This is a genomic window from Rhodococcus sp. 15-2388-1-1a (genome assembly GCF_002259145.1).
In the GTDB taxonomy this organism is placed as follows: domain Bacteria; phylum Actinomycetota; class Actinomycetes; order Mycobacteriales; family Mycobacteriaceae; genus Rhodococcoides.
Map to the genome: position 1 here is coordinate 226,442 of NZ_NPFP01000046.1, position 56,005 is coordinate 282,446.

59 protein-coding genes and 1 pseudogene (1 of these 60 only partly in view) are annotated in these 56,005 nt (G+C 65.2%); 45 read left to right on the top strand and 15 right to left on the bottom strand.

The features are described from left to right. Window positions 1–438: the final stretch of an NAD(P)-dependent alcohol dehydrogenase gene (locus CH302_RS25940; protein ID WP_037186868.1), read on the top strand. The gene continues 603 nt to the left of window position 1, outside the view; the window shows 438 of its 1,041 coding nt (coding positions 604–1,041); its start codon lies off the left edge, out of view; it ends in the stop codon at window positions 436–438. A gap of 79 nt (window positions 439–517) precedes the next feature. Here CH302_RS25940 and CH302_RS25945 read toward each other — a convergent pair whose 3' ends face one another. Beyond that, complete coding sequence (locus CH302_RS25945; protein ID WP_037186869.1) at window positions 518–1,375, bottom strand: PPK2 family polyphosphate kinase; 858 nt, start codon at window positions 1,373–1,375, stop codon at window positions 518–520. Between the two features lie 32 nt (window positions 1,376–1,407). On the opposite strand from CH302_RS25945, the gene CH302_RS25950 reads away from it, so the two are divergent. Further along, window positions 1,408–1,869 carry a PPOX class F420-dependent oxidoreductase gene (locus CH302_RS25950; RefSeq protein WP_037188638.1) on the top strand — a complete coding sequence of 154 codons (462 nt, stop codon included), beginning with the start codon at window positions 1,408–1,410 and terminating at the stop codon, window positions 1,867–1,869. Window positions 1,870–1,916: 47 nt separating this feature from the next. Here CH302_RS25950 and CH302_RS25955 read toward each other — a convergent pair whose 3' ends face one another. Together CH302_RS25955 and CH302_RS25960 are read right to left on the bottom strand one after the other, a co-directional pair. Further along, window positions 1,917–2,909 carry an iron-siderophore ABC transporter substrate-binding protein gene (locus tag CH302_RS25955; protein WP_037186870.1) on the bottom strand — a complete coding sequence of 331 codons (993 nt, stop codon included), beginning with the start codon at window positions 2,907–2,909 and terminating at the stop codon, window positions 1,917–1,919. Between the two features lie 16 nt (window positions 2,910–2,925). After that, window positions 2,926–3,471 (bottom strand): type 1 glutamine amidotransferase domain-containing protein, encoded by a 546-nt coding sequence (locus tag CH302_RS25960; RefSeq protein ID WP_037188640.1) that lies wholly within the window; start codon window positions 3,469–3,471, stop codon window positions 2,926–2,928. Between the two features lie 61 nt (window positions 3,472–3,532). Between CH302_RS25960 and CH302_RS30310 the strand changes: the two genes are divergently transcribed. Further along, complete coding sequence (locus tag CH302_RS30310; RefSeq protein ID WP_155292869.1) at window positions 3,533–3,709, top strand: hypothetical protein; 177 nt, start codon at window positions 3,533–3,535, stop codon at window positions 3,707–3,709. Here the strand turns inward: CH302_RS30310 and CH302_RS25965 are convergent. After that, window positions 3,706–4,446, bottom strand: coding sequence for a TetR/AcrR family transcriptional regulator (locus tag CH302_RS25965; RefSeq protein ID WP_037186871.1), 741 nt, complete (start codon window positions 4,444–4,446; stop codon window positions 3,706–3,708). The two genes, CH302_RS30310 and CH302_RS25965, sit on opposite strands and share 4 nt — an antisense overlap. A 73-nt stretch (window positions 4,447–4,519) precedes the next feature. Between CH302_RS25965 and CH302_RS25970 the strand changes: the two genes are divergently transcribed. The 5 genes from CH302_RS25970 to CH302_RS25990 all read left to right on the top strand — a co-directional run bounded on the left by CH302_RS25970 (window position 4,520) and on the right by CH302_RS25990 (window position 8,585). Further along, complete coding sequence (locus CH302_RS25970; RefSeq protein ID WP_037186872.1) at window positions 4,520–5,794, top strand: DUF445 domain-containing protein; 1,275 nt, start codon at window positions 4,520–4,522, stop codon at window positions 5,792–5,794. A gap of 73 nt (window positions 5,795–5,867) precedes the next feature. Further along, complete coding sequence (locus CH302_RS25975) at window positions 5,868–6,335, top strand: helix-turn-helix domain-containing protein (RefSeq protein ID WP_052047273.1); 468 nt, start codon at window positions 5,868–5,870, stop codon at window positions 6,333–6,335. Next, entirely contained in the window at window positions 6,328–7,119 is a 792-nt protein-coding gene (locus CH302_RS25980; RefSeq protein ID WP_037186873.1) for a heparin-binding hemagglutinin, read from the top strand. Before CH302_RS25975 ends, CH302_RS25980 begins: the two co-directional genes overlap by 8 nt. Window positions 7,120–7,191: 72 nt before the next feature. Beyond that, the gene (locus tag CH302_RS25985) at window positions 7,192–7,479 is read left to right on the top strand and encodes a DUF2516 family protein (protein WP_371828356.1); all 288 of its coding nucleotides are present in this window, start codon (window positions 7,192–7,194) and stop codon (window positions 7,477–7,479) included. A gap of 80 nt (window positions 7,480–7,559) precedes the next feature. Next, window positions 7,560–8,585, top strand: coding sequence for an alpha/beta fold hydrolase (locus CH302_RS25990; RefSeq protein ID WP_094650120.1), 1,026 nt, complete (start codon window positions 7,560–7,562; stop codon window positions 8,583–8,585). 15 nt (window positions 8,586–8,600) lie between these two features. Here CH302_RS25990 and purU read toward each other — a convergent pair whose 3' ends face one another. Then, on the bottom strand, window positions 8,601–9,485 hold the full coding sequence (gene purU / locus CH302_RS25995) for a formyltetrahydrofolate deformylase (RefSeq protein WP_037186879.1): 885 nt from the start codon (window positions 9,483–9,485) through the stop codon (window positions 8,601–8,603). A 13-nt stretch (window positions 9,486–9,498) separates the two neighbouring features. Next, complete coding sequence (locus CH302_RS26000; protein ID WP_037186880.1) at window positions 9,499–10,341, bottom strand: class I SAM-dependent methyltransferase; 843 nt, start codon at window positions 10,339–10,341, stop codon at window positions 9,499–9,501. A 59-nt stretch (window positions 10,342–10,400) separates the two neighbouring features. Here CH302_RS26000 and deoC point away from each other — a divergent pair, with 59 nt between their 5' ends. Beyond that, window positions 10,401–11,054, top strand: coding sequence for a deoxyribose-phosphate aldolase (deoC, locus tag CH302_RS26005; RefSeq protein WP_037186881.1), 654 nt, complete (start codon window positions 10,401–10,403; stop codon window positions 11,052–11,054). 14 nt (window positions 11,055–11,068) lie between these two features. On the opposite strand, the gene CH302_RS26010 is transcribed toward deoC, so the two are convergent. Further along, window positions 11,069–11,815 carry an LmeA family phospholipid-binding protein gene (locus tag CH302_RS26010; protein WP_052047274.1) on the bottom strand — a complete coding sequence of 249 codons (747 nt, stop codon included), beginning with the start codon at window positions 11,813–11,815 and terminating at the stop codon, window positions 11,069–11,071. Window positions 11,816–11,925: 110 nt separating this feature from the next. On the opposite strand from CH302_RS26010, the gene CH302_RS26015 reads away from it, so the two are divergent. Beyond that, entirely contained in the window at window positions 11,926–12,513 is a 588-nt protein-coding gene (locus CH302_RS26015; RefSeq protein ID WP_037186882.1) for a type IV toxin-antitoxin system AbiEi family antitoxin domain-containing protein, read from the top strand. Window positions 12,514–12,565: 52 nt separating this feature from the next. Here CH302_RS26015 and CH302_RS26020 read toward each other — a convergent pair whose 3' ends face one another. From CH302_RS26020 to CH302_RS26030, 3 genes are all read right to left on the bottom strand, one after another. Then, on the bottom strand, window positions 12,566–13,264 hold the full coding sequence (locus tag CH302_RS26020; RefSeq protein WP_037186885.1) for a methylase: 699 nt from the start codon (window positions 13,262–13,264) through the stop codon (window positions 12,566–12,568). 107 nt (window positions 13,265–13,371) lie between these two features. Beyond that, on the bottom strand, window positions 13,372–13,875 hold the full coding sequence (locus tag CH302_RS26025; protein WP_032380350.1) for a DUF2505 domain-containing protein: 504 nt from the start codon (window positions 13,873–13,875) through the stop codon (window positions 13,372–13,374). A gap of 11 nt (window positions 13,876–13,886) precedes the next feature. Continuing rightward, window positions 13,887–14,396 carry a DUF2505 domain-containing protein gene (locus CH302_RS26030; protein ID WP_037186887.1) on the bottom strand — a complete coding sequence of 170 codons (510 nt, stop codon included), beginning with the start codon at window positions 14,394–14,396 and terminating at the stop codon, window positions 13,887–13,889. A 58-nt stretch (window positions 14,397–14,454) separates the two neighbouring features. Between CH302_RS26030 and CH302_RS26035 the strand changes: the two genes are divergently transcribed. The 3 genes from CH302_RS26035 to CH302_RS26045 all read left to right on the top strand — a co-directional run bounded on the left by CH302_RS26035 (window position 14,455) and on the right by CH302_RS26045 (window position 18,392). Further along, window positions 14,455–15,471: a UDP-N-acetylmuramate dehydrogenase gene (locus tag CH302_RS26035; protein WP_037186889.1), complete on the top strand. Its 1,017-nt coding sequence runs from the start codon at window positions 14,455–14,457 to the stop codon at window positions 15,469–15,471. 62 nt (window positions 15,472–15,533) lie between these two features. Beyond that, window positions 15,534–17,084, top strand: coding sequence for an MBL fold metallo-hydrolase (locus CH302_RS26040; protein WP_037186892.1), 1,551 nt, complete (start codon window positions 15,534–15,536; stop codon window positions 17,082–17,084). 51 nt (window positions 17,085–17,135) lie between these two features. After that, the gene (locus CH302_RS26045; protein ID WP_052047399.1) at window positions 17,136–18,392 is read left to right on the top strand and encodes a L,D-transpeptidase; all 1,257 of its coding nucleotides are present in this window, start codon (window positions 17,136–17,138) and stop codon (window positions 18,390–18,392) included. Between the two features lie 18 nt (window positions 18,393–18,410). Here the strand turns inward: CH302_RS26045 and CH302_RS26050 are convergent, their stop codons facing one another. After that, a complete protein-coding gene (locus tag CH302_RS26050; protein WP_037186896.1) occupies window positions 18,411–19,166 on the bottom strand; it encodes an SDR family NAD(P)-dependent oxidoreductase in 756 nt (251 codons plus the stop codon). Window positions 19,167–19,503: 337 nt separating this feature from the next. On the opposite strand from CH302_RS26050, the gene CH302_RS26055 reads away from it, so the two are divergent. The 11 genes from CH302_RS26055 to CH302_RS26100 all read left to right on the top strand — a co-directional run bounded on the left by CH302_RS26055 (window position 19,504) and on the right by CH302_RS26100 (window position 31,903). Next, window positions 19,504–20,778 (top strand): ROK family protein, encoded by a 1,275-nt coding sequence (locus tag CH302_RS26055; protein WP_037186898.1) that lies wholly within the window; start codon window positions 19,504–19,506, stop codon window positions 20,776–20,778. Between the two features lie 11 nt (window positions 20,779–20,789). Beyond that, on the top strand, window positions 20,790–21,671 hold the full coding sequence (locus tag CH302_RS26060) for an alpha/beta fold hydrolase (RefSeq protein WP_052047275.1): 882 nt from the start codon (window positions 20,790–20,792) through the stop codon (window positions 21,669–21,671). A 38-nt stretch (window positions 21,672–21,709) separates the two neighbouring features. Further along, entirely contained in the window at window positions 21,710–23,038 is a 1,329-nt protein-coding gene (mshA, locus tag CH302_RS26065) for a D-inositol-3-phosphate glycosyltransferase (protein WP_037186900.1), read from the top strand. Next, window positions 23,035–23,523 (top strand): YbjN domain-containing protein, encoded by a 489-nt coding sequence (locus CH302_RS26070; RefSeq protein WP_037186901.1) that lies wholly within the window; start codon window positions 23,035–23,037, stop codon window positions 23,521–23,523. Before mshA ends, CH302_RS26070 begins: the two co-directional genes overlap by 4 nt. A gap of 58 nt (window positions 23,524–23,581) precedes the next feature. Next, window positions 23,582–24,145 (top strand): solute carrier family 23 protein, encoded by a 564-nt coding sequence (locus tag CH302_RS30740; protein WP_255139022.1) that lies wholly within the window; start codon window positions 23,582–23,584, stop codon window positions 24,143–24,145. After that, window positions 24,118–25,026: a solute carrier family 23 protein gene (locus CH302_RS30745; protein WP_255139023.1), complete on the top strand. Its 909-nt coding sequence runs from the start codon at window positions 24,118–24,120 to the stop codon at window positions 25,024–25,026. Before CH302_RS30740 ends, CH302_RS30745 begins: the two co-directional genes overlap by 28 nt. A 75-nt stretch (window positions 25,027–25,101) precedes the next feature. Then, window positions 25,102–26,193: a BMP family lipoprotein gene (locus tag CH302_RS26080; RefSeq protein ID WP_230596128.1), complete on the top strand. Its 1,092-nt coding sequence runs from the start codon at window positions 25,102–25,104 to the stop codon at window positions 26,191–26,193. 22 nt (window positions 26,194–26,215) lie between these two features. Then, the gene (locus CH302_RS26085; protein ID WP_037186905.1) at window positions 26,216–27,718 is read left to right on the top strand and encodes an ABC transporter ATP-binding protein; all 1,503 of its coding nucleotides are present in this window, start codon (window positions 26,216–26,218) and stop codon (window positions 27,716–27,718) included. Then, entirely contained in the window at window positions 27,702–28,949 is a 1,248-nt protein-coding gene (locus CH302_RS26090; protein WP_230596129.1) for an ABC transporter permease, read from the top strand. Before CH302_RS26085 ends, CH302_RS26090 begins: the two co-directional genes overlap by 17 nt. Further along, entirely contained in the window at window positions 28,946–30,214 is a 1,269-nt protein-coding gene (locus CH302_RS26095; protein WP_037186909.1) for an ABC transporter permease, read from the top strand. The genes CH302_RS26090 and CH302_RS26095 overlap by 4 nt, the downstream gene beginning before the upstream one ends. 99 nt (window positions 30,215–30,313) lie before the next feature. Then, window positions 30,314–31,903, top strand: a complete 1,590-nt coding sequence (locus CH302_RS26100) for an AMP-binding protein (RefSeq protein WP_037186911.1) — start codon at window positions 30,314–30,316, stop codon at window positions 31,901–31,903. 58 nt (window positions 31,904–31,961) lie between these two features. Here CH302_RS26100 and CH302_RS26105 read toward each other — a convergent pair whose 3' ends face one another. Then, window positions 31,962–32,927: a glucosyl-3-phosphoglycerate synthase gene (locus tag CH302_RS26105; RefSeq protein WP_037188648.1), complete on the bottom strand. Its 966-nt coding sequence runs from the start codon at window positions 32,925–32,927 to the stop codon at window positions 31,962–31,964. Between the two features lie 35 nt (window positions 32,928–32,962). Further along, a complete protein-coding gene (locus CH302_RS26110) occupies window positions 32,963–33,985 on the bottom strand; it encodes an alpha/beta hydrolase (RefSeq protein WP_037186913.1) in 1,023 nt (340 codons plus the stop codon). A gap of 259 nt (window positions 33,986–34,244) precedes the next feature. Here CH302_RS26110 and CH302_RS26120 point away from each other — a divergent pair, with 259 nt between their 5' ends. The 11 genes from CH302_RS26120 (at window position 34,245) to CH302_RS26170 (ending at window position 46,623) form a co-directional block, all read left to right on the top strand. After that, window positions 34,245–35,693 (top strand): condensation domain-containing protein, encoded by a 1,449-nt coding sequence (locus CH302_RS26120; protein ID WP_037186917.1) that lies wholly within the window; start codon window positions 34,245–34,247, stop codon window positions 35,691–35,693. Continuing rightward, window positions 35,690–37,144, top strand: coding sequence for an MFS transporter (locus tag CH302_RS26125; RefSeq protein WP_052047277.1), 1,455 nt, complete (start codon window positions 35,690–35,692; stop codon window positions 37,142–37,144). The genes CH302_RS26120 and CH302_RS26125 overlap by 4 nt, the downstream gene beginning before the upstream one ends. A gap of 89 nt (window positions 37,145–37,233) precedes the next feature. Continuing rightward, window positions 37,234–38,442, top strand: a complete 1,209-nt coding sequence (locus CH302_RS26130) for a lipase family protein (RefSeq protein WP_037188651.1) — start codon at window positions 37,234–37,236, stop codon at window positions 38,440–38,442. Next, entirely contained in the window at window positions 38,439–40,190 is a 1,752-nt protein-coding gene (locus CH302_RS26135; protein WP_037186920.1) for a CocE/NonD family hydrolase, read from the top strand. The genes CH302_RS26130 and CH302_RS26135 overlap by 4 nt, the downstream gene beginning before the upstream one ends. Window positions 40,191–40,246: 56 nt before the next feature. Then, window positions 40,247–41,437: a lipase family protein gene (locus CH302_RS26140; RefSeq protein WP_230596130.1), complete on the top strand. Its 1,191-nt coding sequence runs from the start codon at window positions 40,247–40,249 to the stop codon at window positions 41,435–41,437. A gap of 83 nt (window positions 41,438–41,520) precedes the next feature. After that, entirely contained in the window at window positions 41,521–42,087 is a 567-nt protein-coding gene (locus tag CH302_RS26145; protein ID WP_052047278.1) for a DUF3558 domain-containing protein, read from the top strand. A gap of 15 nt (window positions 42,088–42,102) precedes the next feature. Beyond that, complete coding sequence (locus tag CH302_RS26150; protein ID WP_082323453.1) at window positions 42,103–42,504, top strand: hypothetical protein; 402 nt, start codon at window positions 42,103–42,105, stop codon at window positions 42,502–42,504. Between the two features lie 228 nt (window positions 42,505–42,732). Next, window positions 42,733–43,875, top strand: coding sequence for a low temperature requirement protein A (locus CH302_RS26155; RefSeq protein WP_037188658.1), 1,143 nt, complete (start codon window positions 42,733–42,735; stop codon window positions 43,873–43,875). Continuing rightward, window positions 43,872–44,627 carry a phosphoglyceromutase gene (locus tag CH302_RS26160; protein WP_037186924.1) on the top strand — a complete coding sequence of 252 codons (756 nt, stop codon included), beginning with the start codon at window positions 43,872–43,874 and terminating at the stop codon, window positions 44,625–44,627. Before CH302_RS26155 ends, CH302_RS26160 begins: the two co-directional genes overlap by 4 nt. A gap of 137 nt (window positions 44,628–44,764) precedes the next feature. Beyond that, complete coding sequence (locus tag CH302_RS26165) at window positions 44,765–45,937, top strand: sensor histidine kinase (RefSeq protein WP_037186927.1); 1,173 nt, start codon at window positions 44,765–44,767, stop codon at window positions 45,935–45,937. Further along, on the top strand, window positions 45,934–46,623 hold the full coding sequence (locus CH302_RS26170; protein ID WP_032393874.1) for a response regulator transcription factor: 690 nt from the start codon (window positions 45,934–45,936) through the stop codon (window positions 46,621–46,623). Before CH302_RS26165 ends, CH302_RS26170 begins: the two co-directional genes overlap by 4 nt. Before the next feature lie 67 nt (window positions 46,624–46,690). On the opposite strand, the gene CH302_RS26175 is transcribed toward CH302_RS26170, so the two are convergent. Beyond that, the gene (locus CH302_RS26175) at window positions 46,691–47,443 is read right to left on the bottom strand and encodes a hypothetical protein (protein WP_170945923.1); all 753 of its coding nucleotides are present in this window, start codon (window positions 47,441–47,443) and stop codon (window positions 46,691–46,693) included. 114 nt (window positions 47,444–47,557) lie between these two features. Between CH302_RS26175 and CH302_RS26180 the strand changes: the two are divergent. The 10 genes and pseudogenes from CH302_RS26180 to CH302_RS26225 form a co-directional block, all read left to right on the top strand. Continuing rightward, window positions 47,558–47,797 (top strand): annotated as a pseudogene (locus tag CH302_RS26180) (Ppx/GppA phosphatase family protein); the annotation flags it as partial. Further along, entirely contained in the window at window positions 47,794–48,963 is a 1,170-nt protein-coding gene (locus CH302_RS26185; RefSeq protein ID WP_037186933.1) for a hypothetical protein, read from the top strand. The pseudogene CH302_RS26180 and the gene CH302_RS26185, both read left to right, overlap by 4 nt. Before the next feature lie 12 nt (window positions 48,964–48,975). Further along, the gene (locus tag CH302_RS26190; RefSeq protein WP_037186935.1) at window positions 48,976–49,818 is read left to right on the top strand and encodes a sugar phosphate isomerase/epimerase family protein; all 843 of its coding nucleotides are present in this window, start codon (window positions 48,976–48,978) and stop codon (window positions 49,816–49,818) included. A 22-nt stretch (window positions 49,819–49,840) separates the two neighbouring features. Next, window positions 49,841–50,698: a thioesterase family protein gene (locus CH302_RS26195; protein ID WP_037186938.1), complete on the top strand. Its 858-nt coding sequence runs from the start codon at window positions 49,841–49,843 to the stop codon at window positions 50,696–50,698. 18 nt (window positions 50,699–50,716) lie between these two features. Beyond that, window positions 50,717–51,532 carry a pyrroline-5-carboxylate reductase gene (gene proC / locus CH302_RS26200; RefSeq protein ID WP_037186940.1) on the top strand — a complete coding sequence of 272 codons (816 nt, stop codon included), beginning with the start codon at window positions 50,717–50,719 and terminating at the stop codon, window positions 51,530–51,532. Window positions 51,533–51,659: 127 nt separating this feature from the next. Beyond that, window positions 51,660–51,896 carry a helix-turn-helix domain-containing protein gene (locus tag CH302_RS26205; protein WP_008713658.1) on the top strand — a complete coding sequence of 79 codons (237 nt, stop codon included), beginning with the start codon at window positions 51,660–51,662 and terminating at the stop codon, window positions 51,894–51,896. A 218-nt stretch (window positions 51,897–52,114) separates the two neighbouring features. After that, the gene (locus CH302_RS26210) at window positions 52,115–52,216 is read left to right on the top strand and encodes a 30S ribosomal protein bS22 (protein ID WP_003402602.1); all 102 of its coding nucleotides are present in this window, start codon (window positions 52,115–52,117) and stop codon (window positions 52,214–52,216) included. A gap of 144 nt (window positions 52,217–52,360) precedes the next feature. After that, entirely contained in the window at window positions 52,361–53,470 is a 1,110-nt protein-coding gene (locus tag CH302_RS26215; protein WP_230596131.1) for an NAD-dependent epimerase/dehydratase family protein, read from the top strand. Continuing rightward, the gene (locus tag CH302_RS26220) at window positions 53,467–54,516 is read left to right on the top strand and encodes a lysophospholipid acyltransferase family protein (RefSeq protein WP_037186946.1); all 1,050 of its coding nucleotides are present in this window, start codon (window positions 53,467–53,469) and stop codon (window positions 54,514–54,516) included. Before CH302_RS26215 ends, CH302_RS26220 begins: the two co-directional genes overlap by 4 nt. A 22-nt stretch (window positions 54,517–54,538) precedes the next feature. Beyond that, on the top strand, window positions 54,539–55,027 hold the full coding sequence (locus CH302_RS26225) for a GNAT family N-acetyltransferase (RefSeq protein ID WP_037188661.1): 489 nt from the start codon (window positions 54,539–54,541) through the stop codon (window positions 55,025–55,027). A gap of 19 nt (window positions 55,028–55,046) precedes the next feature. Here the strand turns inward: CH302_RS26225 and CH302_RS26230 are convergent, their stop codons facing one another. Next, window positions 55,047–55,982: an HAD family hydrolase gene (locus tag CH302_RS26230; protein ID WP_052047400.1), complete on the bottom strand. Its 936-nt coding sequence runs from the start codon at window positions 55,980–55,982 to the stop codon at window positions 55,047–55,049. Window positions 55,983–56,005: the final 23 nt, after the last annotated feature.

Here is a 56,005-nt window from a genome sequence, read left to right on the forward strand (position 1 = left end):
ACCGTGCTGAGCCAGACGGACGCCAAGGAAGCCGACGGCAAGGCCTACGGTGCCGACGAGTACTACGCCACCAAGGACACCACCGCCCTCAAGGATCTGCAGGGCAAGTTCGACCTCATCCTCAACACGGTCTCCGCGAACCTGCCGATGGGCAAGTACCTCGGACTGCTCGCCCGCAACGGCACCCTCGTCGAGCTGGGCGTTCCCGAGAAGCCCCTCGAGGTGCCCGCGTTCAACCTGCTGGCCAACCGTCGTTCCTTCGCCGGTTCGATGGTCGGTGGCATCGCCGAGACGCAGGAAATGCTGGACTTCTGCGCCGAGCACCACATCGGCGCCGAGATCGAGGTCATCCCGGCCGAGAAGATCAACGAGGCATACGACCGCGTCGTCAAGTCCGACGTGCGCTACCGCTTCGTGATCGACGCAGCCACGCTGTAACTGTCTCCTTGGACGCGTGAATGGTCCATTGACCTGCCCAGACGGGGGTTGATGGACCATTCACGTCTTCGAAGCGGGTTCAGCTCTCGGCCAGCCGCTTCTTCTCGTGCTCGACGTCGAAATCTGCTGTGGGCCAATCGAGATCGAGCTTCTCCAGGGCGTCGATCAGGATCTCCGTGACCGCAAGTCTGCTGTACCACTTGCGGTCGGCCGGAACGACGTACCACGGCGCATGATCGAAGTCCGTACGATCGAGCACCCGCTGATACGCCTCTCGGTACTGCGGTAGGAAGCCACGCTCGGTGACGTCGCCCGGGTTGTACTTCCAGTGCTTCTCGGGTCGATCGAGCCGCTCCTGCAATCGCTTCTTCTGCTCGTCGGCCGACACGAACAAGGCCACCTTGACGACGACCGTGTCCTCGTCGACCAGTTCCTTCTCGAAGGCGTTGATCTCGTCGAATCGCTTCTCCCACACCTGCCGTGGCACGAGGTCGTGGACCGCGACGACGAGAACGTCCTCGTAGTGGGACCGATCGAACACCCCGATCCGGCCGGCCCGTGGAAGGGCTTTGCGGATGCGCCACAGGTAGTGGTGCTGCTTCTCCTGCTGGGTGGGTACCCCGAACGACGCGAGGTCGACGCCCTGCGGATCGACCATCCCGATGACGTGCTTGACCATGCCGCCCTTGCCTGCGGTGTCCATGCCCTGCAGCACCAGCAGAACCGACTTGGTGCCGCCTGCGCGGCCGTGGGCGTAGAGCTTTTCCTGGAGTGCCGCCAGCACCGCTCCGCGCTGCTCGAGGACGTCGTTGCCGTGTGCTTTCGCGCCGTCGAAACCCGGAGTTGCCGTGAAGTCGATGTCCTCCACACGGGGAGAGGCGCTGGCGCGCAGCACATCGACGGGAGAGAGCGTCCACAGTTTCGACTTGTCGGCCATAGGCGGAAGACTACTTCTCTACCATGGGATTCATGGCCCCTACCATTGCAAAAGCAGAAACCGTGTCGCGTGAGCAAATGCTCGAGTTCGTCTCTCCGCGGCACCACCACACCCTGATCACCCGCAAGCGCGACGACGGTCTGCAGGTCTCCCCGGTGTCCGCCGGGGTGGACTCGGAAGGCCGCATCGTCATCGCCACCTACCCCGAGCGCGCGAAGGTGCTCAACATCCGCCGCAACTCCGCCGTCACGGTGCTGGTGCACAGTGACGACTGGAACGGCGACTACGTCCAGGTCGACGGTACGGCCGAGATCATCGATCTTCCCGACGCCGTCGAACCTCTGGTGGAGTACTTCCGCAGCATCGCCGGCGAGCACTCGGACTGGGACGAGTACCGCGCGGCGATGGTGAAGCAGGGAAAGTCGTTGATACGCATCGTGATCGACACCTGGGGCCCGATCGCCGCGGGTGGCTTCCCGCCAGGGAGAGTGTGACAAGCCCGCCAGGGAGAGTGTGACAGGCCCTCCTAGGAGGGTGTGACCTAGCCCTTCAGCGGTGCCGCGAACAATGGCACGGCGTTCTCGAGTGCGTATCGGGTGCCTGCGACCGAGGCGGCCGAGAATGCGTTGGACAGGTTCGTGTCACCGAGTACGACGAGGCGTCCGTCGCGTGCCGACGGAAGGCCCTGGATCGACGGGTTGTCGGTGATCACCTCGGGTCCGGTGCCGATGGGGAACATGACGGTGAGGTCGGCGTCGAGCGCGGCGATGTTCTCCTCCGACAGTTCGATGCTGAACGCTCCGGGTTCGGCGAGGGTCTGGATGGCCGGGGTGTTGGTCAGGCCGAGTGATTCGAGGAAGTCGACGCGGGTGTCGCCGCGGACGTAGGCACCGACCTGTCCGCTGTAGAGCGTTCCGACGGCGACGGTCTTGTCGGCGAATTCGGGGTTGGCCGCGATGGTGTCGTCGAACAGTGTCTTGGTGTCGTCGACGAGTTTCTTGCCCTCGTCTACCTTTCCGAGCGCTTGGGCGACGATCTCGGTCTGGCCGTCCCACGTGGTGCCGTAGGCGACGTCGGTTCCGGGCGGCGCCGCAACAGTGGGGGCGATCTCGGACAGGTCGTCGTAGACGGCTTTGTCGTTGGTGCTGCGAGTCCACAGGATCAGATCCGGCGCCAGCGCCGCGATCGATTCCATGTCGACGTCGAAGGTGCCCACGATCGTGGGGTCGGTGTCGTAGGTCTCGTCGACCCACGGACCGAGCCCGTTTCCGCCGACGCCGAGCCAGTCGCTGGCACCGACGGGCTGGACGCCGAGCGCCAGCGCGGTTTCGGCGTCCGACCATCCGAGCGCGACCACTCGCTGCGGGTTCGCAGGTACCTCGACCTCGCCGAACATGTCGGTCACGACGACGCCACCGGACTCGGCCGAGTCGGTGGCGCCGTCGGAGTCACTACCGTCGGAGCTGCATGCGGTGAGGGTGAGGGCAAGGGCGAGGGCTGCCGCAGGCAGAGCCGACGAACGTGAGATGCGCATAGGGCACGCTAACCTATCAAGCGGCGAAATGCTCCACGATCTTCGCGCAGAAGGCCGGCAGGTCGTCCGGATCGCGGCTCGACACCAGGTTGCCGTCGACCACGACTTCTTCGTCGACGACGGTTCCTCCCGCGTTTCGAATGTCGGTTCGGATGCTCGGGTAGGACGTCAACGTCCGACCCTTCAGAACATCGGCCTCGACGAGGGTCCAGGCACCGTGGCAGATGACGCCGACGGGCTTGCGGGCCTGCACGAAGGCGCGGACGAACTCCACTGCGTCCGCGTCGACGCGAAGTTGATCGGGGTTGGTGGTGCCGCCGGGCAGAATCAGTGCGTCGAAGTCGTCCGCGGAGACCTCGGCGACGACGCGGTCGACCGTGAAGGTGTCGGCGGCATTGACGTCGCTCTCCATCGCTTGGATGTCGCCATGGTCGAGTGCGACCAATGTGACTGTGGCTCCGGCATTTTCGACGGCTTCGCGAGGCTGAACCAGCTCGACTTGCTCGACCCCGTCGGTGGCGAGAATGGCGACGCGGCGTCCGGTCAAGGTTTCGTTAGTCATACCGTTCGAATGTCCGACGGGGCCGGATCCCAAACCGACGAGCGATGGTACGAATGGACCCATGAGCGAATCACCCATCGAAACTCCGGCCGAGGATCGCGCCCTGCAGAACCTGCCGATCGTGGACGAGCCCGACGAGCCGAGTGCGGATGAGCTGCCCATCGAGGCCGACGCCATGGACGTGCTGGATCAACGAGCAGAAGTACCCCTGGACGACGACGGGTACGACGAGCGCTAAGGCGTGTTCGGCTCTTCGTCGACCAGCGGATGCGGCTGCGACTTGAACTTCGCGGGGGAGCCGTCGGCCATGGCGACCCCGTGGATTCCGCCCCACATCATCATGCAGAGATAGTCGATCAGATCGTCGGCGGACATCGACTTGTTGGAGATCCACCAGTGCGTGGCCAACTGAACCGCACCGACGATGGCGAAGGCCCACGGCACCGAGCCACCGGAATCCATCTCGCGTTGCCGTAGGCGTTCACCCAACACGGTGGAGAGCAACTCGGCGATCATTCGCTCGGACTCGGCAACCACGTCGCGGTTGTTGCCGGCGTTGTTCGCCATGACGTACAGGTACACCTCGGGATCGGTGGCCACCGTCTCGACGTACGCGGTCACCACGACGCGAGTGAGCTCGTACTCGTCGAGCTCGTGTGAGATCGCAGCGTAGATGCGAGGTGCGAGAGTCGTCTCGACGTACCGCGACATCGTCGCGCTCGTCAGGTCGTTCTTGTCGGTGAAGTAGCGGTAGAGCACCGTCTTGGAAATACCGATCTCCGACGCGATCTCGTCCATCCCGATTTCGCGGCCTCGCAACCGGATCGCGGCCAACGTGCCGTCGACGAGCTCTTCGCGGCGCGCGATCTTGTGCTCACGCCACCGACGCTTTCGGCCGTCCGGCTTCTCGACCTTCGGCTTGTCCTCGCTCGGCTCGGACTCGTTCAGCTTTGCCTCCGTCGTATTTCTCGCCACAACCCCACCCTATGCGCCTTGTCCGACACCATTGCAGGCTGCGTCCGGTTGATCTGCCACATTTCTGGGCACAATGTCGGTTGTGCAGCTCATGAACTTCGACGACGAGACCAAACGTCGCGACCTCCGCAAGATGAAAACAGTCGCGACGGGCTTTCTCGTTTTCGCATCGATCGTCTATCTCTTCTGCCGATGGCAGGAGTCGACGGGCGCAGGTGCCTGGGTCGGCTACGTCCGAGCGGCGTCGGAGGCGGGCATGGTGGGCGCACTCGCCGACTGGTTCGCGGTGACGGCACTGTTCAAGCACCCGCTGGGTATCCCGATTCCGCACACGGCTCTGATCAAGAAGAAGAAGGACCAGCTGGGCGCGAGCCTGAGTTCGTTCGTCGGCAGCAATTTCCTTGCGCCCGAGGTGGTGTCCGAGAAGGTCGCGTCGGCGCAGGTTCCGCTGCGATTGGGTACCTGGCTCGCCCAGCCCGACAACGCCGAACGCGTCGCGGCCGAGGCGGCGACCGTGTTGCACGGCGTCGTCGACGTACTCAACGACGAGGACATCACCGCCGTCATCGACAGCACCATCGTGCGTCGACTCGCCGATCCGCAGTGGGGTCCGCCGATCGGCCGCATCCTCGACGAGTTGCTCCGCGAGAACCGTCAGCTGCCATTGATCGACATGCTCGCCGAGCGCGCTCACCAGTGGGCGCTCGGCAGCCAGGAGATGATCGATCGCGTCGTCGCGAGGGATTCCCCGAACTGGTCGCCGAAGTTCGTCGACACTCTGCTGGGGGAGAAGGTCTACAAGGAACTCGTCGAGTTCACCTGGAAGATTCGCTCCAACCCCGAGCACGACGTCCGTCAGGCCGCGAACAAGTTCCTCATCGACTACGCCAACGACCTGCAGCACGATCCGGTGACCATCGAGAAGGCCGAGAAGCTCAAGGCGCAGATCATGGGACGCGAGGAGATCACCGGCCTCGCTGCGGCGACGTGGAAGGTGGCCAAGCGGCTGATCACCGAGTCGGTGGACGATCCGACGAGCACGCTGCGCACCAAGATCAAGGAGAACACCGCCAACCTCGGCGTCCGTCTGCGCGACGACGAGGACCTGCGCGGCAAGGTCGACGGTTGGCTCCTCGGTGGCGCGAGCTACATCGCCGCGAACTACGCCGACGAGATCACCACGATCATCGGCGACACCGTCGCGCGCTGGGACGCCGAGGAAGCGAGCAAGAAGATCGAACTGCAGGTGGGACGTGATCTGCAGTTCATTCGCATCAACGGAACCGTCGTCGGTTCCATCGCCGGTCTTGCCATCTACACGATCTCGGATCTGATCTTCGGGCACTAGTGCTAGCAGAGTGCTTGCAATAGTTAGCACCCTTCGGTACCGTCCAGTAGGACACCGAAAACAGGAGGCCGAGATGGCCGATGACGAGGGGGATCTGGTCGCAAAGGCGACCGAGGCGACGCAGGTCGTCGCCGAGGCGGGGGATCTTGTTGCCGCAGTCGTCACGACTGCAGCACAGGACATAGGCAGCTACATCCGATCGCAACGGGAAGCCGCGCAGGTTTCGATGCGGCAACTCGCCAGTCGGGCCGGAGTGAGCAACCCCTACCTCAGCCAGATCGAACGCGGACTGCGCAATCCGTCCGCCGAAGTGCTAGCGCAGATAGCCAAGGGTCTGCGCGTCTCCTCGGAGGTGCTGTACGTCCGGGCCGGGATCTTGGAAGCGCGTCCCCACGGTCCGGTGCGCGAAGCTCTGCTCGGCGATGAGCACATCACCGAACGGCAGAAGCAAGTGCTGATCGAGATCTACGACTCGTTCTGTCGTGAGAACGAGTCGACGCAGGAGCCCGAACCCGACGAACAGGAGACACCCGATGTCTGATTCCAAGAACTTCGAGAACGTCAAGACCCCCATCTTCGCAGCCGTCGGTGCAGGCGACGCCGTCGTCCAGGCAGTAGCGGACGTCGTCGCTCAGGTGCGCTCGCGCGCCGAGAGCCGTACCAGCGAGGTCAACGCCCGCATCGCCGACATCTCCGAGGACGTCACCGAAGGCGTCGAGAGCCTGCGCGAGCGCCTGGCGAACCTGCCCGCAGAGCTTCCCGACGAGATCGCCGAACTCCGCGAGCGCTTCACCCCCGAAGAGCTCCGCAAGGTGGCCGAGGCATACCTCAAGGTCGCCTCCGACCTCTACACCTCGCTCGCCGAGCGCGGCGAAGAGACCGTCGAGCGCATCCGCCGCACCCCGGCCGTCGAAGAAGGCCTCGAGCGCGCCAACACCGCTGCCAACGACGTCGTCGACCTCACCGAGCAGGCCCTCGGAACCGTCGCCTCGCAGACCCGCGCAGTCGGCGAGCGCGCCGCTGCCCTGGCCGGCCTCGCGTCGGACAAGGTTCGTGAAGGTGCCGAGGAAATCTCCGAGGCCGCCGACGAGATCGCCGAGAACATCGACGAAGCAGGCGACGAGGCCAAGGACAAGGCCGTCGAGGCTTCCGACAAGGTGAGCGGCGTGGCAGGCAAGGTCGAGGCCAAGACCCGCAGCAGCGCGAACTCGCCGATCAAGAAGCCTGCTCCGGCACCCGCGAAGAAGACGGCACCGGCACCGGCTGCCAAGAAGACCGCGCCGGCTCCGGCCAAGAAGGCTCCGGCGAAGAAGACCACTCGCTAAAGCAATCGTAAAGAAAACGACCCCTGCGCCGCGCGGTGCGGGGGTCGTTTCTCGTACACTGGCCGCGTGAGCATCGCCGGCAGCTTCAGCTACTACATCCTGACCTTTCTGCAGATCCTCGGAGTGGTAGGCGCAGGATTCGCGATCTTCCATGCCCTGCGTCAGCGCGCCGACGCCTTCCCTGCCGTGGACAAGCTCACCAAGAACGCTTGGCTGGCCATTCTTTTCGTGGGTCTGCTCCTTATCCTGGTCTCCGGAGTGATCGGATTCCTGGGCATCATCGGTGTCGTCGCCGTGTGCGTGTACCTCGTCGACGTGCGACCGAAGATCGACAGCATTCAACGCGGACCCCGCTGGTAGGCAGCCGCATCGACGCTCACGAGATCGTGGGCGTACCGTCTACCGCACCCGCCAGGGGGTCGAGGTAGAGGGGATTTTCTGTGGTTTCACGCAAGGTAGTCGAACGTGTGCTGTTCGGAATCGGCGGCGCGGCCGCGGCGGCCTCCGTCGGTGCATTCGTCGTCCGGCGGCGTCGCCTGCATTCGTTCACCAGGACGACCGATGTTCGGCCCGACGAGCTTCTGAAACACCCCACGATCGAGCCGATCGTCACCGAGGTGGTCACCGACGACGGTGCGCACCTGCACGTTCGCAGCTACGGTGACGCCGATGCCGAACCGATCGTCTTCAGTCACGGCTGGACCTGCTCGGCCGACTACTGGTTTCCGCAGATCAACGCCCTCGCCGGCCGCTACCGCGTCATTGCCTACGACCAGCGTGGCCACGGCCGCAGCGACGTGGGAACGCGACCGCTGAGCCCCGACGGGCTGGCCGACGATCTCGCCGCCATCCTCTCCGCCACCGTCGCCGAGGACAACAAGGCCGTCCTGGTGGGCCACAGCATGGGCGGCATGTCGATCATGGCGTGGGCCGGGAACTATCCCGAGCAGGTCGATCGACTCGTCAGTGCCGTGCTGCTCGCCAGCACCGCGACCGACTCGCTCGTACGCGAAACCACCGTCATCCCACTGCCGCAACGCTTCCCGCGCGTCCCGACCCCCGTGGGGAAGGCCGTGCTCAGCTCGGCACTTCCGCTGCGCCCGTCACCGGTGGTGCGCCAAGCCATCAAATACATCTCCATGGCACCCAGTGCTACTGCTGCCGAGGTGGCGTTCTGCGAGAAGATCGTGCTCGAATGCGCGCCGCGTACCCGCGGCATCTGGGGTGCGGCACTCACGGACCTCGACATCCACGAAGCGCTCGAGAACATGTCCGTCCCCACCAGCGTGCTCGTCGGATCGGCCGACCGATTGACCCCGCCCGTGCACGCTCGCAAACTCGCCCGCGCCCTGGACGATCACGATCACCTGAGCCGACTGATCGTGATCCCGGGCATCGGACACATGAGTTCCGTCGAGGCAATCGACGAATTCAACGCCGAAGTGGTTCGGCTCCGGAACCTGTGATCGTTCGGGTCTCGCCTAGCTGAACACCACGGTCTTGCGGCCGTGCACCAGGACACGATCCTCCAGGTGCCACCGCAGGCCTCGGGAGAGCACCAGCTTCTCGATGTCGCGGCCCTGACGCACCATGTCGGCCACCTCGTCGGAATGGTCGACGCGGATGACGTCCTGCTCGATGATCGGACCCGCGTCGAGCTCGGCCGTCACGTAGTGGCACGTCGCCCCGATCAGTTTCACGCCCCGCGCGAATGCCTGGTGGTACGGACGTGCGCCGACGAACGACGGCAGGAAGCTGTGATGGATGTTGATGGCCCGGCCCGCCCAGTGCGTGCACAGCGACTCGGGGAGAACCTGCATGAACCGTGCCAGCACCACCGCGTGGGGGTCGTAGGAATCGACCAGCGATCGCACTTCCTCGAAAGCAGGCCCGCGCTCGGAGGGTTCCTTCGCGAACTCGACGTGATGGAACGGGGTGCCGTGCGCGGCGGCGATCGGCTCGAGCGACTTGTGGTTGCCGATCACCGCGGAGATCTGAGCGGGCAGCTCGCCGCCCGCTGCGCGGCCGAGGAGGTCGTGCAAGCAGTGTGCTTCCTTGCTGACGAGCAGGACCACGCGCTTGGGTTCACCCGAATCATGAAGTGTCCATTCGGTTTCCGGGCCGAGCTCGGCGGCGACCACGGCGAAACGGGTGCGTAGCTCCTCGATGGTCATGTCCACGGACGACGCGCGTACGGCCTGCCGGGTGAAGAACCAGCCGGTGTCGGGATCGGCGTGATAAGCGGCCTCGACGATCCATCCACCGACCTCGGCGAGGAAGGTCGAGATGCGGGCGACGATGCCCGTCTTGTCGGGGCAACCGAGCGACAGGACGTAGCGGCGATCCTCGGATACGGAAGAACTCATACCGCCGATTGTCTCAGGGCGTCCGTACCCCGGTTGCCACCAGTGTCCCGAGATCGATCGAATCGATTCCGCGCTCGGTCAGCAGCGCAGTGAACTCGGCACGGATCTGCGTCCGGGTCCCATCGTCGAACGGTGTCAGCGCGCCCCGCATCGCGCTGCCCAGCACGAGATCCCACACGAACGACTCCGTTGCGGGAACGTGGTTGGACAGCTCCACGACCTCGACATCGGTGGTGCCGGCCGCGGTGAGCCATGCGGACAGAAGATCCGCCGTCTCCATTCGACGAATCGGGTGCTTGTCGTACCCGTCCTGCGCGAGTGGCCCGTCGTGCTCGTTCGGCGGCGAGTGCGCACCGATCACCTCGAAGTACGTGCTCGCGAACGCCTCGATCGCACCCTTACGCCACACCGTCACCCCGACGCGACCGCCCGGACGAACCAGAGACACCAGACGAGCGAAGTCCCCCTCGGGATCGGGCAGAAAGAAGATGCCGTACGAACAGGCCAGCGCGTCGTATCCGGCATCGGGAACCGTCGACGGCGGCTCCCACTCGGTGGCGTCGGCGAGAACGAAGTCGATGTTGCGCAGGGCGCGATCGGTGGCTTTCACGCGGCCCACCTCCAACAGGTCGTCGGCGAGATCGATGGCATGCACGAGACCGTCCGGGCCCACCGCCGCGGCCGCAGGAACGGCCGACGCCCCGGTGCCGGAACAGACGTCGAGAACCGCGTCGCCGGTGGCCAATCGGAGTGCGAAAACGAGAGACTGCCCGGCCGGGCCCCACACCTGCGGGGTCAGGCCGTCGAACTCCCTGATGGTGGCGTTGAAGGTGGCGGCGAGCGACGCTGCGGTCATGACCGAAAATCGTAGACCGACAGGGTTACGAATGGCAGAGCTGTGAAAAGCTGGACCGCATGACACTCACCCGCGCCGCCCTCGCCGGAATGGTCGACCACACCCTGCTCAAGCCCGAAGCCACCCAGGCCGACGTGGCCGCCCTCATCGAGGAAGGCCGCGAGCTCGGAGTACTCGCCGTGTGCGTATCGCCGTCGATGCTGCCGATTCGCGCCGAGGGAATGCTCACCGCCGTCGTCGCCGGATTCCCGTCGGGCAAGCATCATTCGCTGATCAAGGGATCCGAGGCCAGGCTCGCGGTGCAGCAGGGTGCCGACGAAGTCGACATGGTGATCGACGTCGGCGCGGCCATCGCGGGGGACTACAACGCGGTGTTGGCCGACATCGTCACCGTCCGCGAAGGGATCGCCGGAAGCGCCGTCCTCAAGGTCATCATCGAATCTGCAGCGCTGTCCGACGACGCGATCGTCGAGGTGTGCCGCGCCGCCGAGAAGGCCGGTGCCGACTTCGTCAAGACGTCCACCGGATTCCACCCGGCCGGCGGAGCGAGCGTCGAAGCCGTGCGATTGATGGCAGAGACCGTCGGCGGTCGACTGGGCGTCAAGGCCAGCGGCGGCATCCGCACCACGGACGCCGCCCTGGCCATGATCGACGCGGGCGCAACACGATTGGGACTCTCGGGCACCCGCGCGGTGCTGGACGGATTGAGCTAGAGCGACTGCGTGGATCACGCGACGAGCGAGCAACCCTCGGGAGTCGGCTGATTCTGATCCTGCTGGGTCACCGGAATCGTGTACTGCCCGCCTTCGAGCGTTAGCTCGATGCCGCTGTCGGTGACGGTCAGCGACGTCGGAGCCATGTCCAGCGGGTAGGCCTGCAGGCTGTCGGTCAGCACGCCGACGACGGAGTCGACCAGATCGGTGGGAATGCCGAGACCCAGGATCGACGCGTCGACGGTCTGGAAGTCGACCCTGCCGTCCACGACCTGCGGCTTGACGGTGAGGTTCGCCAGAGCGCCGACGGCGAAGTCGAGGGTGCCCGCCGATGCATCCGAGGTGACGCCGGAGACGATCGCGCCGATGCCCTGGCTCTGCAGGGTGCGGGTGATGCCGTCGGTCGACCACGAGATGTCGGCGCTCGAGCTGCCGATGGTGCCGCCGGAGTCGGCGGTCTGCGTCAGATTCAGATCACGTGCCTCGGCCTGGACTACCATGCCCTCGGCGGGTCCGAAGCGCGCGTCGTTGCTGTCGACGGTCACCGAGGAGACCTTCTTGTCCACCAGCGAGAGCAGGACCGGCTTGAGGCCGAGACCGACCTCGACCTGGCTGCCGAGCTCGGATTCGAGCTGTCCGGCGAGACAGGATTTGATCTGCTGACGCACGAACAACTCGCCACCGATGACGGCGACGAGGAGGACGACAACGACGGAGACTGCGATCAGCGGTGCGGTGCTGCGCCTTGCTGTGGATGACATTCCTGGCAGTCTTCCCGATGATTCTGAGCAAGCTCTGTGAAACTCGCCGAACCCGTGTTCTCGGTGCGAAACTTTGTGACCTGTAACACATTGTGACGTAGGCTTGCGTCATGAGTACGACAGGACCGAGCGTGCACGAGCTGCACTCGTTGGCCACTCGTCAGGACGGCTATTTCACGGCCGAGCAGGCCGGCGAACTCGGCTTCGATTCTGCGATGGTGCGCGTCAATCTGGCCACGAACACGTGGACTCGCGTCGAGCGCAACCTGTTCCGACTCGGCCAGTGGCCACGCAGCGAACTCGAAGTGTTCGCCATGTGGTGCGCCTGGTTCGGCGGTGAGGCCGTGATCTCGCACCAGAGCGCGGCGGAGCTACACGGATTCGGGCACCTGCACCCGCAATTCGTACACGTCTGCGCATTCGGCGACCTTCGACTGACCGACACCAGGCTGGCGGTTCATCGCCTACGACTCGAGCCACGGGACGTCGAATCTGCAGGCACGTTCAACCTCACCACGCCGGTGCGTACGGTGCTCGACCTCGCCGCTGGTGGCATCTCCCAGATCACCCTCGACGAGGTGGTGTGCGACGCCGTCGCGATCGGTCGCGTCGACCCGCAGACGCTGTACTCCGAGGCGGGAAGCAGCACCGACCGAGTGGCCGAACGCGTCGAACTGGCACTGTCTGCCTGCACGTAGCCGCGGGATCGGGTGCAGCCGGCCGCGCTGAGCGCGGTCGGCTGCACCCGATTCACGGTGCAGGTGCGACCGTCGACCAGGGGACGGTCAGCACGTTGTCTCGCATCCGTCGGCGGGGGAGTGTGATCGGAAGGCCTTGTTCGACAAGTACTTTCATGGCTGCGCGCCACCGAATTCGAGGCCCGAACGGTGCCAGCGGTGCCGACACCGACCACGCTCTGTCGGCTCGTCGAAGCAGATCGTGCACGAGCTCACCCTCGATGTTGCGATGTATCAACACCTTCGGTAGCCGTTCCGCGATGTCCGACGGCATCTCGACGTCGAACGGATCCCATGCCAGCGTCAGCGAGCGCGGCCCATCGGCGTCGAGCAACACCCAGGCGCAGCGTCGACCGAGCTCGTCGCAGGTGCCGTCCATCAGTAGGCCGCCGGGGGCCAGACCCGCCAGAATGCGTTGCCAGGCAGCAGGTACCGCATCCTCGGGGTACTGCCGCAGTACGTTGAACGCCCGCACCAGGTTGGGGCGCAAGCCCGCCAGCTCGAAACCGCCGCGGGCGAACTTCACGCCGTCACTCCCCGGTACGACGCGTGCGGGGTCGATCTCGAGACCGGTGACTCGGAGATCGGGCCGGACGGTGCGCAGTCGACCGGCCAGCTCGAGGGTCGTGTTCGGCATCGCCCCGTACCCGAGGTCGACGACGAGGGGATTCGGCGACTCGAGCAGAACGCGTCGAACATCGGGGTTGTGCATCAGCCACCGGTCGCTGCGACGCAACCGATTGATGCCGGTGGTGCCGCGGGTGATGACGCCTTCAGGAGCAGAGCCCGGGGAACGACCCCTGTTCGGCGTGTTCAGGGCTAGGCGTTCTTTTCGAGCCAGTCGGCGGTCACTTCGCCCTCACCGCGCCACAGGTCGATGAGGTTGACGAGCATGAGCTGCTCGAGCTTGCCACCGATGAACGGGAGGAAGACCTTGGCCTCCGACGAGGTGCGCAGCGTCGAACCGCCGTTGGTGGGGAAGAGCGAGGTGGTGCCCTTCAGCGAGCCGGGTCCGGCCGGAATCGACGCGTCGTAGTGGCCCGCGGTGACTTCTTCGTAGGCGTCGAAATGCACGTTGCGGGTGATGACCATGTCTTTCTTCATCACCGTCTGCGCGATGTCGGGCAGTTCGGTGCGCGGGATGACGTGGTGCATCACGATGTCGATTCCGGCGTCGGACACCTCGAAGCTCTTCAGCTCGTTCTCCGAGTACTTACGCATCTCCTCGATGCGCGCATCCCAGTGATCGCGACTGGAGAGCGCTGCATAGACCTGCTGCGTCGAGTGGGTGAACCGGGCGGAGTAGTTCATTCGGCGAGCCATAGTGCGCCAGGTTAGCCGTTCGTGTTCGCGGCAATCCAGTTACCGGTGAAGTCCTGTTCGTTGTCGATGAGCGAGAGGACCTGCTCGCTGATCATCGCTTCGATCTTGCCGCCGAAGATCGGGACCTTGACCTCGGTGGTGCCGGCCAGCGCGATGGTCGTCGCATCGCCGGTGGCATCGAGGGTGGTGGTGCCGGTGATGCGGGCCGGTGCGCCTTCGACGGTCGCTCCGAACGTGCCGTCGGCGTGGGTGCCGTCGAACGGTCCCCAGCTCTCGGTGCGTTCGATGATGAGGTCGCCCTTCTTGAAGGCGGTCACCGCGGACGGCAACTCTTCTTCGGGGACGGCCTGGGTCATGACGACGTCGATGGTTCCGTTGCCGACGGTGACACTCTTCAGGCTTGCGCCCGGTCCGCCGATCTGCTCGATGCGGTCCTTCCAGTACTGCTCGGACGTCAGTGCAGCGTGGACCTTGTCGGCGGAGGCGGGCACAGTCGAGCTGTGCTCAATAGGGCGAGGCATAGGCGCAGGTTACCGGGTGACTGAAGACAGCAGTGCGCGACCGGTAGCGTGAGAGTCCGTGCCTACTGCAATTTCGGAGCTCACCACCATCCGCGTGGGTGGCCCGGCCCGTGAATTCACCGTTGCGACGACCGGCGACGAGTTGGTCTCCCTGGTGCGCGACGCGGATCGCGCGGGGACCGACGTGCTGGTCGTCGGCGGCGGATCCAACCTGGTGGTCGGCGACGACGGGTTCGACGGCCGGGTGATTCGAGTGACCGGTTCGCGGCTGGACATCGACGGCGAGATCGTGACGGTCGACGCGGGCGTCGAGTGGGATGCCGTCGTCCAGGCGACGATCGAAGCAGGTCTGTCCGGCATGGAAGCGCTGTCGGGCATTCCCGGAACCACCGGCGCGACGCCCATCCAGAACGTCGGCGCGTACGGCGCGTCGACGTCGGAGCTGCTGCACGGCCTGACCGTCTACGACCGTGAGACCGAGGAGACGGCGGTGTGGACGCCGGAGCAGTGCGGTTTCGGAACGCATCGGTCGTCGGTGTTCAAGCGATCCTCGCGGTACGTGATCTTGGATGTGACGTTCGCGCTGAAGAAGACGACCGAGTCGCTACCGGTGCGGTACGCGGCGTTGTCGGAGCGTCTCGACGTGCAGATCGGCGACGTCGTACCGGTGCCGGACGTGCGCGCGGCCGTGCTGGCTCTACGCGGCGAACGCGGCATGGTGCTCGACGCAGGAGACCACGACACGTGGAGCGTCGGATCGTTCTTCCTCAACCCGGTACTGGCCGAGGTGCCCGAGGCCGCAGCGCACGCACCCAGCTTCCCCGACCCCGCGGGAACCAAGATCCCGGCTGCCTGGCTGATCCAGAACGCGGGCTTCCCGCGCGGGTACGGCACCGAATTCGGGCGCGGCACCGCGGCGTTGTCGTCCAAGCACGTGTTGGCCGTCACCAACAGGGGTGGGGCGAGAGCGTCGGACATCATGGCGCTGGCCACGCACGTGCGAGACGGGGTGCAGGAGAAGTTCGGCGTCACGCTCACGCCCGAATGTGACCTCGTCAACTGCGCTCTGGGTTAGGGCCGGTCGAAACGGCGCATACGATGGAGCTTTGCAAGTGAAAGCTCGTAGGAGGTAAATCAGTGCAGGTCACCAGCGTGGGACATGCGGGATTCCATATTCGGACCGACGCCGGAAGCATCCTGTGCGATCCGTGGGTCAACCCGTCGTTCTACGCGTCCTGGTTCCCGTTTCCCGACAACTCGGGCCTGGACTGGGACGAGTTGGGTGATTGCGACTACCTCTACGTCTCGCACCTGCACAAGGATCACTTCGACCCGAAGAACCTGGCCGAGCACGTCAACAAGGACGCCACCGTGCTGCTGCCGGACTACCCGGTGCTCGATCTCAAGCACGAGCTCGAGAAGCTCGGCTTCCACAAGTTCTACGAGACGACGGACTCGGTCAAGCACACGATCTCCGGTCCCAAGGGCGATCTGGACATCATGATCATCGCGCTGCGCGCGCCCGCCGACGGTCCCATCGGCGACTCGGGTCTCGTCGTCTCGGACGGCAGGACCGTCGCGTTCAACATGAACGACGCGAGGCCGGTGGACCTGGACGTGATGACCGAGAATTTCGGTCCCGTGGACGTGCACATGCTGCAGTACTCGGGCGCGATCTGGTACCCGATGGTCTACGACATGGTTTCGCGTGCGAAGAAGAATTTCGGCATCCAGAAGCGTCAGCGTCAGATGGATCGGGCACGCCAGTACATCGAGCAGGTCGGCTCGACGTGGGTCGTCCCGTCGGCGGGCCCGCCGTGTTTCCTGGACGACGAGCTGCGCTCGCTCAACGACGTCTACGGCGACCCGGCCAACGTGTTCCCGGACCAGATGGTGTTTCTCGAGCAGATGCGACTGCACGGGCACGACAAGGGCCTGCTGATGATGCCGGGCACCGCTGCGACGTTCGACGGTTCCGAATTGATCTCGCACGAGCACCCGATCCCGACGGCCGAGGCCGAGGCCATCTTCACCACCGGCAAGGCCGAGTACATCGAGGCCTACGCCCAGCGTCAGGCGTCGGTCATCGCCGCGGAGAAGGCAGCGTGGGCTCCGGCCGAGGGTGAGCCGTTGCTCGAGCCGATGCGAGGCCTGTTCGAGCCGATCATGGCGCAGACGGATCTGATCTGCGACGGCATCGGTTACCCCGTCGGAATCACCATGGGCGACGAAACCGTTGTGCTCGACTTCCCGAAACGAATTGTGCGCGAACCGATCTCGAACGAGCGGTTCCGCTACAGCTTCACCATCCCGCCGGAACTGGTCCGCACCGCCATCCGCGACCAGGAGCCGGACTGGGTCAACTCGATCTTCCTGTCCACCCGCTTCCGTGCCCGACGCGTCGGCGGCTACAACGAGTTCCTCTACACGTTCTTCAAATGCCTCACCGACGAGCGCATCGCCTACGCCGACGGCTGGTTCTCCGAGGCGCACGACGACACGGCCACGATCACGATGGGCGGCTACGAGATCCAACGTCGCTGCCCGCACCTGAAAGCGGACCTGACGAAGTTCGGCATCGTCGAGGGGAACAAGCTCACCTGCAATCTGCACGGGTGGGACTGGAGCCTCGATTCCGGCCGCTGCCTCACCTCGAAAGGGCACGAACTTCGAACGCGCAAGCTGTGAGACTGCCCCCAAAAATCGGGGTAGTTCGCAGACGCAGGTACGTTGGACAACGTGCATGAGCAGGTAGAACAGACAAAACGGACGCGCACGGTGTGGTTGATCGCCGTGCTCGTCGCCTTGGTGGCCCTCGTGGCAGGCTGCACCGTCGGATCGGGCGAGAGTGGCTCGGGCGCCGCGGCCCCGACCACCGAGGCAGCGCCCGTCGCACAGATCACCGAGAACCCGGTTGCAGGTGCCGTCGACGTCAGTCCCGTTGCGCCGATCTCGGTCTCGGTCACCGACGGAACGCTCACCCAGGTGGCGTTGACCAACCCCGACGGCAAGGTCGTCCAGGGCGCGCTCTCGCCCGACAAGACCTCGTACGCCGTCACCGAGCCCCTCGGCTACGGCGTGCAGTACACGTGGTCCGGCTCGGCCCTGGGCAGCGACAACAAGACCGTCGACATCACCGGTGCCTTCACCACCGTCGAGCCCGACAGCCGTACGTCGGTGAGCACCAACATCGGCGACGGCCAGGAAGTCGGCATCGCCGCGCCGATCATCCTGCAGTTCGACTCGGCCATCGCCGACAAAGCCGCCGTCGAGAAGGCATTGACGGTGACCACCAACCCGCCGACCCCCGGCGCATGGGCCTGGTTCCCCGACGACAACGGCTCGCGCGTGCACTGGCGTCCCACCAACTACTGGGCACCCGGCACCACGGTCTCGGTGAACGCCAAGCTCTACGGCGTGAACTACGGCGACGGCGCGTACGGTGCCGACGACGTCACCCTGAACTTTAGTATCGGACGCAGCCAGGTCGTCGTCGCCGACGCCACCAGCCACCGCATGCAGGTGGTCCGCGACGGCCAGACGATCATGGACATTCCCGTCAGCTACGGCGAGGGCAACGAGGACCGCAACGTCACCCGCAGCGGCATCCACGTCGTCACCGAGAAGCACGAGGACTTCCTGATGTCCAACCCGCCGTTCTACGAGAACGTCCGCGAACGCTGGGCGGTGCGCATCTCCAACAACGGTGAATTCATCCACGCCAATCCGCTGACCACCGGTGTGCAGGGCGCATCGAACGTCACCAACGGATGTATCAACCTCTCCGACGCCGACGCTCAGCAGTACTTCCAGACGGCGATGTACGGCGATCCCGTAGAGGTCACCGGAACGCGCATCGACCTCTCGGCAGCCGACGGCGACCTGTACGACTGGGCCATCGACTGGTCGACCTGGGAGTCGATGTCGGCACTTCCTGCCGGCGGAGCGACCGCGACCACGACACCTGCGACAACGGCACCTGTTCCCGCTGGGTGAGCGCAAGTGCCGTAGGCACTACTTACGGGAAAAGCGCCCCGGACCGGCCTGATCACGTGGCTTGATGATGATCTGGTCCAGGTTGACGTGCGACGGGCGAGATGCGACGAAGCCGATCACCTCGGCGATATCGCTTGCCACGAGCGGTGTGATGCCCTGGTAGACCGCGTCGGCCTTGTCTGCGTCGCCGTCGAACCGGACGAGTGAGAACTCGGTTTCCACGGCACCCGGCGCGACCTCGGTCAATCGCACCGGCTTGCCCAGCAGCTCGCCGCGCAACGTCCGATGCAGCACTGCCTGAGCGTGCTTGGCCGAGGTGTAGCCCGAACCGTTGTCGTACGCCTCGAATGCCGCAACCGACGTGATGGTGACGATCAGGCCGTCGCCGGAGTGGATCAGCTTGGGCAGCAACGACTTCGTCACCCGCAATGTACCGAGCACGTTGGTCTCCCACATCCAGCGCCAGTCGTCGAGGTCGGCGTCGATCACCGGGGCCAAGCCCTTCGCGCCACCGGCGTTGTTGATCAACACGTCGACGCGGGGAATGACCGCGGTGAAGGCAGCGACCGAATCCTCGTCCGTCACATCGAGTTCCAGGGCAGTGCCGCCGATCTCCGACGCCAACTCCTCGAGCCGGTCGAGGCGGCGGGCTCCGATCACGACGTGGAATCCGTCGGCGGCGAGTTGGCGGGCGGTGGCTGCGCCGATGCCGGAGCTCGCTCCGGTGACGACGGCGATTCGGGCATCGGGGGAAATGTGTTCGGACGTGGTCATGGTGAAATTCTATGCCCGGCGTACCCCGTGCTTTCCGATGCCCGATTGGACTTCGGACGCGAGGATGCTAATTTTGGACTCATGTCCGCCAGTGAGACCACCGCGATGCGGGTCACCTATGTGACCGCATCCCTCGGTTCTCGCTTGCCGCTTCCTCGGGAACTGTGTTGTCCCGGCCAAGGAATCCGTCTCTAGCTCCCTGTTTCGAGCTGCAGACAGTCGATTCGCGTGTCGTGGTTCTTCGCGACCACCGCACCTTTCCTTGACCTGCATCACTTCGCTCTTTCGTCGTTGTCCATCCACGACGGAGGTCTGCCATCGCTGAGGACCACAACGGATGTCTGTTTCAACGCTGCACCACCACACCGGCCCCACCTCTCTTCGGTCTCTCGCGAGGCCTCGATCGCGCGTCCAACTCGTCGCACCCGATCTGCGGATCGCCGACAGCCCCGCCGCGTCGGTACTTCGGGTGGCCTGCGTCGAAGGTCCCATCTCGCGCGAGCGTGCTGCTCGCGCAACCGGTTCGAGCATCGCCACCGTCAACCGTCAGGTGTCGGCCCTGCTCGCCGTCGGGCTGCTCCGTGAGCGCGCAGACCTGACGGCACCGGGGGCCATCGGACGCCCGCGGGTGCCGTTCGAGGTCAACCACGAACCGTTCTCGACCATCGGCATCCACATCGGAGCCGTCGTCACCGGCATCACCGTCAGCGATCTGCGGGGACGCATCCTCGGTGCCGTCGAAATACCCACGCCCGCCGGATCTTCGGAGGCAGCGCTGGCCTCCGTCACCCGGAGCGCCGGTGCCTTCGCCGGACGCTGGCACCGCCGCACCCCGCTGTGGGTCGGGGTGGCGATCGGTGGACGCGTGGACACTGCGAGCGGCACCGTCGACCATCCGCGGCTGGGATGGGAGAACGGCCGCGTCGCCGGCATCATCGGCGGCGGACTCGGACTGCCGATCTCGGTCTCCGGGCACGTCGAGGCCATGGCGGCCTCGGAGCTGCTCCTCGCCCCGCGTCTGTCGGACAGTGTTGCGGCGCAGAGCAACAGCGGAACGTCGCTGTACTTCTACGCACGCGAGACCGCGGGCATGGCGCTGACCATCGACGGCCGAGTGCACACTCCCGCGAGTGGTCCGGGCTCCATCGCGCACCTCCCCACCGGATCGTCGGCGCTGTGCGGCTGCGGAAATCGGGGATGCCTCGAGGCCTCCGTGAGCGATCGAGCGGTCGTCGCAGCCGCCGTCGACCGCAGGATCGTTGCACCGCAACCGAACCCGAGTATCGCGGTGGTGTACCAGGCGGCGCAGGGTGGCTCGGAGGCCGCGCGGGAGTTGCTCGTCGAGCGGGCACAGATTCTGGGTCGGACGGTGGCGCTGCTACGCGACATGTTCAATCCGGACCGCGTCGTACTCGGAGGCCAGGCGTTCACCGCGTACCCGGCCGGAATTCCGCACGTGGGGGAGGCCTTCGCCACGTATTCGACGTTGGCGCGCAGGGATATTCGGGTGACCGGCTTCGGTGACAAGGTGCAGGAATACGCCGCAACCGTGGTCTCGCTCAGCGCCCTGTACTCCGATCCGCTCGCCTCGATGCGCAGGGCCGCGGCGTAGGTTCACCTACTATGAGCGAGCCCGATTTCAGCACCCGTGAAGCAGGACCAGTTCGTCAGGCAACCGGCATCGACGGAGCCAACATCGTCTACCGCGTCAGCGGTGACCCTGCTGCGCGGCCGCTGGTCCTGCTGCACGGGTGGGCACAGAGCTCGGCCTGCTGGGGCGAGGGACTGCTGGCCGACCTGGCGGAGCGCTACCGCGTTCTCGCCGTCGATCTACGCGGTCACGGCTACTCCGACGCCCCGTCCGCCGGTTACGACGATTCCAAGACCTGGGCAGGCGATGTCGACGCGGTGCTCGCGGCCGAGGGGATCACCGCCGACGCGGTGTTGCTGGGGTGGTCGTACGGCGGACTGGTGATCTGCGACTACCTCGCCGAACACGGCACGGGGGCGGTGTCGGGCATCGTGCTCGTCGGCGCGATCACCAGCATCGGCAGGGGAGAGGCAGGCGGCCGCGTCGGGACGGCCATGCGAGCGGCGATCCCCGGTGCGATGGCCGAGGAGCCCCGCGTCGCGATCAAGGCACTCGGGAGTTTCGGGCACGCGCTGACCGGGCCGACAGAAGGCAAGGGCACGGAGGCGCAGGCGTTGTTCGGGTTGACGCTGTCCACGAGGCCACGGGTTCGCGCCGCCCTGTTCGATCGAGCGGTCGGCCACGACGACCTGCTGCGCAGCCTCGACATCCCCGCCTTCGTGCTGCACGGAACCGAGGACACCGTCGTCGACGTCTCTGCCGGACGGCACACCGCGGAACTGATCCCCACGGCCGTGGCGTCGTACTGGGATGGCGTCGACCACGGCCCGTTCGTGGCCGATCCGCAGCGCTTCCTCACCGAGGTGACCGAGTTCGTGGATGGTCTGAGTGTGCCCGGTCGTCGGAAGGGGTAGTTATCGAGACGTAATGTGGAGGCGTGCACACTGAAGAAGTGACTGGACGCCAGCTGAACAGGGTCGCTGTGTTGTCCTTGCATACCTCCCCGCTGGCGCAGCCGGGAACGGGTGATGCGGGCGGCATGAACGTCTACGTGCTGCAGAGCGCGAAAGAGCTGGCCAAGCGGGGCGTGGAGGTCGAGATCTTCACCCGCGCGACGGCGTCGACCGATGCTCCCGTCGTCGAGGCAGCTCCCGGTGTGCTGGTGCGCAACATCGTCGCCGGCCCGTTCGAGGGGTTGGACAAGCACGACCTGCCCACTCAGTTGTGCGCATTCGCAGCCGGGGTGCTGCGAGAGGAAGCTCGCCACGAACCCGGTTACTACGACCTGGTGCACTCGCACTACTGGCTCTCGGGTCAGGTCGGCTGGCTGGCGCGCGATCGCTGGGGAGTGCCGCTGGTGCACACCGCGCACACTCTGGCCGCCGTCAAGAACGCGTCTCTGGCGCAGGGCGACTCGCCCGAGCCGGCCGCGCGGCAGATCGGTGAGCAGCAAGTGGTGGCCGAGGCGGACCGACTGATCGCCAACACCACCGAGGAAGCGAAGTCTCTCGTCGAGATCTACGGGGCGCAGCAGGGTTCGATCGATGTGGTTGCACCGGGAGCCGATCTGGCGCAATACAATCCGGGGGACAAGCTCGCGGCGCGCGCCGAACTCGGGTTGAATCCCGACGAGTCGATCGTCGCATTCGTCGGACGCATCCAACCGCTCAAGGCCCCCGATGTGCTGATCGCCGCGGCTGCCGAAGTGCTGCAGCGCAATCCGGCAACACCACTGCGAATCCTCATCGTCGGCGGCCCGTCCGGCAGCGGATTGGATCGCCCCGACAGTCTCATCGATCTGGCCGAGAACCTCGGGATAAGTCCCCGGGTGACGTTCATGCCGCCGCAACCGTCGGCGCGCCTGGCCCAGGTCTACCGCGCCGCGGACATCGTCGCCGTGCCGAGCTACAACGAATCGTTCGGCCTGGTCGCCATCGAAGCCCAGGCCTGCGGAACTCCGGTCCTGGCCGCCGACGTCGGCGGACTCGGCGTGGCGGTGCGATCGGGCGAGACCGGACGCCTGGTGCAGGGCCACCGCACCGAGGATTGGGCGGATGCACTCTCGTCCATGCTGGCGGACCCGATTGCTCTGGCCGACATGGCGACCGCAGCACCGCGGCACGCCCGCAACTTCTCGTGGGAGCACACCGCCGACGGACTCATCGAGAGCTACCGGCAGGCCAAGTTCCACTTCGACCGAGGCGAGGGACCGAGCGAGTTCTCTCCGCGACGCGTCCGAGGACTGTCGACACTACGCAGATCAGGAGCTGTGACTGCATGAGCGAGACTGCCGAACTGATCGACCGGGCACTGAAGGACCGCGAGCTGGACTACACGCGGCGCGGCGACGTCTTCACCGTCGAACTGCCAGGGGAACGCAAACTCAAGACGACGACGATGCTGACCGTCGGGCATCACGGGGTGCGCATCGAGGCGTTCGTGTGCCGCAAACCCGACGAGAACTTCGAGGGCGTCTACAAATACCTGCTGCGCCGCAACCGTCGCCTGTACGGGGTTCACTACACGATCGACAAGGTCGGCGACATCTACCTCGTCGGCCGAATGTCGTTGCACGCCGTCAACGGTGACGAACTCGATCGCATTCTCGGGCAGACCCTCGAGGCCGCCGACGGCGACTTCAACGTGCTGCTCGAGCTGGGATTCGCGGAGTCCATCAAACGCGAATGGGCGTGGCGTGTCTCGCGCGGCGAATCGCTGGCGAACCTGAAGGCGTTCGAGCACCTGGTGGACAAGCGCGAAGCGTAACTCGCTCGAAATAGGTCGGAGTCGCTGCCCGTAACGTCCGGTTCCTAGCCTGACACCCATGACCAGGCCAGAGGACGCTCGCCCGCCGGTGTTGCAGATGTTCGGTTACGGTCTGCAACACATTCTCTCGATGTTCGGCGGCGTCATCGCCGTTCCGATCATCGTCGGCGGAGCAGCCGGACTCTCGGGGGCCGATCAAGCACTGTTGATCTCCTGCGCACTGTTCGTCAGTGGCGTGGCCACTGTGCTGCAAACGATCGGCATCCCGTTCTTCGGCTCGCAACTGCCGCTGGTACAGGGCATTTCGTTCGCGTCGGTCTCGACGGTTCTCACGATCATCGGTAGCGCGGAGGACGGACGAACCGGACTGCGCACGGTGCTCGGAGCGGTCTTGGTCGCCGCGCTGATCGGTTTGGCCATCGCTCCGTTCTTCTCCAAGATCGTTCGGTTCTTCCCGCCGCTGGTGACCGGCAGCATCATCACCGTCATCGGACTGTCGCTGATGCCGGTGGCCGCACGCTGGATCACCGGCCAAGAGATGGTGGGCGGTGCGCCGAACCCCGACTATCTCGATCCCGGCACATCGGGCTGGCGATGTTCACCCTCCTCGCCGTGCTGGTGATGACGAAGATTCCGGGGTTGTCACGGCTGTCGATCCTGCTCGGACTCGTGGTCGGCACCGTCGCTGCACTGATCGTCGGCAAGACGGACTTCGACGGCGTCGCCGACGCATCCGTGGTGGCCGTCCCGACCCCCTTCGCCTTCGGCTCACCGATCTTCGCAATCGGCGCGATCGTGTCGATGACCATCGTCATCCTGGTGATCATGGTCGAGACCACCGCCGACATCCTCGCCGTCGGCGAAGTGGTCGGAACCGACGTCGACTCCAAGCGCGTCGGCGACGGCCTGCGCGCCGACATGGTGTCCTCTGCCGTCGCCCCGATCTTCAACACCTTCCCGGCCACGGCCTTCGCGCAGAACGTCGGCCTGGTTGCGATGACCGGCATCAAGAGCCGCTTCGTCGTCGCGATGGGCGGTGGCGTGCTTGCGCTGCTGGGCCTTTCGCCGATTCTCGCGGCCGTCGTCGGGGTCGTCCCGCTTCCGGTCCTCGGCGGCGCAGGAATCGCGCTGTTCGGAACCGTCGCCGCCAGCGGTATCCGCACCCTCGGCAAGGTGAACTACGACAACAACTCCAACGTCGTCATCGTGGCCGTGACCTTGGCGTTCGGCCTCATACCTGTTGTCGCGAGCGACTTCTGGGACGAGTTCCCGGACTGGTTCGTCACGATCTTCCACTCCGGAATCAGTGCCGCCAGCATCGTCGCGGTGGTACTCAACGTATTCTTCAACGTGTTCAAGCCCGGTACTCCGCCGAACCCCTCGGTGGTGGCAGCGGGGCCGGCAGTGATGGTGCGTGAGGACGAAGCACGAATACTCCGTGAAGGCGGCAGCTTGCCCGACAAGGCCGAGCCCGACAAGGCTGTGCCGAACAAGGACACCTGAGTGAAATCCTGCGCACCCTCGCCCGCGCGAGTAGCGTCCCGACCCAGACGAAGTACATCTAAATTGGAGGACATCTTGTCATTCGTTACCCGCACGAGTACGCGGAAGGCAGCACTCGGCGGCGTCGCGTCGCTCGGTGCCATCGCCCTGATCGCAGGCTGTGGATCTGCCCCCGAAGACGAAGGATCGGGCGGAGGCGGATCGAGTGACTTCCTGCCCTGCATGGTCTCCGACAGTGGCGGATTCGACGACAAGTCGTTCAACCAGCTCGGGTTCGAGGGCTTGACCGAAGCATCCGAAGAGCTCGGCGTCGAGCCACGCACCGTCGAGTCCGCGTCGCCCACCGACTACGGCCCCAACATCAACAACCTCGTCGATCAGGGCTGCAACCTCATCGTCACCGTCGGATTCGATCTGGCCGACGCCACCAAGGTGGCAGCCGAGGCCAACTCCGACATCGACTTCGCGATCATCGACGACTCCACGATCGATCTGCCGAACGTCAAGCCGCTGACCTACGACGCGTCGCAGTCCGCATTCCTCGCCGGCTACGCGGCCGCGAGCTACAGCAAGACCGGAGTGGTCGGTACGTTCGGTGGCTCCCAGTTGCCGACCGTCACCATCTTCATGGACGGGTTCGCCGACGGCGTGAACTACTTCAACGAGCAGAAGGGCCAGGCAGTCCGCGTCATCGGCTGGGACGTGCCCTCGCAGAACGGTTCGTTCACCGGTGGATTCACCGCCAACGAGGTCGCGAAGAACACCGCCCAGGGTCTGATCGACCAGAACGCGGACGTCATCTTCCCGGTCGGCGGTCCCATCTATCAGAGTGCGGCACAGGCCATTCGAGACTCCTCGCGTCCCGTCGCCCTCATCGGTGCCGACGCCGACGTCTTCGAATCCGACCCCTCGGTCGGTGACCTGCTGCTCACGTCGGTGACCAAGGGACTCAAGACCAGCGTCGACGAGGTCGTCGCCAACTCCGGTGCCGATGCGTTCGACAACACCCCGTACGTGGGCACGCTCGAGAACGACGGAGTCGGTATCGCACCGTTCCACGACTTCGAGTCCGAGGTCGACCCCGCACTGCAGGGCGAGCTGGACACGATCAAGGCCGGCATCATCGACGGGTCCATCACCGTCGAGTCGCCGTCGGCACCCAAGTAGCACCAAGCGGTCGTAAAGGGATATGAAGCTCGAACTTCGCGGTATCACCAAACGATTCGGCTCGTTGATCGCCAACGACCACATCGATCTGAGCGTCGAATCCGGCGAGATCCACTGCCTCCTCGGCGAGAACGGTGCAGGCAAGTCCACGTTGATGAACGTGCTCAGCGGCCTGTATCGCGCCGAGGAAGGCCAGATTCTGCTCGACGACGTCGAGCAGAATTTCGCCGGACCCGGCGAGGCGATGGCTGCCGGGATCGGCATGGTGCATCAGCACTTCATGCTGATTCCGGTGTTCACCGTTGCCGAGAACATCGTGCTCGGTAACGAAACCACCTCGCTCGGTGGACGACTCGACCTCGTGGCAGCGCGGAAGCTGGTGCGGGAGATATCCGCGAGGTTCGGCTTCGACCTCGATCCCGACGCTCTCGTCGACGACCTTCCCGTCGGCGTGCAGCAGCGGGTCGAGATCGTCAAAGCACTCTCTCGTGAGGCCAAGGTGCTCGTGTTCGACGAGCCGACGGCCGTCCTGACGCCGCAGGAAACCGACGATCTGATGCGGATCATGCGGGAACTCGCGGCGTCGGGCACCACGATCGTCTTCATCACCCACAAGCTGCGCGAAGTGCGCGAAGTAGCAGACAAGATCACCGTCATCCGGCTCGGCAAGGTCGTCGGAGAAGCGAAGCCGACCGCCAGCAACACCGAGCTCGCTGCACTGATGGTGGGACGCGATGTGCAGCTCACCGTCTCCAAGGACCCGGCCACGCCCGGGGATGCGGCACTGGTGATCGAGAACCTGTCGGTGTTCGACGCACAGGGCAACAAGACCGTCGACGACGTCAGCCTCGAAGTCGCGGCGGGAGAAATCCTCGCCATCGCAGGCGTGCAGGGCAACGGTCAGACCGAGTTCGTCGAAGCCCTGCTCGGGTTGCAGGACAACGTATCCGGCACGATCAGCCTCGACGGCAACTCACTCGTCGGGTCGACGGTGCAGGACGTGCTCGACGCAGGCGTCGGCTTCGTCCCCGAGGACCGCACCGTCGACGGACTGGTGGGCGAATTCTCCATCGCCGAGAACCTGATGCTCGATCGCTCCAACAGCATGCCGTTCGTGCGGCGCGGCGCGGTGCAACGCGAGTATCTGGACAAGTTCGCCTCGGAGAAGCTCAGCGAATTCGACGTTCGCGCACCGGGAATCGGCACCGCCGTCGGCCGCCTCTCCGGTGGCAACCAGCAGAAGGTGGTGCTCGCGCGAGAACTGAGCCGCGATCTGCGACTGTTCGTCGCGGCGCAGCCGACTCGCGGAATCGACGTCGGATCCATCGAATTCGTGCACAAACGCATCGTCGCCACCCGAGACTCGGGGATCCCGGTCATCGTGGTGTCGAGCGAACTGGATGAGGTCGCCGCACTGGCCGATCGCATCGCCGTCATGTATCGAGGAGCAATCGTGGGAATCGTCCCCGGGGATACGTCCCGCGAAACACTCGGATTGATGATGGGCGGTGAGCGCAGTGAGTGAGGCCGAGCAGCCGTCGGTATCTCAGCAACCGTCGAAGTCTCATGTCGTGTTGCGGCAGATCTTCACCGGCAGCGCCATCATCTCGGTTCTCGCAGTCTTCCTCGCGCTGATCGTGGGTGCGGTGCTCATCGCCGCCACCAACTCGGGCGTGCAGGAATCGGCCGGGTACTTCTTCTCCCGTCCCTCGGACATGCTGAAGGCGATCTGGGATTCCGTTGCCGGAGCGTACTCCTCGTTGTTCCAGGGTTCGGTGTACAACTTCCGGCGTCCCGGATTCGAGAACGGCATCCGGCCGCTGACCGAGACGCTGACCTTCGCCACTCCGCTGATCGTCGCCGGACTCGGTGTGGCACTGGCCTTCCGCGTCGGCATGTTCAACATCGGTGGCCGAGGCCAGATGCTCATCGCCGCGGCGTGCGCAGGCTGGGTCGGATTCGGAGTGAACCTGCCTGCGGGGATCCACCTGCTGGTGGCCGTACTCGCCGGAGTCCTGGGCGGCGCAGTGTGGGGCGGCATCGCCGGATTCCTCAAGGCGCGCACCGGTGCCCACGAGGTGATCGTCACCATCATGCTCAACTACATCGCGTTCTATCTCGTCGCGTACCTGCTGCGCACTCCCGGTGCTCTGCAGGCACCGGGATCGAACAATCCCAAGACCGCGCCCATCGCGTCGACTGCGGTGTTTCCCAAGCTCTTCGGCGACCGCTACAGCCTGCACCTCGGTTTCGTACTGGTGATCTTCGTGACGATCGCGGTGTGGTGGCTGCTCGAGCGATCGAGCCTCGGATTCCGTTTCCGCGCCGTCGGCGAGAACCCGCACGCTTCGCGCGTCGCCGGTATGAACGTCAACCGGATCTACCTGTACGCGATGATTCTGTCGGGTGCGCTCGTCGGCTTGGCCGGAGTGGCACAGGTGCTGGGCACCGTCACCACGGGCTTCAGTGCGGACATCGACGCCGGCATCGGATTCGACGCCATCACCGTCGCACTGCTCGGGCGATCGAAACCCTGGGGCGTGTTCTTCGCGGGAATCCTGTTCGGCGCGTTCAAGGCCGGCGGGTTCGCCATGCAGGCGGCCGAAGGCGTACCCATCGACATCGTGCTCGTCGTGCAGTCGGTGATCGTGTTGTTCATCGCCGCACCGCCACTGGTTCGAGCCGTGTTCCGATTGCCCAAACCAGGTGAAGAGAAACTCGCGAAGGCCGAGACCGCGAAGGTGGGTGCACTGTGACCACGTCCGTCGACGCCCCCGCCGAGGCGGTACTCGGTCGAAGCTGGAAGGTTCCGTCGATCCTCGGGGTCGTGACACTGCTCGCCCTGGTGCTGTTCGTCGTCCAGAGGGGTTCGGGTACAAGCACATTCGCGCTGGCGTCGGAGGACGACTTCTTCGCGTTGCCTGCCGTGGGCGTGCCGTCGTTCGGCACCGGTCTCGTCGTGGTCGTGTTGCTGGCCGTCATCACCGCCTACGCGTCGCTGCTCGCCTCGCAGTACCGCTCGACGCCTCTGTGGCTGCTCGCCGTGTTCGCAGTGCTGTTCGTGTTCGGATTCCTGGCCTGGGCAGCCGACGGCGAGACCATCCCGGTGCCCGGATTGCTCATCGGCGCAGTAGCTCTGAGTACTCCACTGATCTTCGGCGCGATGGGCGGCGTGATCTCCGAACGCGTCGGCGTCATCAACATCGCCATCGAAGGTCAGTTGCTCGCAGGAGCTTTCGTCAGCGCCGTCGTCGCCTCGATCACCGGTTCGACGTACGTCGCGCTACTGGCGGCACTGATCGCCGGGGCGCTCACCGCGTCTCTGTTGGCCGTGTTCTCGATCCGCTATTTCGTCAACCAGGTCATCGTGGGTGTGGTGCTCAACGTGTTGGTCGTCGGACTGACCAGCTTCCTGTACTCGGTGGTGCTCACGAAGAACGCCGAGACACTGAACTCGCCACCCCGGTTCGCGCGCATCGACATTCCGGTGCTCTCGCAGATACCGATTGTCGGTCCGGTGCTGTTTCGACAGACCCTCATCGTGTACCTGATGTATATCGCCGTGGCGCTCGTCTTCTTCGGGCTGTTCCACACCAAATGGGGTCTGCGACTGCGTGCCGTCGGTGAACACCCGCAAGCTGCCGACACCGTCGGAATCAACGTCGCACGCACCCGCTTCTGGAATGTCTGCCTCGCCGGTGCCATCGCCGGACTCGGTGGTGCGTACTTCACCCTCGGCTCCGTCGGCGCGTTCGGCAAGGAGATGACGGCAGGTGCCGGCTACATCGCTCTCGCCGCCGTGATCTTCGGCCGCTGGGATCCGGTACGCGCGACGTTGGCCGCACTGCTCTTCGGATTCGCGTCGAACCTGCAGAACGTCCTGGGCATCATCGGCTCGCCCGTGCCCAGCGAATTCATGCTGATGTTGCCCTACGTGGTGACCATTTTCGCCGTCGCGGGCCTGGTGGGCCACGTCCGAGGACCGGCCGCAGCCGGTAAACCGTATGCGTCGCGAAGTTAGCGCCCGCACTACCTGACTCAGCGGTAGGGTCGCTGTCCGTTGTGACCGCTTTCACTGTAGGGTTCGGTCATTGTTGCCGCAGTTTTTCGAAGGAGAGCCATGAGCTTCCGCAGTCCCTTTCCCGATGTCGAGATTCCCGAACTCAGCGTCTACGACTTCCTGTTCGGATCGATCGCCGAGTCCGACCTCGACAAGCCTGCACTGATCGACGGAACGTCGGGTGCGGTCACCACCTACAAGTCGCTCATCGGTCAGATCGACGCCATCGCAGGCGCTCTGGCTGCACGTGGACTCGAGGTCGGCGACGTCGTCGGACTCCACTCGCCGAACGTGCCCGCGTTCGCGTCGGTGCTGCACGGCATCCTGCGCGCAGGCGGAACCGCAACGACCATCAATGCGCTGTACACGGCCGAGGACATCGCCAAGCAGCTCACCGGCTCGGGCGCGAAGTTCCTGTTCACCGTCTCCCCGCTGTACCCGCAGGCCAAGGCTGCTGCGGAGAAGGTCGGCCTCGACGCCGATCACGTCATCGTGCTCGACGGCGCAGAGGGCCACCCGAATCTGCGCGACCTGCTCACCCAGGGCGCGCCGGCCCCCGAGGTCTCCTTCGATCCGGCCACGCACGTCGCAGTGCTGCCGTACTCCTCCGGTACGACGGGTGTGCCGAAGGGCGTCATCCTCACCCACCGCAACCTCGTCGCGAACGTGGCGCAGATGGAACCGCGCGTGGGTATCGACAGCGACGACGCGATCCTGGCGTTGCTGCCGTTCTTCCACATCTACGGCCTGACGGTGCTGCTCAACATCGCGCTGAAGCTGCGCGCGCATCTGGTGACGATGCCGAAGTTCGACCTCGTCGAATTCCTGCGGATCATTCAGGACCAGAAGCTGACGTACCTGTTCATCGCACCGCCGGTGGCCGTCGCGCTGGCCAAGCACCCGCTGATCGATCAGTACGACCTCTCCAGCGTGCACACCATCTTCTCGGGTGCGGCTCCGCTGGACGAGGAGCTCGGCAAGGCCGTCGCGAAGCGGCTGAACACTCGCGTGCGTCAGGGCTACGGCATGAGCGAGCTCAGCCCAGTCAGCCACGCCATCCCGTTCGATCGCGACGACATGCCGCTCAGCTCGGTCGGCCAGCCGCTGGCGAACACCGAGAACAAGCTCGTCGACCCGGGCACGCTCGAGGAGATCGACCTGCCCGCAGAGGGATTGAGCAAGCCCGGTGAGCTGTGGGTCAAGGGACCGAACGTGATGGTCGGGTACCTCAACAACCCCACCGCCACCGCGGAAACCCTCGACTCCGACGGTTACCTGCACACCGGCGACATCGCCGTCGTCGATCCCGAGGGTGTCGTCTACATCGTCGACCGCCTCAAGGAACTGATCAAGTACAAGGGCTACCAGGTGCCCCCGGCCGAGCTCGAGGCTCTGCTGCTCACGCACGAGGAGATCGCCGACGCCGCCGTCATCGGTGTGCTCGACGACGAGGGCGAAGAAATCCCCAAGGCATTCGTCGTCCGCCAGCAGGGTGCCACCATCGACGAGGAGGGCATCATCGCCTTCGTCGCCGAGCGCGTGTCGCCGCACAAGAAGGTACGACGTGTCGAGTTCATCGACATCGTCCCGAAGTCCGCGGCCGGCAAGATTCTGCGCAAGGACCTGCGCGCCGCGGAGACCGGAAAGTAGCTCCGCAGTTCGACGCTCGCACCCCTCACCATGTTCGCCGGTGGGGGGTGCGTTCGTATCAGACGGGCTGGCTCATCGCATGACGTCGGGCGGTGCGGATGTACTGGTCCAGCGTGATCAACGGTGGGCGGTCGACGAGTGAGAGCGGTGCGATCTTCGTGGAGAGCTGATTTCCGGACGTCTCGAACGTCGTGAAACCGGCTCCCGAGTCGGTCAGGCCGAGCCGCGAGAACATCGTGGCGACGATCTGGCGGCTCATGACGGCCAGTTCGGAGGTCGGCCGGTTCCGGTGCCGACGGGTCCCGAGGCCGATCTGTCCGATCGTGCTCGCGCCGAGCCGGTGATAGGTGTCCAACAACAGACCGATTTCGACACCGTAGCCCGGGGCGAACCGCAGGGACTCCAACAATTGCCTGGTGGCGGCGTATTCGCCGCCCAGCGGCTGGAACACTCCCGCGAGTTCCGGCACCAGTGCGGTCAGCAGGGGCCGCACCGTCAGTTGAGTGACGCGGCCCCCGCCGTCCTCGTCCGTGCTGTCGCCGATCGTCAGCGGCCGGCGGTAGAAGCCCTTGACCAGCTCCAGGCCCTCTGTCATCAACAACGGGCCGACCAGCGAAGGGACGAAGTGCGAGCCCGGCTCGACCAGGTCGGAATCGACGAACACGACGATGTCGCCGGAGGTGGCGGCCACCCCTCGCCACAGCACTTCACCCTTGCCGCGCACAACGGGTGTGCCCGGGAGCGCCTCTTCCCGCGAGACCACTGTGGCCCCTGCACTGCGTGCCCGTTGCGCTGTGCGATCGGTCGACCCCGAATCCAGAACCACCACCTCGTCGATCAAGCCGCCCAGATGCGGAGTCATCGAGGAGACGACGCCGGCGACGGTGTCTTCCTCGTCGAGCGCCGGGAGCACAACGGACACGGTCCGGCCGCGCTTGGCCCGAACGATCTCCGCGAGCGGCCACGGGGGTCGAACCCACGTGGCGGCAAGAGCGGGTGTGCCGACAGCGTCGAATCGTTTCATCGAGTTTCCTTCGTTGTCGCGCGAACGTCGTGGATTCAGCGGGTGCCCGTCGGCAGGCCCATGGACGGCGCGATCACCGACCACGCGTCGTGCAGATCTCGTTCCCAGTAGGCCCACGAATGGGTTCCGGTGGGCCGGAAGTTGTACGTGGCGGCGATGTCGAGTTCCTGCAGTCGCTGCTGCATCTGACGTGAACAGTTGTCCGTGGTCGCTTCGATGACCGCGCCGACGGCCAGCTGCTGCGCGAGCTTGCCGTAGTCGCTTCCGATGCCGGGTCCACCGGGCACATCGAAAGCGCCGGGCGCTCCGGTACCGCTAGAGATGTAGACGGCGGTGCCGCGCAGACCTTCTGCGTGCACGTAGGGGTCGTTCGCCGCCCAGCCGTCACTACCGGGAGGTCCCCACATGTTGGTGGTCGATCCGCCGCCGCGGGCTTCGACGACGGATCTGACGTACATCGCACCGACCGGGTCGGATGTGCGCGCACATCCGCTGAACGACGCGACCGAGCGATACACCGAAGGATGGGCGATCACCAACTGCAGGACGGATGTTCCTGCCATCGAGATACCGGCGACCGAATTGATGCCGTTGCCACCCAGCAGTTCGTTCATCAGCGGCGGGAGTTCGAGACCGAGGAAGGTGGACCACTTGTTTCGGCCCAGAACCGGGTCGTCGTTCAACCAGTCGGTGTAATAGCTGGCGGCACCTCCCCGAGGCACGACGACGTTGACGTTCCTGTCACCGAAGAAACCGGCGATGTCGGTCTGGTCGAACCAGCTGCTTCCGCCGTCTCCACCGGCTGCGCCGTTGAGCAGGTAGAGAGTGGGCGCACCGCGCACCTCTGCCCGGAATACGTCGATGGTGATATCGCGATCCATCGCCGCGGAGTGAACCTGCACGACGTCCCGGCGCGCACCGGCGCTGTCCACGGCGACGATCGACGACTCCGTTTCTGCTGACGCCACAGCGGCCGAGCTCGACACGAGGGCGACGACGGTCACGACGACGCCGAGAGCCGAGACAGTCGCCTCCCGAAGACGAAATCGACTGAGCATCAACCGTTCCTGACATCGTGGGAGGTGCGCACGACAAGGAGTCCGACGGGCGCGGTGTGTCACCGACGGTAGAGCGAATGGCTGCAATCGACAACAACGTTGACGATTCCTCATTTCTGACACAGGTATCCCGCGAATCCTTGTCGATTTTCCACAATGTTCGTCGCCGGGGTTTCTTCGATTCGGCCCGAATGATCCACTGACTCCTCCGACGCACTCACCGCGTCGAATCGCTCTGTCTCCTTCGAAAGGTTGTGTCGTGGTCGCATTCGGACTCATCGACGAGTGGAAGCCAGCTCCAGGACCGCTCACCACGTGGTCGCCCACCGTCTCCTCGCGAGCTGCTGCCGCGGCTGCGCCTGCCCACCCGGCACCCCCTTCCCATATCCAGAAGGCGTATCTCGAGGCCGCGTTCCGTAACCGAGGCTCGTCGTTCCGCTTCTCCCGGCTGTGTCTCGTGACGTTCCGAATCGAGGGCACGTTGGACCGCGCGGCGATGGGCCGGGCGTTCAACACGTTCGTCACCCGACACGATTCCTTCTGCAGTTGGTTCTCCACGACGGCCGAGGGGGCGACGCGCCACCTGGTCGACGTCGCCGACATCGTGCTCGAACCAACCGATTTCGGCACTCCCTCGGACTCCGAGGCCATTCGGCGTCACGTTCAGGACAGCACTCCCGGTCCCGACAGTTGGGATTGCTTCTCGTTCGGCACGATCGAACACGACGACCACTTCGTGGTGTACGCGGCGGTCGATCACCTCGACACCGACGGTATTTCTCAGGCACTGACGTATTACGAACTGCGCCAGTTGTATCGCAACGCGGTGACGGGGGAGTCCGACGGACTGTTCATCCCGGGCAGCTACCTCGAGTACTGCCAGCGCGAACGCCTCGAGAGCGACGCGACGACTCTCGACAGTCCTGCGGTTCGGACCTGGATCGACTTGGTCACCGACAACGGGGGCGATCTTCCGACGTTCCCACTTCCGTTGGGACGCAGCAGTATCGACTACACGCGGACCTCGCACAGTTCGTTCCCACTGTTCGGCGGCGCGAAGGCCCGGGCCGTCGACGAAGCATGTGCGGGAGTGGGAGCAAAATTCATCGGAGGCATCTTCGCCGCGGCGGCCCTGGCGGAGTACGAGCTTGCCGGCCGGAGCAGCTACCTGGGCTTGACGCCCAAGAGCACTCGGTCGACGCCGGGCGAATTCGCCTCCATCGGATGGTATTCGAGCTTGATTCCCGTGCGTTTCGATCTCGGTGCGAAGCCGACGTTCCTGACCCTCGCGGTCCTCGCTCAGCAGGCATTCGACTCCGGCAAGCTGCTGGCGAACACCTCCTACCACCGGGTACTCGAACTGGCGCTGCCGGAACACGGGATCACGACGCAGCCGGGCTGGACCGCGCCGATGATCTCCTACGTCGACGTTCGGAAGCTGCCGGGCGAAGCCGAACTGGATGCCGCGGGGGCCGGCCTGTACGGAAACCGCGGCAGCTCCGAGGAAGTCTTCATGTGGATCAACCGCTTCGAGGACCACACTGGTGTCGAGTTTCTCTATCCCGGCACCGACGAGGCCGATCGATCGATCGACCTGTACTTCTCCAAGATATTCGAGATCTTCACGGCCGTCGTCGAATCGGGTGACTACACGCCGGAGATCGCGAGCGTGTTCGCGCACGAGCTCCCGGACGTCAGCAGGGTATGACACACCGCCGCCGCGGCTCGTGGCTGACGCTGTGCGCCTGCCTACTGGCGGTCACGATGCAGATGATCGACGTCACCGCCGTCACCGTGGCATTGCCGTCGATCGGCCGGGATCTGGATGCATCGGGCGCGCAGCAGGTCTGGATACCGACGGCGTACCTGCTCGCATTCGCCTGCGCGCTGCTCACGATGGCGCGCACCGGGGAGGTGTTCGGGCGCAGAACCGTGTTCGTCACCGGCACTGCACTGTTCGCGGTGACGTCGGTGCTCTGCGCGTACGCGCCCACCATAGAGTTGCTCGTTCTCGCTCGGGTGCTGCAAGGACTTGCGGGAGCGGCGATGTCGGCTCAAACGGTGGCAATCGTGACCGCCGCCTACTCCGGCACGCGGCGTACCACCGCGTTCGCGCTGTACGGCGGCACTGCAGGGCTGGCCGGACTCGCCGGACCGGCCATCGGTGCACTGCTTCTGCACCTCGACATCCTCGGAACAGGCTGGCGAGGAATATTTCTGATCAACGCCCCGATAGCGCTGGCCGCGATTGCACTCGGCCGCCGGTTCGTCCCACCCGAGTCGGAGCACTCGGGAGTCGGAAGCGGTGGACGGTTCGACCCCGTAGGGGTTGGCCTGTGGTCGATCGGGGCGCTGATGATCGTCTATCCGGTCATGGCGAGCTCGAGCTTCGTCGCGGCTGTGCCCGCCGTGGCGATCGGCCTGGCAACACTGGCGGGATTCACCAGGTGGGAACGCCGACGAAGGGCGGCAGGCGCACACGTGATGGTGGACATCGGGGTCTTCGGTGAGCGCGGGTTCTCTTTGGGCTGCGCTGTGTCTGCTCTGGTGTACGGCACGTTCACCGGGTTCGTCCTGACGATGTCGGTGACACTGCAGACCGGCCTGGGGGACAGCGCGACGACCGTGGGCGCGATCACGGTTCCCTTTGCGCTCGGTGCCATTGTCGCGTCCGTGGCCGCGCCGGTGTCGTTCCGCCGCTGGGACTCTCGGGTCGTGGCTGCGGGCGCGGCGGCCATGGGCATATCGCTGTTCGTCCTCGGCGTCACCACCGACTACCTGGATCGAGTCGGCTTCCCTTGGTGGATGGCAATCCCGTTGGTTCTGGTCGGTGCCGGCTTGGGATCGGTGATCGCGCCGCTGCAGAGCACCATCGTGGCCGGGGTGGAGCCGCATGCTCTCGGCTCGGCCTCGGGGATTCTGCCGACGGTCCAGCAAGTGGGGTCGGCCGTGGGAACGGCAACGACCGGTGCCGTGTACTTCGCGCTGCTTCCTTCGGATCCGGTGGCCGCCGACTACCTGACGTCGCAGCGGACGGTGCTGTTCGGGTTGGCCGCCACCATGGCGGTGGCCACCGTCGTCGCGGCCGCCCTGCCGCGAGGCGGTCACAGGGCTGTCGACGCCGACCAGTCGATTGTCTCCACGAGGGTGCCACAGTGACTGCGAAATCCACTGCACAACAGTGCAATCGAAGAACCCCTCACCCGAACCGAGCGTTCGAGCCGATCGAAATCGAGAAGAGTTACAGCATGCTTCGTACCCTCGTGACCTCGACACTCGTGGTCGGGCTGATGTCGATGTCGTTCGTCGTTGCACCGCACGCGTCGGCTGCGCCCACCGGTCCGACACCGGTACCCGGCACCCTGTACGCATCGGTGCCGGATCTGTCCGGAACCGAGAACGGTGATGTCGTTGGCACCAGGCGTTTTTCGAGTCCGTTGTATCCCGGGGCCGACATCTGGCAGATCCAGTATCGATCGTCCGACTCCCGAGGAGACGCGATCGCCGCTGTGACAACAGTTCTCGCGCCTGCGAACCGAGCACCCGGTGGGCCACTGCTGTCGTATCAGCCGTTCGTCAACGCGCTCGGGTTGCAGTGCGCACCGTCGGAATCGTTGTTCGGGGCCGATCCGACGACCGGTGTGCAGGAGCGTGAGTTTCTCAACCTGGCGCTGGTGCGTGGATGGTCGGTCGCTGTACCGGACCACCTCGGACCCCAGAGTGCCTACGGTGCAGCCAGGTTGGGCGGACAAATCACCCTCGACGGAATTCGCGCCGCGCAGCGGGTTCCCGAACTCGGACTGTCGGCCGGTCCGGTCGGAATGGCCGGGTATTCGGGTGGCGGAATGGCGACGGCCTGGGCCGCGGCGCTCGCTCCGAGCTATGCACCCGAGCTGAACATCGTCGGTGCCGCAGCCGGAGGGGTGCCGGCCGATCTGGACAACATCGCTCGCGCGTTGGGCTTTGCGCCGCATCAGGCATTCGGGCTCGCGTTTGCCGCCGCTCTCGGACTCGAACGCGAGTATCCCGACCGTCTACCGATCACGGCTCAGCTCAATCCCACCGGTCTCGTGTTGAGGGATCAGGTCTCGAACGCGTGCACCCCGGTGATCCTTGCCGCCGGAGCCTTCAAGAGTGCACTGGCGGTCTCGACCACTACGTCCTTGGTGGACAGCCCGGAAGCGCAGCAGATCATCGACGAAAACAGTTTGGTGAAGTATGCGGGGGTTCCCACCGCACCCACGTTGCTGTGGGGAAGCGACAACGACCCCCTGATCCCGATCGGTGCCCTGCGCGACACGGCCGCACGGTACTGCGCGAACGGGGCGACTCTGCAGTTCGACGTCGTTCATGCCCCGCAGCACATTCAGGCGGCGTTCGAGGGTCTTCCTGCTGCGCTCACATTCCTGGACAACAGGTTTCGGGGTGTCGCACCGCCGACCAACTGCGTCCGATGAAACGGCTCGCACCCGCCGTGGTGGCCGCGACCACAGCTCTGGTCGTGGCCTCCACGCCTGCTCACGCCGCGGACCTTCCGGTGTTGGCCCCGCAATCGTTCGGCGACTTCTCGGTGCAGACTCGATATTTCGACGTCGTGGTGGGACCTGAGCGGGATCGACACTGCACCGTCGTGGGCGACATCTACGTCCCAGATGGTCTGGGACCGGACAACCGGGCTCCGGCCATCCTGACCAGCAACGGTTTCGGTGGATCCAAGGACGACCAAGCGGGTGCCGCGGCGAGATTCGCGACCCACGGCTACGTTGTTCTGTCATACTCCGCCTTGGGTTTCGGTGGCTCGACGTGCAAGATCTATTTCGCGGATCCCGATTACGACGGCATCGCTGCGTCGTCGCTCATCGGCTATCTCGCCGGCGACAACGGCGGTGTGTTCACCGATCCTGCGCGGACGACGGCTGCCCCGGCGCTCGATGTGGTTCGGCTGGATGGACCAGGTGATCCACGTGTCGGCTACCTCGGTGGGTCCTATGCCGGCGCCACAGGATTGGCCGCTGCGTCGATGGATTCGCGGTTGGACACGGTTGCATCGATGATCACCTGGAACGATCTGTCGCGTTCGCTGGCGCCGGAGGCGACCGGCCGACGGCCGGTGGGGCCGGTCAAGAGCATCTTCGGCTCGGCATTCCTGGCGGCCGGTGCGGTACTGGCCGGCCCGTCCGGTTACGCCGTCGATCCGGCGCGGGCGGAGGGTTGCCCGAATTATGCCCAGTGGGTGTGCGACGCGGCACTTGCGTTCGCTGCGAACCGGGAACCGGCCCCCGAAACTCTGGCGGCCATGCGGCACGTCTCACCCGTGGACTATCTCCATCGTGTCAACGTTCCGGTTCTGCTCACTCAGGGGCAGAAGGATTCGCTGTTCGGTCTGGACGAGGCAGCGGCCACCTACGAGACCTTGCGTTCGCGCGGGGTGGAAACGTCGATGATCTGGCACTCCTGGGGACACAACGATCGGAAGGGTGCTCCCGGCGAGTTCGACATCAAGGCGCCCGACCCGTTCACTCAGCACGAAGCGGCCCTCGTGGGCAACTGGCTCGACCGACTCCTCAAGGATCGAGACGTCGACCGCGGACCCGCATTCACCTACTTCAGGGACTGGGTGCCCTACACCGGCGTCGCGTCGCCGGCCTACGTCGAATCCGAGATATTTCCCGTCGGTGCCCGCCGCACGTTCTTCTTGTCGAATGGATCGCTTTCCGTGGGTGACTCGACGAACGGTGCGTGGACGCAAACGATTCGGGGTGCAGGTGCGTCGATGCCCACCACGTTCGGACTCCCGAATCTCGCGGCCGAATTGCCCGTGCCGCGGGTCTCGCTACCCGGTTCTGCCGCGACCTGGACTACCGCGCCGCTCGCCGAACCCGTCGACGTGGTCGGCGCACCGGAGCTGTCCATCAGCCCCACGGTGTCCGGGCCTGCGACGGTCTTCGTCACCGTGCTCGACGTCGCACCGAACGGTGCGCGGAGTCCGATTCACGGGCTCGTCGCACCCGCCGTGCTCACCGGATCCTCGGACCCGGTGACGATCTCGCTGCCCAGCATCGTCCATCGATTCGACCGTGGCCATCGCATCGGCGTCGACATCACCGCGTCCGATCCGTCGTTCGCCGGTGGACCCGGCCCGGCGGACGTCACCTTCTCCTCGACGGATCCGATCAATCAGTTCTCCCTACCCGTAACGCCGTGACGAAGTGCCGTGGCGATCGATCAGAAATCACCGAAAGGCTCGCCTTGAAAAGAAGAATGTCTGCCCTGGGTTTCACCCTCGTGGCACTGTGTGCGTCCCTGTTCGCAACGGGGCCAACAGCTTCGGCAGCCCCCGCGCCGACGATCCCCGATCCGGACGTCTTCTACGCTGCACCGGCCGACATAGCCGATCATGCGCCGGGTGACATCCTCGCCAGCCGTCGGGCCGACGCATGGATGTACCCCAACACCGACATCTGGCAGCTCAAGTACCGATCGACCAACTCCGCAGGTGCTCCCGTTGCCGCGGTGACCACTGTGCTGATGCCCCGAGGTAGAGGTGCGGGAACGCCACTGGTGTCGTACCAGGCCGTGATCAATGCTCTGGGTGTCAAATGTGCTCCGTCGCATGGCCTTTTCACGTACGAGATCGGTGAGGCTCCGAGCCTGTACCTCGGCATGGTCGCCCGCGGCTGGGCTGTCGCAGTTCCGGACTACCTCGGCCCGAACGGTGCCTACGGGGCAGCGGAGTACGAGGGTCGGTTGACGCTCGACGGAGTTCGGGCGGTGCAGAACTTCGAGCAATTGCCGCTGAAGGAAAGCCCGGTCGCGTTGCTCGGTTACTCCGGTGGCGCACTGGCGACCTCGTGGGCCGGAGCCATGGCACCGACGTATGCGCCGGAGCTGAACATCGTGGCCACCGTGCAGGGCGGTATTCCGGCCGACCTCGAATTGATCGCGAAGAACCTGGGCTACAGCCCGATTCCGCACCCCGCGTTCGGAATGGCACTCGCGGCATCACTCGGGCTCGAGCGTGAATACCCGACCGAGTTTCCCGTCTCGGAGAACCTGAATGCGGCAGGCCTGGCGTTGCGGGATCGCGTCAGCAACGAGTGCAGGCGCAGCATCATCGTCGGAGGAGCGTTTCGCAGTGCGCGCGATCTCTCGAACGTGGACATCGCGTCGTTGCCCTCCGCGCAGGCGGTGTTGAAGAAGAACAGCTTGGTGGACTACCCGGGCGTGCCCACGGCCCCGGTGTACATGTGGCAGGGGGTCAACGACTTCATCACCCCGTTTGCGCCTGTGAAGGAGACGGTCGACCGATACTGTGCGGCCGGAGCCACCGTCCAATTCCGGGCCTATCCGCTTGCCGAGCACTTCAGCGGATCGCTCGTCGGTCTGCCCGACGCCTACGCCTACGTGGACGCACGATTCCGAGGTGAGCCGGCACCGTCGAACTGCGGCTGATCCTCTCTCGGTGGTGACGTTGTGGAACCGAGGCGATGTTCGCTGCGTCCAAGGGGTGGGTGGGTTCGACGAAGGGGAGTGGTGTGAGCGTGACGCGGTGGTGGGTGGCGGGAGCGGTCGGCGTGATGCTGTTCGTCGCGGGATGTGGCGGGGCGACGGAGGGTGCGCCGGTCGCAGAGCCGGCAACGAGCTCGGTGGTTGCGACGCCGGTGGCGGACGAGCCATGGGATCCCTGCACCATCCCGGACAGTGCCGTCGCGGCAGCGGGATTGGATGTGGAGAGCAAGACGTCGACGTTGGTCGGAGACGCGCCGATCTCGACCGACTGGATGATCTGCGCCTGGAGGAATCCCGATCCAGGCTCCTGGTACTTCCTCGGAGTGTTCTCGTCGGACCACGATCTCGCGTATCTGAAGGGGAATGACCAGTTCGGTGAGTTCTCCGTAGTGAATGACGCTGGGGCCGTTCAGTTTCGGCGAACTGCGAATTACGACGAGGTCAGCTGTGGCGTCGCCTACGAAGTGGTTGGGGGAATTGTCTACTTCATTCTGGACGGGCGGGCTTCTCGCGAGCCACAGGGTGATCCATGTGTAGAGGTCGAGCGTGTCGGAAGCGCGCTCCGCCCATTGTTGCCACCGTCGAACCGATAGCAAGGAGCAGCAGCTGTGGGATCAGGTCCTGATGAGCTTGGGGCAGCCATGCTGACGTGGCGGGCATTGGCAGTGCAGGCGGAGTCGGGTCATCTGGAAATTCCGAAGGGCGTCGCATTTCAGTGCGACAAAGTATGCGCCGAATACACCTTGCATCTCGAGTTGATGTTGGAGAAGACGAAATGGTTGGTCGATGTCGACGCATTCGGCACCCTTCCTTCAGCCCAACAGTTGGGTCGCAAGTTCAAGCGACTTGCCGATGGGGAAGAAAGGTCGGCGGCTGTGGCGATCAGGCAGCACATCGAGGTCGTTCAATTGATGCGGTCGGTGTTTCGACGCTATTTCGTCGAGACCGAAGAGCTCGATCGGAGTGTGGGCGCTCGGATCGGAGGTGTCGGGGCGGGCTTGGGGGAGTGAGCTCGCAACCTCACACCCCATTTCTCGACCTCACACCCCCGCTATGACGTGAACCCAGGCGCTCGGTCGGCAAAAAGGGTGTGAGGTCCCGTAGATCCTTGCGTCATACCGTCGAACACTGTCCGAATTGTCCGTAACGCCAACCCCTGCAACACAATCGAGACAACATTCGCGAATCGGATGACTTAGTCTGCGATCGTGAATCTCTCCGCTGCCCGTCTGGTGCCGATGCGACCGCGCGATCCGAAGGAACCGCATCGCTCCGCGAGCCCCCTCGAATTGTTCTTCGACCTGGTGTTCGTGGTGGCCGTCAGTATCGCGGCGGTTCAACTCCATCACGACCTCACCGAGAACCACATCGCCGACGGCCTGCTCGGCTACGCGCTCGTGTTCTTCGCGATCTGGTGGGCGTGGATGAACTTCACGTGGTTCGCCACGTCTTTCGACACCGACGACTGGCTGTATCGCGTGCTGACCGTCGTGCAGATGGCCGGCGTCCTGACCTTGGCCGCCGGGATCGAACCGTCCGTCGTCGACGAGAATTTCACCATCGTGGTGATCGGTTACGTGGTGATGCGCGTGGCGATGGTGACTCAGTGGCTGCGGGCATCGAGGAATCCCGAACATCGGCAGACCGCGCTGACCTACGCGACAGGCATTGCGGGAGTGCAGGTTCTGTGGATTCTCTGGGTGCTGCTGCTCGACGGTACCGCCGCGATCATCTGCTTCGTCGTGCTGGCAGGCGTCGAGATGTCTGTACCGCTGATCGCCGAGCGCAAGGGCGCAACACCCTGGCATCCGCACCACATCACCGAGCGCTACGGCCTGTTCACGCTGATCCTGCTCGGCGAATCTCTGCTCGCCTCGGCCAACGCCATCATCGAAGCGCTGCACGACCAGACGGCTCTGGCACCGCTGATCTCGATCTCGATTCTCACCGTCGTCGTCACCGCGAGCCTGTGGTGGATCTACTTCTGGCCCCCGCATCACCGCGCGATCGGCAGACTCGGCAACTCGTTGTTCTACGGCTACGCCCACTACTTCATCTTTGCGGCCGCAGGCGCGTTCTCGGCCGGCATCGAGGTCGAGATCGATGTGCTGACCGAGCACAGCAAGCTCGGCGACGTCGCCGCATCGTTCACCGTGACGGTTCCGATCGCGGTGTTCGTCCTCGGCGTGTGGCTGATCGCGATTCGATCCAACGCGGACCGACTGGTCAACGTCGTGGTGCCGATCGGTGCCGTGCTCGTACTGTTCGACCCCGTCATCCCCATCCCGATCACCCTCACCGCAGTCGTCATGATCGTCGTCGTCGCGGTCCTGGTCGCACGCGGGCCAACACGGGTGGAACATGAGAAACTGACCACATGAGTATCGGAACACTGATTCTGCTTCGTCACGGCGAGAGCGAATGGAACGCGTCCAACCAGTTCACCGGTTGGGTGGACGTGCGACTGACCGAGAAGGGCGAGGCCGAGGGCAAGCGCGCCGGCCAACTCCTCGCCGAGGCGGGCATCCTGCCCGACCTGCTGTACACCTCGCTGCTGCGTCGCGCGATCAGCACCGCCAACCTCGCACTCGACGCTGCCGACCGGCACTGGATCCCCGTCGTCCGCGACTGGCGTCTGAACGAACGGCACTACGGCGCGCTGCAGGGACTGAACAAGGCCGAGACCAAGGACAAGTACGGCAACGAGCAGTTCATGCTGTGGCGTCGTAGCTACGACACCCCGCCGCCGCCCATCGAGGTCGGCAGCGAGCACAGCCAGGACGCCGATCCGCGCTACGCCGACCTGGACAGCGTTCCGCTGACCGAATGCCTCGCCGACGTCGTCGAGCGCCTGATCCCGTACTTCGAGGAGACGATCGTTGCCGATCTGAAGGCAGGCAAGAACGTCCTCGTCGCCGCGCACGGCAACTCGCTGCGCGCTCTCGTGAAGTACCTCGACGAGATCTCCGACGCGGACATCGCCGAACTCAACATCCCCACGGGCATTCCGTTGAAGTACGACCTCACCGAGTCGGACGGCAAGCTGAAGCCCACCAACCCGGGCGGCACCTACCTCGATCCCGAAGCAGCGGCCGCAGGTGCAGCTGCCGTGGCAAACCAGGGCGGTAAGTAGCTCTACGGCGCTCGAACCGACGTTTTGTCGTAACTGCAGGTGAACGATCGAAGAACACTGCCGACGGGGACTATGACGACCAGGGAAATGCCTGCACCCTGCGTATGTGAGCTGTCCATCGAACGTACGATTCCGGTGTGAGTGTTGCATCGGCCGTACTACTGGCTATCGCCGCGGCCTTCGTGGGATACCTCGTCGGCGGTGTTCTGATTCCCTACCTCAACACCCGGCACTCGGAGCGCCGCCGAGCCACGTCCGGGCTCACGATGTCGCAGGTACTGGACCTGATCGTTCTCGCATCCGAGAGCGGCATCGCCGTCGTCGACCAATTTCACGACGTCGTGCTGTCGAATCCGCGAGCCGAGGAGCTCGGGCTCGTGCGTAACCGTCTGATCGACGACCGGGCCTGGGATGCCGCGCTCAAGGTCCTCGCCGACGGCAACCCCGTCGAAGTCGATCTCAGCTCGAAGAACCCGAGAACCGGCCGGGACAAGATCGCCGTCCGCTGCGTCGCGCGCCTGCTGAGCAAGGAAGACAAGCGGTTCGTGGTGCTCTTCGCCGACGACGATTCCGAGCAGGTCCGGATGGAGGCGACGCGTCGGGACTTCGTGGCCAACGTCAGCCACGAACTCAAGACGCCCGTCGGCGCGATGAGCCTGCTGGCCGAAGCGCTGCTCGAATCGGCCGATGATCCGGCGTCCGTCCGGCACTTCGGCGGCAAGGTCGTCGCCGAATCCAAACGGCTCGGCAACATGGTGACCGAACTGATCGCCCTCTCGCGACTGCAGGGTGCAGAGAAGCTCCCCGACCTCGAGGTCGTCGACGTCGACACCGTCGTCAACGAGGCGATGGACCGATCCAAACTCGCCGCCGAGAACGCCGGTATCTTCGTCACCACCGACCACCCGAGCGGCCTCGAAGTTCTCGGCGATCAAGCGCTGCTGGTGACGGCCCTGGCCAACCTCATTCAGAACGCCATCGCCTATTCCTCGGACGGTGCTCCGGTGTCGGTGAGCCGCGCCCTGCGCGGAGACAACGTCGCGTTCGCCGTCACCGACCGCGGCATCGGCATCGCCAAGGAAGACCAGGAACGCGTCTTCGAGAGATTCTTCCGCGTCGACAAAGCTCGGTCGCGGGCAACCGGTGGCACAGGCCTGGGCCTGGCCATCGCCAAACACGTCGCAGCCAACCACAACGGCAGCATTTCGCTGTGGAGCAAGCTGGGCACCGGATCCACCTTCACCCTCCAGATCCCTGCGTACTTCGAAGAAGAAGACGACGCTTCGGTTACAGAAAGAGAGAATCAGTGACCAACGTTCTGATCGTGGAAGACGAAGAGTCGTTGGCCGATCCACTGGCCTTCCTGCTCCGCAAGGAAGGTTTCGAGGCCACGGTCGTCGGAGACGGACCGTCGGCACTCGCGGAATTCGATCGCGCAGGGGCGGACATCGTGCTGCTGGACCTCATGCTTCCAGGCATGAGCGGAACCGACGTGTGCAAGCAATTGCGTTCGCGTTCAGGCGTTCCTGTGATCATGGTGACCGCACGCGACAGTGAGATCGACAAGGTCGTCGGGCTCGAACTCGGTGCCGACGACTACGTCACCAAGCCGTACTCGGCACGCGAACTCATCGCCCGGATCCGCGCGGTTCTGCGACGCGGCTCCGACGCCGAGGTCGACGGTGGAGTCGACACCGGAGTGCTCGAAGCCGGACCGGTGCGAATGGACGTCGAACGCCACGTGGTGATGGTCGGATCCGAGCAGATCACGTTGCCGCTCAAGGAATTCGATCTGCTCGAGTACCTGCTGCGCAACTCCGGTCGCGTACTGACCCGCGGACAGTTGATCGACCGGGTGTGGGGAGCCGACTATGTGGGCGACACCAAGACACTCGACGTGCACGTCAAGCGACTGCGCTCGAAGATCGAATCCGATCCGGCCAAGCCGGAACACCTGGTGACAGTGCGCGGACTGGGCTACAAGCTCGAGGGGTAGTGCGCTGCGCGCAGTGGTGCGGTCGAGTGCTCTCCCGGGCACATGACCACACCACTGCCGGAGGCACTTATCGGCGCTGCGCCTCACGGGTGGCGGGATGCACCGCGATCAGACCCAGACCACGGCGACGCTTGCACAGCGACGCCAATTCCTCGTAGGCGGCCTTACCGAGCAGCTCGGTCAGTTCCGGCTTGTAGGACTCGAACACCTGCTTCGATCCGACGTGCGCATCGGGCGAGCCCGAGCAGTACCAGTCCAGATCGAGACCACCCTCGCCCCAGCCGCGTCGGTCGTACTCGCCGATCGTGGTCTTGAGAATCTCGGAGCCGTCCGGCCGCGTCACCCAGTCCTGGGTGCGCCTGATCGGCAGCTGCCAGCACACGTCGGGCTTGACCTCGAGCGGCTCGATGCCCTTGCGCAGCGCCATCGAATGCAGCGCGCACCCGATTCCGCCCTCGAACCCGGGACGGTTCTGGAAGATGCAGGCACCCTTGTAGCGCCGCGTACGCAGCGACTGCTCGTCGTCGAGATCGTCGTATTCGACGTACCCCTTCTTGCCGAGACCCTTGTCCATGAGCTGCCAATCCTGCGGAGTGAGCAACTTCACCGACTCGTCGAGCTTGCGTTTGTCGTCATCGTCGGACAGGAACGCGCCGTGGGAGCAGCAACCGTCGTCGGGTCGGCCCGCGACGGTTCCCTGACATGCCGGAGTTCCGAACACGCAGGTCCAGTTGGACAACAACCACGTCAGATCCGCAGCGATGAGATGTTCCGAATTGTCGGGGTCGGGGAACTCGACCCATTCTCGAGGGAAATCCATCTCGACCTCTGCAGCGAACGACTGCTGCTCACGACCTGATGTCACAAACGTCGACGGTAGACCCAGTACCGTGGGCATGTGCGAATAGGGGTGCTCGACGTCGGTGCAGACGCGGGCTCGAGGCGACTCGTAGCGTTCGTATCGCGGATCATGACGGCCGACCGTGCAGAATTGGAACGTGTCAGCGCCGACAGGTCGCCACAACGGGTGGCCGGGGCTCTGGTAGCGGAGGCGAGCATGCGGGCATCGACAACGAAGTCATTCGAGATATGCCCGTGGGCGCTGAAGGAAGGTTTGATGTTGAGGAAGCTGGACCCCGAAACCGACGGCGATCTGGTGGGGAGTTCGAGATGAGCGACACCAACCCGGAGGACACCGGACAGATCTCGGTTGCCGAGCTGCTGGCCCGAAACGGTCAGAAGACGAACCTGAGCGCAGGCGGTCGCCGTCGCCGTGGCGTCAAGGGCGGCATCTCCGTCGCCGAGCTGACCGGTGAGATCCCCGTCGTCCGGGACGAGCCCGGCAACCGCAGCGCCGTGGTGGTCGAAACCCCGGCTCCCGACGCGTCCGAGCCCGAGACCCCCGACGTCGCCCCGGCAGCGCCGCAGAGCAGCGATGCGCCCGAGGACGACGCACCCGCCGCCGGCTCCTCCCGGCCGCAACCGGCCCTGCCGCAGACCACTCGCCCCACCCCGTTCCAACCGGCAGGCAAGCGCGAGAAGCAACAGCCCGAGCCGGAGCTGCTGTCCGGCTCCACCACGGTTGCCGGTGACCTGCTCAACCGCTCGCACGACGACACCGAACGCGCCAAGCGTCCGGCTGCGCCCTCGACGCCGACGTCGGATCGGCTTCCGTACGGATCCACCCCGGCCGAGCAGGGACGGACCCGTAAGCCTGTGGGATTCCGGGCATCGCGGCAGGTCGAGGTGGCCGAGCCGAACACCGACGTCGCTCCGCGAGCAGCGCTCGTCGACGTCGACGACGTGGCCAAGACCGCGGTGTCCCCGCGCATCCGACGCGCCGACGACAAAGAAGCCGGGTCTGCTGACAAGGACATCTCGACCGACGAGCCGACGGAGGTCCAGGCGGCCGCCGCCACCGAGACCGTCGATCTCGTGAAGCCGGAGATCGACGACGAAGAAAAGACCACGATTGACGTCGAGCCCGACACCGAAACCGCGTCGGACACGGAGGCCGACAGCGCGACTGCGGCCTCGCGCACCGACCGCCGGGCAGCGGCGGTCAAGGGCAAGGGCGGTGCCGTCCGGCAGTGGCTGGTGCTGATCGGTCAGGCAGTGGTGTCGATCGCCGTCGGCGCGCTGCTGTTCAAGGGCTTCGAGCAACTGTGGGACGTGTTGCCGTGGGTCGCTCTGGTGCTGTCGGTGCTGGTCATCGTCGGGCTCGTCGCGGTGGTGAGGATTCTGCGACGCACCGATGATCTGATATCGATCGTCATCGCGATCGCCGTCGGTGTCTTCGTCACGCTCGGTCCGCTCGCCTTCCAGCTCAGTACCGGCTGAGTCGGCACTCGGATGGGCGCGAAGCGAATTCGGGTGGGACTGTCCACGGCCTCGGTCTACCCGCAGAACACCGAGGCGGCGTTCCGTTACGCGGCGGAGCTCGGGTACGACGGCATCGAACTGATGGTGTGGGCCGAATCCGTCAGCCAGGACGTCGACGCGGTGGCCGCGCTCTCCCGGGAGTACTCGATTCCGGTGCAGGCCATCCATGCGCCGTGTCTGCTGATCTCACAGCGAGTGTGGGGATCGGATCCGGTCGCCAAACTCACCCGCTCGGTCGAGGCGGCCGAGAAGCTGGACTCGGCGACGGTCGTGGTGCATCCACCGTTCCGGTGGCAGCGCAAGTACAGCGACGGCTTCGCCGATCAGGTCGCCGAACTCGAATCGAATTCACACGTGGTGGTCGCGGTGGAGAACATGTTTCCCATGCGCGCCGACCGCTTCTTCGGGCGCAAGGAGAAATCCGCGCAGCGACTCGAACGACGTGGTGGGCCGGGCGCAGCACTGTCGGCGTTCTCGCCGTCGTACGACCCGACGGACGTCGGCCACGGTCACTACACGCTCGACCTCTCGCACACGGCCACCGCAGGCTCGGACGCGCTCGAGATGCTCGACCGGATGGGCGAGGGGATCGCGCACCTGCATCTGGCCGACGGCCGGGGCGCATCGGTCGACGAGCACCTGATCCCCGGCCACGGTAGTCAGCCCTGCGTGGAGGTGTGCACCGAACTGGTGCGCCGCGGCTTCGAGGGTCAGGCAGTGATCGAGATCAACACACAGAACGCGCGGACGGTCCCCGAGCGTTCCTCGATGCTCGGACAAGCACTGCAGTTCGCCCGCGCACACCTGTCCTGATGCCGCCGGTAAGTTGTCGGGAATGAGTTCTGCCAGCCCCTTCACAGCCGCCACCACCCTGACCGCGCTCGAGGTCGCCGCCGACACCGCGTCCTTCGCGGGCGCGATCGACTCCACCTGGACCATCGGTCCGAAGGTGCACGGCGGCGTGATGCTCGCCGTCTGCGCGGCAGCAGCGCGCAAGCACATCGTCGCGACGGACCCGGATCAGGCCGAGATCCAGCCGCTCGCGGTGAGCGTGAGCTACCTGGCCGCTCCCGATCCCGGCGAGGTCGCGCTGACGACGGTGGTGCGCAAGCGCGGTCGCCAGGTCTCGCACGTCGACGTCGAACTCACCCAGGCCGGACGCGTTGCCGTGCGGGCGGTGGTGACCCTCGGTCGTCCCGATTCCGACGACCCTCACCACGAGACGCCGACGTCGTTGGCGTCCATGGCCGTGGAGCCGCCCGCGGAGACCCTCGCGGTTGCGGGCGATCATCCGATGGCGTCCATCGTGCACGTGGCCAAGGGCTGCGAGATGCGTATCGACGAGTCCTCGGCGTCGTTCCTGACCGGTAAGCAGGGCGAGGCGGAGATTCGATTGTGGGTGCGACCCTTCGCGGGCGACGAGGCCGACGTCGACACGGCGGTGTTGTTCGCACTGATGACCGGAGACATCTCGGCTCCGGTGACCATGAACCGCGGAATGTTCGGTTGGGCTCCGACCGTGCAGCTGACGACCTACCTGCGCCGCCGTCCGGCACCGGGCTGGCTGCGCGTGGCGGCGACCAGCACCGTCATCGGCAGCACCTGGTTCGAGGAGGACCACGTTGTGCTCGATTCCACCGGTGCCGTCGTGGTGCAGAGCAGACAGTTGGCGATGGTGCCGCGCTCGAACTGACATGGCAGGCTTGTTCGCATGACGAGAATTGCAGTGATCGGCGGCGGACGGATCGGCGAGGCGTTGATCGCGGGACTCCTCGAGTCCGGCCACGCAGTGCGCGATCTGGTGGTCGCCGAGAAGTCCGAGGCCCGCGCCAAGGAGATCGCCGAGGAATTCGGTGTGCTGACCACCTCCGTCGGCGACGCATCGGAGGGTGCCGACGTGATCGTGCTGGCGGTCAAGCCGGCCGACGTCGAGACGGCACTGACCGAGATCACGAAGATCGAGCTCGACGGCGATCGCGAACAGCTCATCGTCTCCCTGGCCGCAGGGGTCCCCACCGCCAAGTTCGAGCCCAAGCTCCCCGCCGGCTTCCCGGTGGTTCGGGTCATGCCCAACACCCCGATGCTCGTGGGGGAGGGCGTCAGCGTGTTGGCACCGGGCAAGTACGCCCGCGCCGAGCACCTCGAACTCGTGCGCTCGATCCTTTCGGCCGTCGGCAAGGTGGTCGTGGTCAAGGAGAATCAGCTCGACGCCGTGACGGCCGTGTCCGGCTCCGGTCCGGCCTATTTCTTCCTGGTGGCAGAGGCCATGATCGACGCGGGAGTGGGCCTTGGATTGACCCGCGACGTGGCGTCGGCGCTCGTGGTTCAGACGATGGTGGGGTCGGGGGCGATGCTCGATCGCTCCGACGAGAGCGCGAGCGAGCTCCGATATGCGGTGACTTCTCCGGGCGGAACCACCGCCGCAGCGGTCCGTGAACTGGAGCGAAAGGGCCTCCGAGCAGCGTTTTTCGATGCCCTCGGTGCCGCAAATGCCCGATCCATTGAGATGGGCATCACAGCAGAATAAAAAATCTTTTCCCCACACCCGTCGCAGTAACCCCATCTGTCCCTATAGGCTCGGGGGCAGCACGTGCGTGTCTGTTCGGCAGGAGGGGAAGCCTGCCGCATGAGACGTGCCGGAGGTATGTGGATTGATGGCGTCTATAAACAAGCCGTCCAAGGGTTCGTCCCCGGACGGTCAACCGGCTCTGGCCGGAACGCAGTTCCTCACGGTCGCCGAAGTGGCGACGCTGATGAGGGTTTCGAAAATGACCGTGTACCGCCTGGTGCACGGCGGAGAATTGCCCGCTGTACGAGTGGGTCGATCTTTTCGTGTGCACGCCAAGGCGGTCCACGACTATCTCGAGACCTCGTACTTCGACGCAGGCTAGTAGTGCACGTGGGGCCGGTTTCGTAAGTCCTGGTTCACACCGGTAGGATTGGCGCTCGTCGTGCCAGCCAGCCGGTGTGCAGCCGTGGGCGAGTACGTGGCCCCAGCGCCAGCTCGGTGACCAAGGCTTTTGGCTCGAGGCCCTTGGGCTTGGTTGTCAGGTAGGCGTACGCAAACGGCGTGCGCGAAAACGCTAGAGAAGAACGTGAGGACACCCGCATGGGTTCAGTGATCAAGAAGCGTCGCAAGCGCATGTCGAAGAAGAAGCACCGCAAGCTGCTTCGTCGTACCCGCGTGCAGCGCAGGAAACTCGGCAAATAAGCCTGCCGTCATCTGCTTCACGAGGAAGCCCGTCACCATCGGTGGCGGGCTTCTTCCGTTCGAAGAACGGGCTTTGCTTCTCACCCACGCCGACCCCTGATGATCCAGTAGGCTTTGCAGCGGAACCGACGTTGGGGGTGCGCAGTGAGTCCGAGCGATCGTGGATCGGCTGCGCCCCGAGTGGTCCTCGTGACCGGAGCGAGCCGGTTCCTCGGCGGCTACCTCGTCACCAGGCTGGCTCAGAATCCGAACATCGAGCGTGTCATCGCCGTCGATGCGGTCTCTCCGAGCAAGGATCTGCTGCGCCGCATGGGGCGCGCGGAATTCGTCCGCGCCGACATCCGTAATCCGCTGATCGGCAAAGTGATTCGCAATGCCGGCGTCGACACCGTCGTGCACGCAGCCACCGTCGCCAAGCCCCCGAAATCCGGTGGACGCGCGACGATGAAGGACCTCAACGTCATCGGCGCGATGCAGCTGCTCGCGGTCTGTCAGAAGTCACCGACCGTCGAGAGGGTCGTACTGCGTTCGTCGTCCTCGGTGTACGGCTGCAGCGCGAAGGACCCGGTGAAATTCACCGAGGAGATGAGTGCCCGACGCCCCCCGAGCGGTGGGTACGCGCGGGACTCGATCGACATCGAGGGATACGTGCGCGGTCTCGGGCGTCGACGACCGGACATCGCGGTGTCGATCCTGCGCATGGCACCGCTGATCGGTCCACGACTGAACGGCACCATCTCGCGCTACATGACCTCGCCGCTCATCCCCAGCATCGTCGGTCGCGACGCGCGCATGCAGTTGCTGCACGAGGAAGACGCCCTGGCTGCGCTCGAGCGCGCGACTCTCGGCGGGTCGGCCGGCACGTTCAACATCGGAGCCGACGGCACGATCATGCTCTCCCAGGCGATTCGCCGAGCAGGCCGCGTTCAGGTGCCGGTACCGTTTCCGCTGTTCAAGAGCGTCGGCCGTGCCCTGATGGGCGGCATGATGCGCGAGTTCACCACCGAGCAGCTCGACTACTTCCATTTCGGCTGTGGACTCGACACCACGCGGATGCGGTCCGTCCTCGGCTTCGAGCCGCGGTGGACCACGGTTCAGGCGTTCGACGACTTCGTCCGAGGCGCAGCGCTGCGGCCGGTCATCAGAACCGAATGGGTGGACAGCGTCGAAGATCGACTGGTCTCGGCCGTCGAAACGGGCGCGTCCACGGCGCGTGCCCTGGCAGCGCTGCGCAGTTCGGGAGGGGACAGGTGAGCGACGTGGCCAAAGTGATTCCATTGCACGGCGGCACGTCCGGCCGCTCGGCCCGCGCGGCTGCGGGCTCGCGTGAACGGCACCCTTCCGCCTACGCCGATCCTCGAGAGCCGACGCCGTTGCTCGACCCGGCTCCCGCCGACGCGTCGGCTGTGACGCCGTCGATCCCGACTCCGTTGCTGTCGATGATCGACGACACCAAGTCCACGATCGTCGACCAGATCTCCTCGGTCGCCGAGTTCGTCCGCAGGCGTCTGGCCGGTGACTACAGCGTCGACGAGTTCGGCTACGACCCGCACTTCGCCGACGCGGTCTGGCTTCCGTTGCTGCGGCCGCTGTTCGACAAGTGGTTCCGCGTCGAGGTCAAGGGCATCGAGAACATCCCGTCCGACGGCGGTGCGCTCGTCGTCGCCAACCATGCTGGTGTCATCCCCGTCGATGCGCTGATGGCGTCGGTCGCCGTGCGCGATCACCACCCGGCGCACCGGCCTCTGCGAATGTTGGCCGCCGACATGGCATTCGAGATGCCCGGCGTCGGTACGATCGCGCGCAAGGCCGGGCACACGCTCGCGTGCAACCCCGACGCCGAGCGCCTGCTGCGTACCGGCGAGGTCGCCGCCGTGTTCCCCGAGGGGTTCAAGGGCATCGGCAAACCGTTCAGCGAGCGCTACAAGTTGCAGCGATTCGGTCGCGGCGGATTCGTCTCGGCCGCTCTGCGGACGGGTGTACCGATCATTCCGTGCTCGATCGTCGGCTCGGAAGAGATCTACCCCAAGATCGGCGACATCGCACCACTGGCTCGGTTGATGGGCATGCCCTACTTTCCGGTCACGCCGTTCTTCCCGCACCTGGGCCCGCTGGGTCTGATCCCGATGCCGTCCAAGTGGTACATCGAGTTCGGCAAGCCGATCCCCACCGACGGATACGACTCCACCGCTTTCGAGGATCCGATGGTGCTGTTCGAGTTGACCGACCACGTACGCGAAACCATTCAGCACACGCTGTATCGACTGCTGGCCAAGAGGCGCAACGTCTTCTTGGGTTAGACGCTCGGGTTATCGTGTGGCAGTGCATATTCGCGACACTTCCGCTGCCGATCTACCCGAGATTCTCGACATCCACAACGATGCGGTCGCCAACACCACCGCCATCTGGGACGAAGAACAGGTCGATCTCGCCGACCGCACGGCCTGGTTCGAAGGACGGATCGCCGCCGGATACCCCGTCCTGACGGCCGAGGTCGACGGACGGGTGGCCGGATACGCGTCGTACGGGCAGTGGCGGGTCAAGAGCGGCTACCGGCACTCGGTGGAACACTCGGTGTACATCCACCGAGATTTCTACCGTCGCGGGCTGGCCAGTGCGCTCCTGAGCGAGCTGATCGAGCGAGCGAAAGCACACGACATACACGTGTTGGTGGGGTTCATCGAGTCCGAGAACACCACGTCGATCGCTCTGCACGAGAAGTTCGGATTCGTCACCGTCGGACAGATGCCGCAGGTGGGCGTCAAGTTCGGTCGCTGGCTCGACCTGACGCTGATGCAGCTCACGCTCTGATCGCCGGCACCCGGACGGATCAGGCCTTGCGACGGCCGATCACCGCGGCCAGCCCGCCGCCCACCGCGCCCAGGGCCAACGCCGTGGGCACGCCGATCTTGGCGGCCTTGCGTCCGGTGCGGTAGTCGCGAATCTCCCAGCCCCGGTTCTTGGCCAGCTCACGCAGATCGGTATCGGGGTTGATGGCCACGGCGGTACCGACCAGCGAGAGCATCGGCACGTCGTTGTGGCTGTCCGAATATGCGGTGCAGCGCTTGAGATTGAGACCTTCACGCACCGCGAGCGAGCGCACCGCGTGCGCCTTGCCGATGCCGTGCAGGATGTCGCCGACGAGGCGGCCGGTGAACACCCCGTCCTTGCTCTCGGCGACCGTGCCGAGGGCCCCGGTCAGGCCCAGGCGCTTGGCGATGATCTGGGCGAGTTCGAGGGGAGTGGCCGTGACCAGCCAGACCTGCTGACCGGCGTCGAGGTGCATCTGGGCGAGAGCCCGGGTACCGGCCCAGATCTTGTCGGCGATCATCTCGTCGTAGATCTCTTCGCCGAGCCTGGTCAGCTCCGAGGTGGGACGTCCGGTGATGAACGAGAGCGCTTTCTCTCGTCCGCTGGCCACGTCCTCGCTGTTCTCTTTCCCGCTGACTCTGAATTTGACCTGCTGCCAAGCGAATTGGGCCAGATCACCGCTGGTGAAGTATTTGCGTGCGGCCAACCCGCGAGCGAAGTGAATGATCGACGCGCCCTGCACCATCGTGTTGTCCACGTCGAAGAAGGCCGCAGCAGTCAGATCCCGCGGAACGGCACCCTCGGACTCGATCTGCAACGCCAGGGCGGCATCGGCACTGGCCTGGCCTGCAACGTTGGCGCGAACCTCGGCGTCGGTCGGACCGAACGGATTGCGGATTCTGCGGATGCGGCGCTTGAACTGCTTGTCCTGGCTCGGATCGTTCGTATCGACCATGTCGATATCGGGCGTGTCCTCGA

Excerpts from the sequence above, each read along its gene's own strand:
- CH302_RS25945 (WP_037186869.1), bottom strand. The coding sequence starts at position 1,375 with ATGGCCGACAAGTCGAAACTGTGGACGCTCTCTCCCGTCGATGTGCTG.
- CH302_RS25950 (WP_037188638.1), top strand. The coding sequence starts at position 1,408 with ATGGCCCCTACCATTGCAAAAGCAGAAACCGTGTCGCGTGAGCAAATG.
- CH302_RS25955 (WP_037186870.1), bottom strand. The coding sequence starts at position 2,909 with ATGCGCATCTCACGTTCGTCGGCTCTGCCTGCGGCAGCCCTCGCCCTT.
- CH302_RS25960 (WP_037188640.1), bottom strand. The coding sequence starts at position 3,471 with ATGACTAACGAAACCTTGACCGGACGCCGCGTCGCCATTCTCGCCACC.
- CH302_RS30310 (WP_155292869.1), top strand. The coding sequence starts at position 3,533 with ATGAGCGAATCACCCATCGAAACTCCGGCCGAGGATCGCGCCCTGCAG.
- CH302_RS25970 (WP_037186872.1), top strand. The coding sequence starts at position 4,520 with ATGTCGGTTGTGCAGCTCATGAACTTCGACGACGAGACCAAACGTCGC.
- CH302_RS25975 (WP_052047273.1), top strand. The coding sequence starts at position 5,868 with ATGGCCGATGACGAGGGGGATCTGGTCGCAAAGGCGACCGAGGCGACG.
- CH302_RS25980 (WP_037186873.1), top strand. The coding sequence starts at position 6,328 with ATGTCTGATTCCAAGAACTTCGAGAACGTCAAGACCCCCATCTTCGCA.
- purU (WP_037186879.1), bottom strand. The coding sequence starts at position 9,485 with ATGAGTTCTTCCGTATCCGAGGATCGCCGCTACGTCCTGTCGCTCGGT.
- CH302_RS26000 (WP_037186880.1), bottom strand. The coding sequence starts at position 10,341 with ATGACCGCAGCGTCGCTCGCCGCCACCTTCAACGCCACCATCAGGGAG.
- deoC (WP_037186881.1), top strand. The coding sequence starts at position 10,401 with ATGACACTCACCCGCGCCGCCCTCGCCGGAATGGTCGACCACACCCTG.
- CH302_RS26010 (WP_052047274.1), bottom strand. The coding sequence starts at position 11,815 with ATGTCATCCACAGCAAGGCGCAGCACCGCACCGCTGATCGCAGTCTCC.
- CH302_RS26015 (WP_037186882.1), top strand. The coding sequence starts at position 11,926 with ATGAGTACGACAGGACCGAGCGTGCACGAGCTGCACTCGTTGGCCACT.
- CH302_RS26020 (WP_037186885.1), bottom strand. The coding sequence starts at position 13,264 with ATGCACAACCCCGATGTTCGACGCGTTCTGCTCGAGTCGCCGAATCCC.
- CH302_RS26025 (WP_032380350.1), bottom strand. The coding sequence starts at position 13,875 with ATGGCTCGCCGAATGAACTACTCCGCCCGGTTCACCCACTCGACGCAG.
- CH302_RS26030 (WP_037186887.1), bottom strand. The coding sequence starts at position 14,396 with ATGCCTCGCCCTATTGAGCACAGCTCGACTGTGCCCGCCTCCGCCGAC.
- CH302_RS26050 (WP_037186896.1), bottom strand. The coding sequence starts at position 19,166 with ATGACCACGTCCGAACACATTTCCCCCGATGCCCGAATCGCCGTCGTC.
- CH302_RS26055 (WP_037186898.1), top strand. The coding sequence starts at position 19,504 with ATGTCTGTTTCAACGCTGCACCACCACACCGGCCCCACCTCTCTTCGG.
- CH302_RS26060 (WP_052047275.1), top strand. The coding sequence starts at position 20,790 with ATGAGCGAGCCCGATTTCAGCACCCGTGAAGCAGGACCAGTTCGTCAG.
- CH302_RS26070 (WP_037186901.1), top strand. The coding sequence starts at position 23,035 with ATGAGCGAGACTGCCGAACTGATCGACCGGGCACTGAAGGACCGCGAG.
- CH302_RS30740 (WP_255139022.1), top strand. The coding sequence starts at position 23,582 with ATGACCAGGCCAGAGGACGCTCGCCCGCCGGTGTTGCAGATGTTCGGT.
- CH302_RS30745 (WP_255139023.1), top strand. The coding sequence starts at position 24,118 with ATGTTCACCCTCCTCGCCGTGCTGGTGATGACGAAGATTCCGGGGTTG.
- CH302_RS26085 (WP_037186905.1), top strand. The coding sequence starts at position 26,216 with ATGAAGCTCGAACTTCGCGGTATCACCAAACGATTCGGCTCGTTGATC.
- CH302_RS26100 (WP_037186911.1), top strand. The coding sequence starts at position 30,314 with ATGAGCTTCCGCAGTCCCTTTCCCGATGTCGAGATTCCCGAACTCAGC.
- CH302_RS26105 (WP_037188648.1), bottom strand. The coding sequence starts at position 32,927 with ATGAAACGATTCGACGCTGTCGGCACACCCGCTCTTGCCGCCACGTGG.
- CH302_RS26110 (WP_037186913.1), bottom strand. The coding sequence starts at position 33,985 with ATGCTCAGTCGATTTCGTCTTCGGGAGGCGACTGTCTCGGCTCTCGGC.
- CH302_RS26125 (WP_052047277.1), top strand. The coding sequence starts at position 35,690 with ATGACACACCGCCGCCGCGGCTCGTGGCTGACGCTGTGCGCCTGCCTA.
- CH302_RS26130 (WP_037188651.1), top strand. The coding sequence starts at position 37,234 with ATGCTTCGTACCCTCGTGACCTCGACACTCGTGGTCGGGCTGATGTCG.
- CH302_RS26135 (WP_037186920.1), top strand. The coding sequence starts at position 38,439 with ATGAAACGGCTCGCACCCGCCGTGGTGGCCGCGACCACAGCTCTGGTC.
- CH302_RS26140 (WP_230596130.1), top strand. The coding sequence starts at position 40,247 with ATGTCTGCCCTGGGTTTCACCCTCGTGGCACTGTGTGCGTCCCTGTTC.
- CH302_RS26155 (WP_037188658.1), top strand. The coding sequence starts at position 42,733 with ATGCGACCGCGCGATCCGAAGGAACCGCATCGCTCCGCGAGCCCCCTC.
- CH302_RS26160 (WP_037186924.1), top strand. The coding sequence starts at position 43,872 with ATGAGTATCGGAACACTGATTCTGCTTCGTCACGGCGAGAGCGAATGG.
- CH302_RS26175 (WP_170945923.1), bottom strand. The coding sequence starts at position 47,443 with ATGGATTTCCCTCGAGAATGGGTCGAGTTCCCCGACCCCGACAATTCG.
- CH302_RS26185 (WP_037186933.1), top strand. The coding sequence starts at position 47,794 with ATGAGCGACACCAACCCGGAGGACACCGGACAGATCTCGGTTGCCGAG.
- CH302_RS26190 (WP_037186935.1), top strand. The coding sequence starts at position 48,976 with ATGGGCGCGAAGCGAATTCGGGTGGGACTGTCCACGGCCTCGGTCTAC.
- CH302_RS26195 (WP_037186938.1), top strand. The coding sequence starts at position 49,841 with ATGAGTTCTGCCAGCCCCTTCACAGCCGCCACCACCCTGACCGCGCTC.
- proC (WP_037186940.1), top strand. The coding sequence starts at position 50,717 with ATGACGAGAATTGCAGTGATCGGCGGCGGACGGATCGGCGAGGCGTTG.
- CH302_RS26205 (WP_008713658.1), top strand. The coding sequence starts at position 51,660 with ATGGCGTCTATAAACAAGCCGTCCAAGGGTTCGTCCCCGGACGGTCAA.
- CH302_RS26210 (WP_003402602.1), top strand. The coding sequence starts at position 52,115 with ATGGGTTCAGTGATCAAGAAGCGTCGCAAGCGCATGTCGAAGAAGAAG.
- CH302_RS26230 (WP_052047400.1), bottom strand. The coding sequence starts at position 55,982 with ATGGTCGATACGAACGATCCGAGCCAGGACAAGCAGTTCAAGCGCCGC.